This is a genomic window from Pseudomonas sp. R1-7, assembly GCF_051132105.1.
In the GTDB taxonomy this organism is placed as follows: Bacteria; Pseudomonadota; Gammaproteobacteria; order Pseudomonadales; family Pseudomonadaceae; genus Aquipseudomonas.
Genome location: NZ_CP071661.1, coordinates 344,851 through 401,009 on the forward strand (window position 1 = coordinate 344,851; position 56,159 = coordinate 401,009).

Genomic DNA, 56,159 nt, shown 5'->3' on the forward strand with positions numbered 1-56,159 from the left:
GCTGATCAAGCGCATCCGTGGTTTCGGCTCCAAGGTCTACCTGGTCAACACCGGCTGGACCGGCGGCGGCTATGGCGTCGGCAAGCGCTTCAACATCCCGACCACCCGTGCGGTGATCGCGGCGATCCAGAGCGGCGCGCTGATCGGTGCTGAAACCGAACACCTGGATATCATCAACCTGGACGTGCCGCTGGCTGTTCCGGGCGTCGAGACTGGCCTGTTGAACCCACGCAACACTTGGTCCGACAAGGCTGCCTACGACGAAGCCGCCAAGGCACTGGCCGGTCTGTTCATCGAGAACTTCAAGAAGTTCGAAGTGAGCGACGCGATCAAGGCAGCAGGTCCGCAGCTGTAAGGCTTGGCTGGTAAATGAAAAAGCCGCCCTTCGAGGGCGGCTTTTTTGTGTGCGACTATTTTGCTTCCAGCGCCTGTGTATCCCATCGCTGGGCCTTGATTGCCTTATAGAGCATGCCGATGGTCAGCGGCATTTTGTTTGCGCGCCCCTTGGCCCTGCGCTTTTGGAACACATCGAATCCTTCCGGTTGGAAATACCGATAAGCGTCATAGTCGACGAGCTCGATGGCGAACCGCTCCTCCAATGTTTCCATCAAGTGCCGGGCATCCGCGCCATCACAGCCCAGATCGTGATTGATCGCGGTCTCCAGGCGAAGGGTCTTGCGTTCCGGCAGGCCTATTTCTTCGTGGAGCAACTCCATGAGTTGGCGCATGACGGCGTCGTCGGGGAAGTCTGGGGCGAAATGCATGTTGGGGGATCCGGCTGGTAGGAATGGCAGGGCTGTACGGTAGGAAAGTTTAGGACGAAATCGTTTCTCAATAAAAAGAAGAAAGTTCTTACGCCAGACTCGGAGCTGTCTGGTGAGCATTTTTTCCGCTTGCTCGGTAAGGTTCGCCGCGCCGCTTGCATTGAGTTGGCGACGACCGAGCAAGGACGAGGGATGGCAAACGGAAAAAGCGATACTCCCCAAGTTTGGGAGTACCAAGGTGGTGACTGGCGCCACAGAGTCCTGCGGGATATGACTCCGGACGAGTTGGCAAAAAGAGACGCCGATTTTAAGGCCTATGAGGACATGCTCGCCCGACAAGAGGCCTACATGACCCAGCGACTGGGCCAGATACGCCAGAAGGAAGCACCGAGCATCAAAGGCTGTGTGTTCGCCAAGTCTTGCGAACTGCCCGATGCAATCATCGATTATCACAATCCAACCGGTTACATCCCGACGGAGATGCTGAGCGCTTATGGCGCCTTCACGTTGTTGGGCGGCCGAGAGGTAGACGCGTCAGGCTGCGTACCGCTGAAGACCATCAGCGGAGCGTTGCCCGCAAGTGTTGGCTCGCTGGCACTGGGTGGAACGGCGTTGGCCTCCCTTGGCGCTGGCGCGCTCACGGCGCCTGTGGTGGCGGGCGCGCTGGTCGGGTTGGTAGGGCTGCTGATCCCCTCGAACCTGGGCGATGGCTCGCTGTACACCGAAGAGCAATTGAGGTCGCTTGAGAAAGCACGCAGCCGGGTTCGCCTACACGTCGAAACCCAGGCTGACGGGACGCTTAAAGGGTACGGCTACAACACCCAGTCAAGACGCGACTGGGAAATGATCCCGGTGGTGACGTTCCAGACCCGCGGCGAGCAGCAAGTGGCAGACTTCGGCGATGGGGTCGAGTTGATCTGGACGCCGGCAGTGGACCCTTCCGCCACGTTGGGCATTCCTGCCCTGGAGGCTGCGCCACAGGCGCCGCGCATCTGGATCTTCCCGCCGACGCCCATGGCGGACAGCATCATCGTCAACCCGATTTATCCGCCGGAGTACAAGGACTTCATTCTTGTGTTTCCGGTGGGGGCTGGGGTTTCGCCGTTATATGTAGTTTTGAATGTTCGTCGCAAAGGGCTGCCGGAGGCTGCACATAAGTATCATCACGCACCCCAGACAAACGAAATTACGGGTTTCGCTGGTCTGACCGAAGTTAAAGCAAAGACTCCACGTCAAGGTGGCGGCGGTTTTCGGGAGCGTTGGATTGATGCTAAGGGCAGGAGGATTTATGAGTGGGACTCTAGCCACGGCGAGTTAGAAGTATATCGCTCAAGCGATGGGAGCCATCTCGGTGCATTTGATCACCTTACGGGTGAGCAAAAGAAAGAACGAATTCCGAAACGTAACATTAAGAAATATCTCTGAGGGCGCCATGGGTTTAAAAATCAGGCTGAGGTGGTTTGACAAGGTATCCGAGCTGTTGGTCGAGAAGGAGTATTCACAGGATTTCGGAAACGACTCCAAGATTCTGGATGAACTCAATATTCCTTTGGAAAACAATATTAATAACGGAAACTTTGATGTCGATGCCGAATGGGTTGAAATCCTTCAGCCACATTTCACGCATACTCTTGATTTGTCGAAGTACGACTATCAAATATCTTTTGATTATCGGGATGTCTGGTAAATGCGTAGGGGCAGACGGTAGGCTGGGCTTGTTAACTGAACAGGGTTCCAGGCGCATACGCCGTATCATCCAGTATCGTTTTCCCCCCGACCTTTTCTCGACTCGCTGCGTTGCCCGACTAGGCTTTGGGCTTCACAGCAGTCAAAGGAGCGACCGCTTATGCACAGCACCCTGGAGAAGGTCTTCGGTTATCCACAATTTCGCCCCGGTCAGGAGGCGGCCATCGGCGCGGTCCTTGCCGGTCGGTCGGCGGCGGCCATTTTTCCGACCGGATCCGGTAAGTCTCTCTGCTATCAATTGCCGTCGCTGCTATTGCCGCACCTGACGCTGGTGGTTTCGCCGCTGCTGGCGCTGATGCAGGACCAGCTGGCGTTCCTGAAGCGACACGGCATCGCCGCAGCCAGTATCGACTCGGCCCAGAGTCGCGACGAAGCCAGCGAGGCCATGGCGCGGGCCCGTTCGGGTGAGTTGAAGGTCCTGATGGTCTCGGTGGAGCGGCTGAAGAACGAGCGCTTTCGCAATTTCCTGGAGCAGGTGTCGATTTCGTTGCTGGTGGTGGATGAGGCTCACTGCATATCCGAATGGGGCCATAACTTTCGCCCCGATTATCTCAAGCTCCCCGACTACCAACGCCAGTTCAATATTCCTCAGGCACTGCTGTTGACGGCCACCGCGACACCGAAGGTCATCGTCGACATGCAGGCGAAGTTTGCCATCGCCGCCGATGACGTGGTGACCACTGGTTTCTACAGGCCCAACCTCAACCTGCTGGTCGAGCCTGTTCGCAGTGACGACAAGCGTGGGCGACTGCTGCAATGGTTAGGCGAACGTCCCGGGCAGTCGAGTATCGTCTACGTCACTTTGCAGCGAACCGCCGAGCAGGTTGCCGGGTACCTGAGTGAACACGGCATCAAGGCCGAGGCTTATCACGCCGGGCTGCCCCATGATCAGCGTGAAGCCATACAGCGGCGCTTCATGGGCGGGCAGTCTGACTGCATCGTCGCGACCATCGCGTTCGGCATGGGAATCGACAAAAGCGATATCCGCAACGTGGTCCATTTCGACTTGCCGAAGTCCATCGAGAACTACAGCCAGGAAATCGGTCGGGCAGGGCGGGACGGGCAGCCGTCCGATTGCCTGGTATTGGCTAACCGCGACAGTCTCAACATCCTGGAGAATTTCGTCTATGGCGATACACCGGAGCTTTCCGGCATCCGTTGTGTGCTTGATGAGCTGAAAGCCACCGCCCGGGATGAGCAATGGGAGTTCTTGCTGGGACCGTTGGCGGACCAGAGCAACATCCGGCAATTGCCGCTCAAGACGCTGCTGGTCCAGCTGGAGCTGCGCCGGCTGATCGCGCCGCGTTACGCCTATTACGCGGAATATCGCTTCAAGTTCCTGACCGAGCCGCAGGCACTGCTGGAGCAGTTCGAGGGTGAGCGAAGGGATTTTGTTTCGGCGATCATCCAGACCTCCAGCCGTGCTCGAACTTGGGCAACGGTGAATTTCGAGGAGATGTACCAACAGTATCGGGCCGAGCGTGATCGCGTGGTCAAGGCGCTGGATTATTTCCAGGAAAAGGGCTGGATCGAGCTTGAAAGCAAGCAGATGACGGAGGTCTACAACGTCCTTGAGGCGGACTTCGATTCCCAGGCCTTGAGCGTCGAGCTACACGCCAATTTCACCCAGCATGAGGAAACGGAAATCTCCAGGATTCACGCCATGCTCGAGTTATTCGCCACGGACCGCTGCCTCGGTTATCGACTGGCCGAATACTTTGGCGACAAAAACGCGCCGCGCCAATGTGGACACTGTTCCGTATGCCATGGACAGGTCGCGCACCTGCCGGAACCGCCATCCCTACCGCCGCTTGGGGATAGAAATTTCGAGACCCTGTGCGGGAATTTTATCCACAGGCATGAACAGCGCACGGGTAATGTCCCTTCTGCCGAGCAGATGACCCGGTTTCTCTGCGGAATCAGCGTACCGCTGTTTACCAAGCTAAAGGCTCGCCAGATCCTCGGATATGCTGCGCTGCAAGCGTATCCCTACGCTGAGGTTCGGCGTTGGTCGCAGGCACATCTTTGAGCTGCATCCATCCGCTGAATACCCGGCATCACACGAATAAATTTCAAAAATAGTCGGTGGCTGACTATGGTGAAGCAGTCTTTGGATCGCCAACAAGAGAGCAAACATGAGCCAGACATCCTTCGATATCCAGCGTGCCGCCGTTGTCGGTGCGGGGACCATGGGCCGCGGCATCGTGATGTGCCTGGCCAACGCCGGCGTCGCCGTGCAGTGGGTCGATAATAATCCGCAAATGCTGGAGCAGGCGTTGGTCACGGTGGCCGATACCTACGCCCATAACGTACGTCAGGGGCGTCTTGAACAAAGCGAAGCCGACGCCCGTATCGCCCGGATAACGCGGGCCGATGACTATGCGGCGATCCGCAATGTGGACATGGTTATCGAAGCGGTGTACGAGAATCTCGAACTCAAGCAGAAGATATTTCGTGAGCTGGACGGCATGCTCAAGCCCGAGGCGATTCTGGCAAGCAATACCTCGGCACTGGATATCGATGCGATAGCCGCGGCTACGCGTCGGCCAACTCAGGTGCTGGGCCTGCATTTCTTCAGCCCGGCGCACATCATGAAGCTGCTGGAAATCGTTCGCGGCGCACAGACGTCGAAAGCTGTTTTGGATGCAGCCTTGGCGCTGGGCAAGCGCATGGGCAAGGTCAGCGTGGTATCGGGTAATTGCCACGGCTTTATCGGCAACCGGATGCTTCATCCCTACGCGCTGGAAGCACGCAAGATGTTGTTGGAGGGTGCGTTTCCCCATCAGGTCGATGCGGCGTTGCAGGGCTTTGGTTTCGCCATGGGACCGTTTCGCATGTACGACGTGGTCGGGATCGATCTGGAATGGCGTGCGCGGGAACTGGCGGGCCGGGGCCAGGACGCGCCTGAGGTGCAGGTGGATAACCGTCTGTGCGAATTGGGCCGGTTCGGCCAGAAAAGTGGCAACGGTTATTACCACTATGAGCCGGGCAGTCGACAGGCTGAGCACGATGTAGAGGTCGATGCGCTGGTGCAGCGGGTCAGCGAGGAGCTGGGTTTCCAGCGGCGTGACATCGGCGCCGAGGAAATCCTCGAGCGCTGCTTGCTGGCACTGGTCAACGAAGGTGCGAAAATCCTCCAGGAAGGCATTGCCGAGTCGTCCCATGACATCGATCTGGTGTACCTCAATGGCTATGGTTTTCCGGCGGACAAGGGCGGCCCGATGGCCTGGGCTGACCAGCAAGGCCTCGAGGACATCCATGCGCGCCTGGTGGACCTCGAAACGAAGCAGGGGGACCAATGGAAGCCTGCGCGCCTGATTGCGGAACTGGCCGCCCAAGGCAAGGGTTTCTCGCAACGATAGCGCGTTACCCTGTGCCATCCCAACAGCGCATGACCAAGGACAAGCGATGCCTCAACGCACCGAGTACTTCCATTTCCAGCCGGTGACGACACGCTGGCACGACAACGATGTGTACGGCCACGTCAACAACGTCACCTACTACAGCTTTTTCGATACGGCGGTGAATACCTACCTGATCGAAACCGGCGGTCTGGATATCCACGAAGGCGAAGTGGTGGGCTTCGTGGTGAGTTCAGCTTGCGACTATTTTGCGTCGATCGCTTTTCCGGATCGGATCGAGGTCGGCCTGCGGGTCGGCAAGCTGGGCAACAGTTCAGTGCAATACGAGCTGGCGGTGTTCAAGGAGGGCGAGGACGAGGCCTGTGCGGCGGGGCGCTTCGTGCATGTGTTCGTGGATCGAGCATCGAATCGGCCCGTGGCGATTCCGGATCGGCTGCGCGCGGCGCTGGAGCCTTTGGTAGCCTGAAACGAAAAATCGCAGCCTCCGGTCAGTCTCAGTAGAGAAAGCCGAAGGCTGCGATCACTTAACGGTCGGTGTTGAACCAGCCGTCAGTCAATCGTGATAGCGATGTTTGTGCTTGTGCTTGCGATGGCCGTAGGCATGACCGCGACCTGGGTGGCCATCGCGGTAGTAGCGGCGATCACCACGGCGACCTTCATAACGGTCGTCATCGTCGTCCTTGCCCATGTAGTTACCCAGTGCGCCACCGGCACCACCGCCTGCTGCGGCACCGATCAGGCTGCCGGTGGTGCCGCCTACGCTGCGGCCAACCACGTTACCGCCGGCTGCGCCCAGCGCACCGCCGATTGCCGCTTCCCCGCGGCTGTGTCTGTCTGCACCGACTGCGCTACCGCCTGCGCCGCCCAGGGCTGCGCCGATAGTGGAGCCGGTATTGCCGCCCAGGGACTGGCCGACGACCGAACCCAAAACCCCGCCCAATGCGCCGCCTACACCCGCTTCGGCGGTACCGCCGGCAGACGCGACGCCACTGACCAGGCCAAGGGACAACAAGAGAATGGAGGAGAACTTCATAGAGGAGCCTCAAAGGGATGACGGCGCGATCCTGAGGCTGGCTTCGCTTGGTTACAATCGAAATCCGACGAGTAACACGACTTGTGCACAATTCTCTAAGTAACTGTTTTTAGTGCGGAACTTACTCTAGTTTCGCCGGTCTTTAGCTACTTCAGACAGGCCGTTTTCATTGGAAAACGGCCTTTTTTTTGGGTGTCTGAAAGTGCCCGGCAGGGCCAGTTGATCCCTCAGGATCGGTTCAAGCCGACTTGGCCATGATCAACCCGTTCTCGCTTGCCGCTTCCAGACGAATCGCCACGAACTTCGAGGTCGGGGTGTGGCTGCCGTCACCAGTGCTTTCCAGCGGCACCAACGGATTCACTTCCGGGTAGTAGGCGGCGGCTTGTCCGGCCGGGATGTCGAAGGCCAGCAGGGTAAAACCCTTGACCCGCCGCTCGCGTCCGTCATCCCAAAGCGAGACGATATCGGCCTTCTGCCCGGGCTTGAAGCCCAGGCGGATGATGTCCGCTTCGTTGACGAACAATACGTCACGCTGGCCCTTCACTCCGCGATAGCGATCGTCGAGACCATATATGGTGGTGTTGTACTGGTCGTGGGAGCGCATGGATTGCAGGATCAGGTCCGGCAATTGCCCTGTGGCACGGGTCCGCTCGTGGAGCAGGTCGGTCGGCAACATGTTGGGCTTGAAGTTGGCGCGGCCCGACGGTGTGTTCCAGCGACGGGCACCGGCACTGTTGCCCAGATAGAAGCCACCAGGGTTCTTGAGCTTCTCGTTGAAGTCCTTGAAGCCTGGGATGGTTTCGGCGATCAGGTCGCGGATGCGGCTGTAGTCGGCCACGAGCCAGTTCCAATCCACCGGACGGCTGCCCAGCGTAGCGGCAGCGATGCCGGCCACGATCCAGGGCTCGGAGCGCATCTGGTTCGACAGCGGCTGCAGTTGGCCGTTGGAGGCGTGAACCATGCTGAACGAATCTTCCACAGTCACGGCCTGGGAGCCTTCGGCTTGCAGGTCGATGTCGGTGCGACCCAGGCACGGCAGGATCAACGCATCCTTGCCGTGGGCCAAGTGGCTGCGGTTGAGCTTGGTGCTGATCTGTACGGTCAGGTCGCAGTTGCGCAGGGCATGGAAGGTCCGGTGGCTGTCCGGAGTTGCCTGGGCAAAGTTGCCACCCAGGGCGATGAATACTTTTGCCCGGCCTTCGGCCATGGCGTGGATCGCCTCGACCACGTTATGACCGTTTTCGCGCGGCACCTTGAACTGGAAACGCCGCTCCAGTGCGTCGAGGAATGCAACGGGCGGACGCTCGTTGATGCCCATGGTCCGGTCGCCCTGCACGTTACTGTGCCCTCGCACCGGGCAGAGCCCCGCGCCTGGCTTGCCGATGTTGCCGCGCAGCATCATCAGGTTGGCGATTTCCTGGATGGTCGCGACGGAATGGCGGTGCTGGGTGATGCCCATCGCCCAGCACATGATCACGTTGTTGGCCTTGGCATACATGCGCGCGGCCTGCTCGATCTCGGCCAGGGTCAGGCCTGATTGCTGGGCGATCTGTTCCCATGGGGTGTCATCGACGACCGCCAGGTACTCCAGGACGTTGGTGCTGTGTTCGTTGAGGAACCCATGGTCGAATACCGCGGGGCCACCGCTGTTCTGCGCTTCACGCTCCCATTGCAGCAGGAACTTGGCCATGCCGCGCAGCACCGCCATGTCACCGCCCAGGGCTGGACGGAAATACGCGGTGTTGGTGGGTTTATCACCGTTGGTGAGCATTTCCAGCGGGTGCTGTGGATGCTGGAAGCGCTCCAGGCCACGCTCTTTCAAAGGGTTGATGCAGACTACTTGGGCGCCACGCTTCACGGCTTCGCGCAGCGGTTCGAGCATCCGTGGGTGGTTGGTGCCGGGGTTCTGGCCCCAGACGAAGATCGCATCGGCGTGCTCGAAATCGTCAAAGGTTACCGTGCCTTTGCCGACGCCCACGCTCTGGGACAAGGCCACGCCGCTGGCTTCATGGCACATGTTCGAACAGTCGGGGAAATTGTTGGTGCCATACGCACGCACGAACAGTTGATACAGATAGGCTGCCTCGTTGCTCGCCCGGCCCGAGGTGTAGAACTCGGCTTGGTTCGGGTTGGACAGCCCCTGCAGATGTTTGCCGATCAAGGCAAATGCCGCATCCCAACTGATGGGTTTGTAGCGGTCGGTCTGCGCGTCGTATTGCATCGGCTCCGTCAGGCGTCCCTGATATTCCAGCCAATAGTCACTTTGCTCCAGCAACGACGTCACGCTGTGTTTGGCAAAAAAAGCGGCGTCGACACGGCGTTTGGTCGCTTCCCAGTTCACCGCTTTCGCGCCGTTCTCACAGAACTTCACCATGCCGCTTTCCGGCGAGTCACCCCAAGCGCAGCCGGGGCAATCGAAGCCACCGTTCTGGTTGGTCTTGAGCATCATGCGAATGTTTTTCAGCGCGTTATCGCTGGTCAGCCAGGCCTGGGCGACACTGATCAGCGCGCCCCAACCACCGGCCGGGCCCTTGTAGGGTTTGTAGCGCGGTGCGGGTTTCTGGTTGGCTTGTTGATAGTTGCTCACGCTTGTTTCTCCATCGCAGGGCTGTAGACCCGCGGCGCACTTTTTTGCGGCAGGTGGATGAGGTTGAGGTTGTGTTGGCGGGCCCATTGAACGGCGAGGCCCGTGGGCGACGACAGGCTGACCAGAGTCTGGATGCCTGCACGCAATACTTTCTGGATCAGTTCCAGGCTGCAACGGCTGGTGACGATCGCCACGCCGCCGGCCACTGGGATTTGTTGCCGGATCAACGCGCCGATCAATTTATCGAGGGCGTTGTGCCGGCCAATGTCTTCGCGGCCCATCAGCAACTCGCCGTCGGCGTTCATGAACAAGGCTGCATGGACGGCGCCACAATGCTGGCCCAAGGGCTGGAACTGGCTGATCCGTTGACGCAGGCCATCGAGCCATTGCGCCGGTGGCAGCGGTGCCCCGGGCAGCGCCTTGAGGTCGGGTAGCGCCTGTTCCACGGCTTCCACGCCACAAAGACCGCAGCCACTGGTGCCGGCCATCTGGCGACGTTGCTGCTTGAGATTCCAGAAGGCGCGATTGGCGATAGTGACCTGTGCATAGTGGGCGGAACCGGCGCCGCTCAGTTGCAAGTCATAGATGTCCGCTGGGTCTTCGATGATGCCGCTGCCAAGGCTGAACCCGACGATGAAATCTTCAAGATCGGTTGGCGTGACCAGCATCACCGCTTGGCTGATGCCGTTATAGGCGATGGCCAACGCCACTTCCTCGGCCAGCGCGGCGCTGTCCGATTCGGAGTGGTCCAGGTTGCAATAGCGATAGCTCTGGCTGGCGGCTGGCGTGGAAGATTCCACGTCAGTCGCAGGACAGACCGGAGGCTTGTCGTTCATGGGCATCACTGAAAGTAGGAATAGTGCTAAGACTAAATGCGGCAATCTGCCACGTCTAATCGCTATTACTGATCCTTCAATAGATGACGTCGATCAAGGAAAGGTTATTGATTTCTGGTAAAGGGCGAAACAAGCCTCCGCCAACGCCGATCGCGGAGCCCCTCGCCGCATGATCAGCCCAAGCGGAACGAGGGTTTGCGCGTTTTCGATGGGCTGGATACGCAAATCATCGGTCAGGACGTTCAGCCCACTCTCCAACGGGACCACCGCGCAGCACAATCCGCCATGAACAGCTTGCAACAATTGATGCACGGCGTCGGTTTGCAGCAACGGTTGGGGTGCAAGCCCCCGGCTGTGGAACGCATGATCGATTGATTGGCGAAAATGCATGCCGCTGGTGAGCATGCCAAGGGGTAGTTCAACCAGCGATTCCCACCTCAGCGGTTCTTCGCCAAAAAAGAAAAAACGCTGGTCGTACAGCAGGCCCATGCGGGTATGACTGAACGGCAAGGCTTCGAAGCGCTCGTTATCCAGGCGTTCCAGGTAGGAGATTCCCAGGTCGATGCGGTTGTTCGCCAGTTGTTCGAGGATGCGCTCGGAACTCAAGGACGACAATTCGAAACGCAGGCTGGGATGTTCGGTATGCAGGCGCTGCATCATCGTCAACGGGTCGAAATCCGACAATGGCACCACGCCCAGGCGCAGCGTACCGACCAGATTGCCCCGGCAAGCCGCCGCTTCCGCCTGGAGCCCGTCATAGGCCGCCAGCACCGTGCGCGCCCAAGCCAGCACCCGTTCGCCCGGTGCGGTAAAGCCCTCGAAACGCTGGCCGCGGTTGACCAGCGGCAAGCCCAGCTCTTCTTCGAGGCTGCGCAAACGCATCGACAGGGTGGGTTGGGTGATGTGACAACGGGCGGCAGCCTGGCCGAAGTGGCGGGTTTCGTCGAGCGCGATCAGGAATTTCAGCTGCTTGATGTCCATCTTCGCTCCTGGGTACGGGAAGATTGGATTCTAGCGCTTTGGACGTGGTGGGGTCATTGATCGGTTGGGAGGCAGGCTCGGTGGGCTTGGTCTAGGCTTTGCGTCTGGACATTCAATTCCAAGGAGCATTTGCCATGAGTATTTTTAGTTTCGTGAAGGAAGCAGGCGAAAAACTAATCGATCTCCTGACCCCCGGCAATGCTAACGCCAGTGAGCAATTGAAGGCGCACATCAGTAAAGTCGGGCTGGGCAACCCCAATGTCCAAGCGACCGTTGAGGGTGACAAGGTCATCGTGACCGGTGAAGTCGCGAGCCAGGAAGAGAAAGAAAAAATCCTGCTGGCTGTGGGCAATATCCAAGGCGTCGGCAGTGTTGACGATCAGATAACCGTGACGGGGCCGGTAGCGCAGGCCGCACGTTTCGTGACGGTGAAAAAGGGTGACACGCTCAGCGCCATATCCAAGGCCGAATACGGCGACGCCAACCAGTACAACAAGATCTTTGAAGCCAACAAGCCGATGCTCAAGCACCCAGACAAGATCTATCCGGGGCAGGTGCTGCGTATTCCGGAATAGACTGCCGCATTTGCGGCGCCTTCATCGCGAGCAAGCTCGCTCCCACAATGGTTTCGCGGCGAACCAAAAGCCTCTGTGGGAGCGAGCTTGCTCGCGATGAAGGCAGACAGTTCAAAGCCCGGCAATCAAATCCCGATAATCCCCGACCGCGTCAAATTCCCCCGTGTCCTTTGGCCCCTTGCGGCTGTCCGGCTCGCTCACCGCCAGCAGATGCGCGACGCCAAAATCCCGGGCGCTGCGCAATACCGGCAACGTATCGTCAATGAACAGGCTGCGAGCGGGGTCGAAATCCAGATCGGCCCGCAGGGCGTCCCAGAATTGCGGGTTTTCCTTGGGGAAACCGTAATCGTGAGAGCTGATCAAGCGTTCGAAATATGGGGCGAGTTCGATACGCTCCAGTTTCAAGGACAGCGAGTCGCGATGGGCATTGGTGATCATCACGACGCGTTTGCCGGCCTTTTTGATCGCCGCCAGGAATGTATCGGCATCCGTGCGCAGGGCGATCAGGTGGGCGGTTTCCAGTTTCAACTCGCGCACCGGCAGCTTCAACTCGGCGCTCCAGAAATCCAGGCAGTACCATTGCAGCTGGCCGGCGTTGCGCTCGAACAACGGCTGCAGTTCCATCTCGGCCATTGCGCGGCTGACGCCATGCAGTTCGGCATAGCGCTGGGGCAGATGTTCCATCCAGAAATGGTTGTCGTAGTGCAGGTCCAGCAGGGTGCCGTCCATGTCCAGCAGGACCGTGTCGATCTCATGCCAAGGCAACAAGGCCATAAAACTTCTCCAGCGGTAATCGAATATCCGACACAAACAATCAGAATAGGCCGGGTATAGTAGCCCGCTATCGCCCAGGGAGCCGTTTATGCGCCAGAAACCCACCATACTCGACCGACGGATCGTCGCCACCAGCCGCCTGTTTTGCGTGGAGGAAATGAAACTGCGTTTTTCCAATGGCGTGGAGCGCACCTATGAGCGGCTGGCAAGCAAGGGCCCAGGCTACGGCGCGGTGATGATCGTGGCGATGCTCGACAGCGACCATGCGGTGTTGGTGGAAGAATATTGCGGCGGCACCGATGCCTACGAACTGTCCCTGCCCAAAGGGTTGATCGAGCCAGGGGAGGACGTGCTGGCGGCGGCCGAGCGCGAGCTCAAGGAAGAGGCCGGTTTTGGCGCGCGACAACTGGAGCACTTGACCGAATTATCGTTGTCGCCTGGCTACATGAGTCAAAAGATCCAAGTGGTGCTGGCGACCGATTTGTATGAAGAACGGCTGGAGGGCGACGAGCCCGAGCCGATGAGGGTGGACAAGATCAACCTGGGCGAACTCTCTGCCCTTGCGCAAAACCCACAATTTACCGAGGGCCGAGCGCTGGCGGCGTTGTACCTGGCTCGCGACCTGCTGACTCAACGTGGAGCCTATCTGCCATGAACTTTCCCCATCCCCTGATGGCCCCCGTGATCGAGTTGGCGCTCAAGGCCGGCGCGGCGATCCTGCCGTTCTGGCGCGCCAATGTGGAAGTCGTGCACAAAGCTGACGAATCACCGGTAACCGCTGCCGACATGGCTGCTCACGACATCATCGTGGCTGGGCTGACCACCCTGGCGGCAGATATCCCGATCCTTTCCGAAGAGGATGCGAATATCGCGCAAAGCGTCCGGGCGACCTGGAAACGCTGGTGGCTGGTGGACCCGCTGGACGGAACCAAGGAATTCATCTCCGGCAGTGAAGAGTTCACCGTCAATATCGCCTTGATCGAAAACGGTCGGGTCGTATTCGGCGTAGTCTCGATGCCCACCAATGGTCGCTTCTATGTCGGCGGCACGGGCCTGGGCGCCTGGCGCGGCGACAGGGACGCCGAGCCTTTGCCCATCGCGGTGCGTAACGAATTGGCGCCTGGGGATGCGTTTACCGTGGTCGCCAGTCGGCGCCACACCAGCCCGGAGCAGGAGCGCCTGTTGGCCGGCTTGAGCGAGAGCCTTGGCGTCTTGCAACTGGCCAACATCGGCAGTTCGCTGAAGTTCTGCTTGCTGGCTGAAGGTGCTGCCGATTGTTATCCGCGCCTGGCGCCAACGTCCCAGTGGGACACCGCCGCTGCCCAGGGTGTGTTGGAAGGGGCGGGTGGCGAGGTAATGGACTTGGGCGGCGAACCGTTCTGCTATCCGCCGCGGGAGTCGCTGTTGAATGCGTCCTTCCTGGCGTTGCCGGCGAAGGCTGCATGGCGTGGGAAATTGTTGGAGCTTGCTCGCGCCTAGGATCAGATTCCCTGGCTCAGCGATGCAAAACGTACTGCCCTTCGAATCGCACCGCCACGTCGTCGCTGTCCACATTCAGCACCCGCGTTTGCAACGCCAGCCGCGCCCGCCCGTACCGCCTATAAGTGGCCAGGAAACGCTTCCAGGTTTTTTCATCAGGCGCGTCACACACGACGGTTGCGTCGCGGGTCACGGGTAGGGGATAGCTGATCTGTCCCTCCTGGATCACGATGTGCCCGTCCTCGATACCTTCTTCGCGCAAGGCCAGGTGCAGCCAGCCCCAGCCGCCGAGTACGGCACCGCAATACAGACTGCCGCCAAACATGGTGCTCTTGTGGTTGACGTTGGCCTCGAGTGGCAGGAACAGACGCAGCCGTCGGGCCTGCCAGTCGAGCACTTGCAGGCCCATGTCGTGGGTCAATGGAATATCCCGGTGCAGGATCGTTTCCAGATAACGGCTATCACTGTTCATGCGTGCCCTCTTCGAAAATAGGATGGCAAGGCTCAATCGGAGTCATCGGCTTGGCCTTGGCTATGGTCGCCGAAGGCCAGCCCATGCTTGCGCAATTTGTCGTGCAACGTCTTGCGTGGAACACCGAGGGCTTCGGCAAGGCTGCGCACTGAACTGTGAGGGCGGGCCAGCTCGGCAGCGATCAGGCTTTTTTCGAAATTCTCCACCTGCTCGCTCAAACTGCCGCTGATCCCTTCCACCGGAGCGCCTGGATGACCCTCCGGTGTGTTGTTATCCAGGGCCAGTTCCAGGCCCAGGGCGAAACGTTCGGCGGCGTTCTGCAATTCGCGCACGTTGCCCGGCCAGCCATGGCGCAACAACAGCGCCCGGTGGGCCGGTAGCAATTCGTGGGGCGGCAGGCCGTGGCGGGCGCTGGCCTCATCGGCGAAATGCTGGAACAGCACCAGCACGTCCTCACCCCGTTCGCGCAACGGCGGTATGCGCAGCGGCGCAACGTTCAGGCGGTAATAGAGGTCGGCGCGAAAACGCCCTTGATCGGCGGCCTGGCGCAGGTCTTCCTTGGTCGCGGCAATGATGCGGATGTCCAGCGGGATCTGTTGATTGCCACCCAATCGTTCCACCACGCGTTCTTGCAGCAGGCGAAGCAACTTGACCTGGACGTCCAGGCTCATGCTTTCGATTTCATCGAGAAACAACGTGCCGCCATTGGCGAATTCGAATTTGCCGATACGACGTTTTTGCGCGCCAGTGAACGCGCCGGGTTCGTGGCCGAACAGTTCGCTTTCCACCACGGACTCCGCCAACGCGCCGGCGTTGATGGCCACGAAGGGCCCGTTGCGCCGACTCGACAGGTCGTGCAGCGCGCGGGCGACCACTTCCTTGCCGGCGCCGGTTTCACCCAGGATCAGCACGTCGGCGCGCGTCGCTGCCAAGGCACCGATCTGCTCGCGCAGGCGCAACATGGGGGACGATTGTCCAACCAGCCGGGCGCTGAGTTCATGGCGGTCACTGAGGGCCAGGCGCAGGCTGCGGTTGTCCAGGACCAGGCGGCGCAAGGCCAGGGCCCGACGTACGCTGTCGAGCAGATGATCGCTGGCGAAGGGTTTTTCGAGAAAGTCGTAGGCCCCGGCGCGCATGGCCTGCACGGCCAGCGGCACATCGCCGTGACCGGTGATCAGCAGCACCGGCAGTTCCGGATCCTGGGCGTGCAGTTGGCTTAGCAATTCCAGGCCATCCATGCCAGGCATGCGAATATCGCTGACCACCACACCCGGCCAGTCGCGAGGCAACTGCCCGGCCAGACCGTTGGCCTCGCCCAGCGGCAGGATTTTCAGCCCGGCCAGGTCGAGGGTCTGGCTGAGGGCCTGACGGAGGTGGGGATCGTCGTCGATCAACACCACCTCAATCTGGTTGTCGATGGTCATACACTACGGTCCTCGGACGGTTGCAGGCTCACTCCAGGCGCGCCCGCGCGCAATTTCAGGGTAATCAGGGCGCCGCCTTCCTTGTGGTTGGCGAACAACAATTCGCCGCCGAAGGCGCGCATCAGGGTGTCGCAGATTGCCAGCCCCAGGCCAAGGCCTTGGGTGCGGGTCTTGGTGGTGTAGAACGGCTCGCCGGCGCGACCAAGGGCTTCCATGCAGAACCCCGGGCCGTTATCGCGAATGTACAAATTGACGCCGGTTTCGGTCGCCTGGGCACTAAGCCAGAGCCTACGCGGCGGACCTTTTTCAGTCAGGGCATCCAGCGCATTGGCCAGCAGGTTGCCCAGCACTTGGCGCAGGCGCGTTTCACCGGCTTCGACCCACAGGGTGGCCGCGGGCAGGTCACGAATCAGCTCCACGTCCATGCTGCGCCGACGTTTGGCGAGCAAGGCCAGGGCATCGTCCAGCGCCGGTTGCAGCGCGACGCTTTCCGGGGCGTGGCGGTCGCGGCGGGCGAAAGCGCGCAGATGAGCGATGATCGACGCCATGCGTCCGGTCAGTTCGTTGATCAGCTTGAGGTTGCCACGGGCGTCGTCCGTACGCTGGTGGTCGAGCAGTATTTCGGCGTTTTCGGCATAGCTTCTAATCGCCGCCAACGGCTGGTTGAGTTCGTGGCTGATGCTGGCCGACATGGTGCCGAGCGCGGACAACTTGCCGGCTTGCACCAAGTCATCCTGGGCACGGACCAATTCCTGTTGGGCGTGCTCGCGCTCCAGCACCTCTTGCTTGAGCCGACGGTTGAGGCCTTCCAGGTCGCTGGTGCGTTCCGCGACCCGGCCCTCCAGTTCGTGACGCGCCTTGGCCTCGAAGGCGATTCGATCCAGATAATGGCGCCTGCGCTGCATCATCAGCCCGAGCAACAACATCAAGACCAGCAACGCCGCGCCGCCGATGACGACCACCGTGCGTACCGGGCGGTCAATCAGCGTGCGTGGCGCCAGGATGCTTACATTCCAGCCAGTCTCTTCGATGGCCTGGGTCTGGGTCAGCCAGGCGCTGGGGTCCAGGTTGAGCGGCTTGGGATCGCGGGTCGGGTAAGGTTGTATCGCGCTGATCGCCTTGCTCTCCGCTTCGCCCAAGGGCCGCGTCGAGCGGAAGCGCCATTCCTGGCGCGAGGTGAGAATGACTACGCCGTTGTGGTCGGTCACCAGGAGCTGTTCGGGGGTCTTGCCCCACAGGCTTTCGGTGTGGTCCAGGTCCACCTTGACCACCAATACGCCAATGACTTTTTCGCGATCGCGTACGGCGGCGGCGAAAAAATAACCGCGCTTGCCCGATGTGGTGCCCAGGCCGAAGAACCTACCCAGGCGTCCGGCCATGGCCTCGATGTAATAAGGGCGAAAGGCGAAATTGCGGCCGACGAAGCTGTCGTGCTTGTCCCAGTTCGAGGCGGCCAGGGTCTTGCCCGTGGCGTCCATCAGATACATGACCTCGGCGCCTGTCTGGGCGCTGATGTTTTTCAGCAGCCGATTGGCGTTGCCCTGGGTGACGCCATCGTCCGGTGCCGACAGGGCCGCGCGTAGGGCCGGCAGTTCGCCGAGTATCTGCGGCAGTACTTCATAGCGATGCAGGGTGCCCAGCAGGTTGGCGACGTAGAGATCGAGCGTCTGGCGGTTCTGGCCGGCCAGTTCACTGCGGTAATACCGCTCGGCCAAATGCTCCAGTGGCCACAACAACGGCGCCAGGCACAATGCGAGCAACGCCAGGCTGCGCCAACGGGGTCTGCGGGGGAGAGTGGAATTCATGAGCATCGGGCGCCTGTGGTAACAGACGCATTATGCCTAGGACATGGGCGAACGTCTTCGATCAGGCGAAGACCTCGGCATGCTCGAGCGTTGAAGCAGCCATGTCCTTGCCAGACAGTTGTGGCTGGATGTCGCCCAATTGCCAATCGATGTTCAAGGCGGGGTCGTTCCACAACAGACTGCGTTCTGAGGCTGGGTCGTAGTAGTTGGTTGTCTTGTAGAGAAACTCTGCGAACTCGCTCAAGACCACAAAGCCGTGGGCGAATCCTGGCGGTACCCAGAGTTGGCGGTGGTTATCGGCGCTGAGGCGCACCGCGACCCATTTGCCGAAATGCTCCGAGCTGCGACGAATGTCGACTGCCACGTCGAGCACTTCGCCAGCGGTCACGCGGACCAGCTTGCCCTGGGTGTTTTGCAGTTGGTAATGCAGGCCTCGCAACACGCCTTTCTGCGAGCGGGAATGATTGTCCTGAACGAACTCCGTGTCGATGCCAGTCGCGTCCTTGAAAGCCTTTGCATTGAAACTTTCATAAAAAAAACCGCGCTCGTCACCAAATACCTTGGGTTCGATGATCAGGACACCGGGGAGATCGGTGGCGATGACATTCATGGTGTGTCTCCGGTAAGCCAGGGTTCAAAAGACCATTCTTGCCCAAAGGGCAGAGCGGCGCGAGCCCTGGCTGAAAAGAGGGGTTGCTAATCCCCTGGCTCAGTGGCGAGATAAGCATCCAAAACAAAACCACTCAGGGGTCGTTGTATGCCGCTCGCCACGTTGGTTCACCGTGCCAGTTTGCCAAGCCCACAGATCAGCGCCGAACAGGCGTTGGTGCTGCTGCGCTCGAATTACGGACTCAGCGGCGACCTGCGACCCCTCGGCAGCCACCAGGATCTCAACTACCGCGTCGATAGCGAGCGCGGCCGGTTTGTGCTGAAGATTTGCCACGGCGACTACGCCATCCAGGAACTCCAGGCCCAGCATGCCGCCCTCAAGGCGCTTGACGGGCACGGCGCGGTGAAGGTGCCAGCGGTTATTGCTGCCAGCAACGGCCAGGATCTGCTGACGCTCGAAGTCGCCGGGCAGACGGTCCATGTACGCCTGCTGGAATACATCGACGGCCAATCCCTGACTCAACTCAAGCACCTTACCCCAGACCTGGTGACCGGGCTGGGACGGCTGTGTGCGCAGATGAACCTGGCCCTTGCCAGCTTCGACCATCCGGGCCTGGAGCGCACCCTGCAATGGGACGCGCGCCATGCCCCGGCCTTGATCGACCACCTGCTTCCTGTCATCCAGGACGACCGGCGACGCCAGTTGATCGCCGAAGTCGCGCAACAGGCTGAGCGGCGCTTGTTGCCACTCAAGGCCAGCCTGCCGGTACAGGCGATCCACATGGACATCACGGATGACAACGTGGTCTGGCAGCGCGACACCCAGCGCCAGTGGCAAATGCAGGGGGTGATTGATTTTGGCGACTTGATCCGCACCTGGCGCATCACCGACCTCTCGGTGACGTGTGCGGCCCTGCTGCATCATGCCGATGGCGATCCGTTCTTCATCCTGCCCGCGATCCAGGCCTATCACTCGACTAATCCGTTGCAGCGCGAAGAACTCCTGGCGCTCTGGCCGTTGATCGTGGCCCGCGCCGCCGTGCTGGTACTCAGCGGCGAACAACAAGTGGCTATCGATCCGGACAATGAATACTCCCGCGACAATCTCGAACATGAATGGGAAATCTTCAGCGTTGCCCATTCCGTCCCGCTTGAGTTGATGGAGGCGGCGATTCTCAGCGCCGCCGGTCATCGCCTGCCGTCCATCGCCAACGAGGGCTTCGCGCCGCTGTTGCCGACACTGGTCGGGCGTGATTTCGCCCTGATTGACCTGGGTGTGCTCAGTCCGCATTTCGAGGCCGGCAATTGGGAGCAGACGGGGATTGACCAACATCTGTTGAGCGAAGCCGCCGCCGTGCATGGTTTGGCGGCCAGCCGTTACGGCCAGTACCGCTTGTCCCGCACCCGGCCGGACAGTGCCGTCGAGCCCGATACTTATCCGTTGCACGTCGAATTGCATGTGCCGCAAGGCACACCACTGGAGTCGCCTTTCGCCGGCGTGGTCCACAAGGACGCCGACGGCCAGCTGCGGCTCGACGGCCCGCAGTTGAGCGTGCGCCTCTGGGGAGTGGCGTCGTCGCTGCTGCCCGGGGCCGCGCTGGTCAAGGGGCAGGTGATCGGGGAGGTGACCGGGCCGTTGCGGGTCCAGCTGTGCCGGGGCGCGCATTTGAATCCACCGCTGTTCTGCTCGCCGTCGCGGGCGCAAGCGTGGCAGGCGCTCTGCCCGTCGCCTGCGGCCTTGCTGGGGCTGGCTTGCGATGCCGAGCCGGAAATCGATCCCGAGGCGCTGCTGGCCCGTCGCGATGCGAGTTTTGCCCGCTCGCAGAAGCACTACTATGTCGACCCGCCGCGCATCGAACGCGGCTGGCGCAATCACCTGATCGACATGCAGGGTCGCTCCTACCTCGACATGCTCAACAACGTCGCGGTGTTGGGTCATGGTCATCCGCGCATGGCGGCGGTGGCGGCCCGGCAGTGGTCGCTGCTCAATACCAATTCGCGCTTTCACTATGCAGCGATCGCCGAGTTTTCCGAACGCCTGCTGGCGCTGGCGCCGTCGAACATGGACCGGGTGTTCCTGGTCAACAGCGGCACCGAGGCCAACGACCTGGCGATCCGCCTGGCCTGGGCCTACAGCGGCGGACGCGACATGCTCAGCGTGCTGGAGGCCTATCACGGTTGGTCGGTGGCGGCAGACGCGGTCTCGACGTCCATCGCCGACAATCCCCAAGCCCTCAGCAGTCGGCCGGACTGGGTGCATCCGGTGACCGCGCCTAACACCTATCGCGGAGAGTTCCGTGGGGTCAACAGTGCGCCGGACTACGTGCGCAGCGTCGAACACAACCTGGCAAAAATCGCCGAGCAGAAACGCCAGCTTGCCGGTTTCATCTGCGAGCCGGTGTATGGCAATGCCGGCGGCATCGCCCTGCCGCCGGGCTACCTGAAACAGGTGTATGCGATGGTGCGCGAGCGTGGCGGCGTGTGCATCGCCGACGAGGTGCAGGTCGGTTACGGCCGCATGGGCGAATTCTTCTGGGGCTTCGAAGAGCAAGGCGTAGTGCCGGACATCATCACCATGGCCAAGGGCATGGGCAACGGCCAGCCATTGGGAGCCGTCATTACCCGTCGGGAGATCGCCGAGGCGCTGGAAGCCGAAGGGTATTTCTTCTCCTCCGCGGGCGGCAGCCCGGTCAGTTGCCGGATCGGCATGGCCGTGCTGGATGTCATGGAGGAGGAAAACCTCTGGGAGAACGCCCGGGTCGTCGGTGGCCATTTCAAAGCCCGGCTGGAAGCGTTGATCGACCAATATCCCTTGGTCGGAGCGGTGCATGGTTCGGGCTTTTATCTGGGCGTGGAGCTGATCCGCAACCGCGACACCCTGGAGCCGGCCACCGAAGAAACCACGGCGCTGTGCAATCGCTTGCGCGAGTTGGGCATCTTCATGCAACCGACCGGTGACTACCTGAACATTCTCAAGATCAAGCCGCCGATGGTCACTTCGCGGCAAAGTGTCGATTTCTTCGTCGACATGCTGGCGAAGGTGTTGGAGGAGGGGCTGTAGCCCTTTTTCCACGCTAACGATATTCCCTGTGGCAGCGAGCAGGCTCGCTGCCACGGGGCGCTCTTAATATCGATTTTTGTCGGTATTTTTGGCGTTATTTGTAGATCTGTTAGTTCTATTCCCTTTTAAACCCGATTTTTATCGGCTATAAAGGCGTCTCTGTCCATCCCCCAGGAGATGAATCATGAGTCGTATCGTCACCGTAGCCGCTACTCAAATGGCCTGTTCCTGGGATCTCGAAGCCAATATCGAGACCGCCGAAAAGCTGGTTCGCCAGGCTGCAGCCCAAGGCGCACAGGTAATTCTCATCCAGGAATTGTTCGAGACGCCGTACTTCTGCCAGAAGCCGAACCCGGACTACATGCAGTTGGCGACCTCGGTAGACGACAACGTTGCCATCAAGCACTTTCAGAAAATCGCCGAAGAGCTGCAGGTCGTGTTGCCCATCAGTTTTTTTGAACTGGCCGGCCGTGCGCGCTTCAACAGTATTGCGATCATCGATGCCGACGGGCGGAACCTGGGCGTCTACCGCAAGAGCCATATCCCGGACGGCCCTGGCTACCATGAGAAGTACTACTTCAACCCTGGCGACACCGGTTTCAAGGTTTGGAATACCCGCTACGCAAAGATCGGCGTAGGCATCTGCTGGGACCAGTGGTTCCCGGAATGTGCCCGCAGCATGGCGCTGCAAGGCGCGGAAATCCTGTTGTACCCGACCGCCATCGGCAGCGAGCCTCACGACAAGACCCTCTCGTCGCGCGATCACTGGCAACGCGTGCAGCAAGGCCATGCGGGCGCCAACCTTATGCCGCTGGTGGCCAGTAATCGCATCGGCAATGAAGAGCAGGATGGCTACGACATTACGTTTTACGGCTCGTCGTTTATCGCCAATCAGTTTGGTGAGAAAGTCCAGGAACTGAACGAAACCGAAGAAGGTGTGCGGGTGCACAGCTTCGACCTCGACGAGCTGGAACACATTCGCAGTGCCTGGGGCACTTTTCGTGATCGGCGGCCGAACCTGTACGGCGCGATCAAAACCCTCGACGGCTCACTGGAGTCCTGATTGATGACAACTTTGCACAGCACTCCGCGCGCGGACGGTTTCCACATGCCTGCCGAGTGGGCAACCCAGACCCAGGTCTGGATGATCTGGCCCGAGCGCCCGGATAACTGGCGCCTGGGCGGCAAGCCCGCGCAGGCCGCCCATGTAGCGGTTGCCAAGGCCATCGCCCGCTTCGAACCGGTGACCGTGGCGGTGTCCGCCGCGCAGTATGAAAACGCCCGGGCGCGCCTCGATGTTCCGAATATCCGCCTGGTGGAAATGTCCAGCGACGACGCGTGGGTCCGGGACACCGGCCCGACGTTTGTCATCAACGACAACGGCGAAGTACGCGGCGTCGATTGGGATTTCAACGCCTGGGGCGGGTTCGACGGCGGCTTGTATTCGCCGTGGAACCGCGATTTGCAAGTGGCCGGCAAGATTCTCGAGATCGAGCGCAGCCCGCGTTACCGCACCGAAGGTTTTGTGCTGGAAGGCGGCTCGATCCATGTCGACGGTGAAGGCACCTTGATCACCACCGAGGAATGCCTGCTCAACCGCAATCGCAACCCGCACATGAGCCGCGAAGAGATCGAGGCAGTGCTCAGCGCCCAACTGGCTGTGGATAAAGTCATCTGGCTACCGGACGGTTTGTTCAATGACGAAACCGACGGCCATGTGGATAACTTCTGCTGCTACGTGCGCCCGGGTGAAGTATTGCTCGCCTGGACCGACGACCCGCAAGACCCGAACTACACCCGTTGCCACGCGGCCATGAATGTCCTGCAAAACAGCACCGACGCCAAGGGCCGCCCGTTCACAGTGCATAAAATGCCGATCCCCGGGCCGCTGTACGCCACCGAGCAAGAGTGTGCCGGTGTGGACGCGGTTGAAGGTTCCCAGGAGCGCAATCCGAGCGTGCGCCTGGCCGGTTCCTATGTGAACTTCCTGATCGTCAACGGCGGCATCATCGCGCCGAGTTTCGATGACCCGCTGGATGGGCCGGCCAGGGACCTGCTGCAAAGCCTGTTTCCTGAGCATGAGGTGGTAATGGTGCCGGGTAGGGAACTGTTACTGGGAGGCGGGAATATCCATTGCCTTACCCAACAGCAACCGGCACCGCGCATAAAATGAGTGGCGATGTAACAACCAGGTGACACCAATCGCCGCGGCTCTAGATCGGTGGTTTTGGATCCATCCCGGCAAGCCCGCGTCCTGATTGGGGCGCGGGCTTTTTTGCGCCTGGTTGGCTGGCGACGCGGTGACATTGGCATAGCTCTTGTATCGTCATCCGGGCAGTTTCGGGGAGGGGAGCTGCGTTGTTTTGTCATAAACCTCGGATAGATTGGCCGCTCATCAACCAGGAGGGCGCTGGAATGAACATGATAAGTGAGCGCGCATGCCATCCTTTGGCTGTAAATGGTGAGTCGCTTCAAGCCGTGGCGCAGTGGTTGAAATCCAATGGGACGCGTCAGATCAGAGAGCCTGATCCGCGTCGGATGATCATGGAGCGCTACCCCGTTGGCCTGTTCAGCGAGGCGGAGCTGGAAGCGTTGTGGGATGTGATGCAAGGATAGAATCAACGGATTGATAAAGGCGCTGCCCGAAAGGACGGCGCTTTTTTTATGTCTGTGGCTTTCCTTTGGAGCCGGGAAGCCCGCCCCCACGGATTCGACCGATCCACGAAACAAACTGAACACCGTTCCAGCGTTTTTCCGCGTGCTGCCCAAGGCTAACCTGCCGCTTCAGAAACGAGAGCCCCGGCGGAAGCCTTCATGACCCAACTTCACTATATCTACGATCCATTGTGCGGCTGGTGCTACGGCGCCAAGCCGCTGATCCAGGCCGCCAGGACAGTGTTGCCCGTTATTGCCCATGGCGGCGGCATGATGACCGGCGCTAATCGCCAGAAAGTCTCCGCCCAGCTGCGCAATTACGTGATGCCCCATGACCGGAGAATCGCTGAATACACCGGGCAGCCGTTTGGCGAGGCTTATTTCGAGGGGCTTTTGCGGGACGAGGAGGCGGTCTTCGACTCGGCGCCTCCGACTGCGGCGGTTCTTGCGGCTGAACAGCTTGAGGGCCGAGGTCTGGCGTTGTTGGAGCGCTTGCAAACGGCCCATTACGTTGAAGGCCGGCGAATTGCTGACGAAACAGTGCTATTGGAATTAGCCGACTCCATCGGCTTCGAGGCCGAAGCGTTCCGGCGTTCGTTCATCGAGGTGGATGTGCAAGCACATTTCCTCGAGAGCCGCGCCTTGCTGGCCAAGGCTGGCGGGCAGGGTTTCCCGACGCTCGCCCTGGAGCGGGACGGCCGGCTGATGCTGATCGATATCGGTCCCTGGCTGGGCAAGCCCGAAGCGTTTGCCCAATGGCTGAAGCAAGCCATGCCATCGCATGAATCTGCATCCGCAGCGGTCTGTGGCCTGGACGGTTGTTCAAACTGATCTGTTCTTAGACGTTTTTCGCCTAATCCAAGACGATTCACGAAATTGACACAGGGTTCAGGGCGCGACTAGGATTCGCCCACGCCTGTGGCCAACAGCCATGACTCTTAAATAATAAAAGGGCCCGACACGATGAACCGTGGGCGGGCCTTTTCATTATTTCCAGGAGCAAGAGTCCGAAAAGAGCGCAAAAGCGCCATTCCGGTTGCCGGTTGCAGTGCGAATCAACCCGTACAAGGAAAATAATCATGTTGAACAAGCGCATTAGTTTGATCGCACTGGGGATATTGAGCACCACACAAGCCATGGCCAACGACCAGGCTGAATCCAAGGGATTCGTTGAGGACAGCAGCCTGAAAGTGCTGTTGCGCAACGCCTACATCAGTCGCGACTACAAGGATGGTAACGAGGACAAGGCCGAATGGGGCCAGGCGGCTATCGGTACGTTCTCGTCCGGCTTCACCCAAGGCACGGTGGGCGTGGGTGTGGATGCATTCGGCTTGTACGCGTTGCGTCTGGACGGCGGTAAAGGACGCACCGGTGCGCAAGGCATCGATTTCTTCAAGAAAGGCGACAGCGGCAACGCGGCCGATGACCTGGCCAAGGCTGGTGCTGCGGTGAAGTTCCGCGTTTCCAACACCGTATTGGCCTACGGCGACCAGATGCCGGCCTTGCCCGTCCTGAGTTATGACAACGGGCGCCTGCTGCCGGAAAGCTACACCGGCACGCTGATCACCTCCAAGGAGATCAAAGGCCTTGAACTGAACGCCGGCCGTTTCACCGCCGAGTCGCGTAAAAGCGCCGAAGGCCGCGACAGCGGTGGCTTGAAGTCGATCAACGTCCTGGGCGGCAGCTATCAGTTCACCGAACAGTTCAAGGCTGCGCTCTACGCCTCGGACGTCGAGGACGTGTTGAAGAAACAATACGTGAACGCCAACTACGTGTTCCCGCTGGCCAAGGACCAATCCCTAACCCTGGACTTCAACGGCTATCGCACCAAGCTGGATAACAGCTACGTGCGGGAAAACAACGTCACCGGCGACGACAACAAGATCTGGAGCCTGGCGGCCACCTTCGCCACCGGTCCGCACAGCTTCACCCTTGCCCACCAGCGCAGCACCGGCGACAGCAACCTCGGCTACGCCTACGGCGGCTACCAACGGGATCAGAATCGTGTCGGCGATGGCGGCAATACCATCTACCTGGCCAACTCCTACTGGTCGGACTTCAACGCCGAAGACGAACGCAGCTGGCAGTTGGGCTACGGCCTGGACTTCACCACCTTCGGTGTCCCGGGCCTGACCTATAACGTGGCCTACGTGCGTGGCGATAACATCACCACCTCCACCAGCGAAGGCGGTTCCGAGCGCGAAATCTTCAACCAGTTCAAGTATGTGGTCCAGGGCGGCCCGGCCAAGGATTTGAGCGTGCGGTTGCGCAGCTCGTTCCTGCGCGTGTCGCAGAAGTCCAGCGAGTATAACGTCAGCGGTAATGAACTGCGGGTGTTTGTGGATTATCCGATTGATGTTTTTTGATGGGTGATTGGATAGTAGATGTTTGACGAAAAGCCCCCGATCTTAGGTTTGGGGGCTTTTTGGGTTGTTGAGCTATTATTTTTTTATAGGAGCTCTGTCACGGCTTTCAAAAAATTTTTCATAGTTTGATAGAATGCGTTTCCAGTTTTTGAATAGCAATTCCTCTGAACCCCCTGTTCCGTCAGGTGGCGGCATATATCTTACAATGGATGCGATTTTTTCTGGGTAATCAAAATCAGAATACAATTCTTCTGCTATTTCTAGTGGGTCTTTGTATTCGTCTTTGTTTTCAAGAACGGAGTAAAGCAACAAAAATAGCCAGGGCTCAGTACTGTCCAGGTCTGACCGACAGTCTTGAGCCCTAAGTGTCCTGAGCAGGTCGTGAACTAAATGTTGTTGGTGTGGTTCAAGTGATGCGATTTCAAATGCCTCGATAGGCGCATCGGTTGTTAACGCATCACAGATGTAGTCTATTACTCCTTTTTCATTTATATAGCCACGCTCAAGACCAAGTAGGAGTTCGCTCCAGCTCAGCCATGGAGTTTTTTTAAAAATGTAATGGCCGTCAAGTAATAGTGGGGTCATTTGGGTAGCCGTGATGGGACTTGATTAGGAGTTCCAGTTATCCTTCCGTCCGGAATAAATCTCTGGTGGGTTAGCTCTAGCTTAGAGTTCACAATCCATTCAAAAATTCCAGCTCTGTCATTCATCGTTCCAGGCATTTGAGTTAACGTATTGTTTGATCCGTCACCGCCTCGAAGCGGAAATACTCTTCCATTTTCTGATATTTGGTCAATCACATAATTCGGAGCCCTATGCATCGGATCATCTTTCGTAGCGCTGCCTATATGTTTTGCGGTTTTTATCTCGTTTTCTGCATATGTGGCACGCTGGCGCTCAAAAAGCGCCACGTTATGTGCTGTGTTTTCCTGCGGCCTCGGGAGCGGAGGCGTACCGTCATTTACAACTACTTCGGAGGAAGGACTTGATGTTGTTTCGGCTAATGCGGGGGCATCACCTGGACACCCATTCAACCCCAACGGATCCACCCACCCCGTCGGGTTCAGGGTGTACCGGTACCCATTGAGCCCACCCTTGAGCTTGCTCGGGTCCAGTGTCAGATACCGCCCCGTCTCCGGATTGTAGTACCGGTGCCGGTTGTAGTGCAGGCCGCTTTCCCGGTCGTGGTATTGGCCTTGGAAGCGCAGCGGTTGTTCCAGGCGCTTGCCGTCGCCATGCCGGAGTTCGGTGAGTTTGCCGTAGCCGTTGTAGCGCGCGGCCCAGACGATTTCGCCCTGCTGGCTGGTCAGTTCCTGCGGTGTGCCGAGGTGGTCGTTGTGGTAGTGGAAAGGCGTGGCGTTGTCCGGGCCTTCGCCTTCGAGCAGGGCCAATGGGCGGAAGGTGCCGGGTTCGTAGACGTAGCTTTGGTAGTGGCTATCGCTGCTTTCGGCGATGACCTGATCGCCTTGCCAGATGAATTCCGTGGTCTGGCCGGCCACGGTCTTTTCGATGCGTCGGCCGAAGGCGTCGTAGCGGTAGGACGTTTCGCTGCCGTCCGGGCTGGTGACGCCGATGAGGCGGTGTTGGCTGTCGTAGCGGTAGTGCGTGACGAGGCATTGGGTTTTGCCACGGCGTTCGCGGATGAGGTTGCCGTAGGCGTCGTAGTCGTAGTGGCGGTCGCCCTCCATGAGCAGGCGGTTGGCCTTGAGGGTGGTCGGGCCGGGGCGGTCTTGCAGCAGCAGGTTGCCGGCCGGGTCGTGGGCGAAGCGTTCGGGGCCTTGGGTGTGGGCATAGTCGATGCGGAGCAGTCGATCTTGCGTGTCGTACTGGTAGCTGCGGCGGTTTAGATTGTCGGAAAGCGCGGCGAGGTTGCCGTTGGCGCTGTAGGAATAATCGCGCCATGACAACTGATGTTGCTGGGTTTGCCAGACGGTCTGGGCCTTGAGGCGGCCTTGCTCGTCGTAGCGATAGTTGCTGAGCAGCAGGCCTTGCTGACGTTGGGTTTCGCGGCCGCCCTTGAAGCGGTGTTCGGTCAGGCAGGTGCCGTTGAGGTCGATGGCGATCAGCGCGCCGCCGTGGGCGTGGCGGTAGTCGAGGGTGCTGCGGTCGGGCAGTCGGCAGTGGATCAGCCGGCCAACGCTGTCGTAGCGGTAACGCAGGGTCGCCCAGCCCTGGTGTTCGGCGACGAGGCGGTCCTGGTTGTCGTATTCGTAGGCCAGCGGCCAATGGCCGTCGTCGACGCTGACCAAACGGCCGAGGGCGTCGTAGCGGTAATCGACCGTGGTGCCGTCGGGCAAGGTCTTGCGCAATAGACGGCCGGCGCTGTCGCGTTGGTAGTGGGTGATCCGCTGGCTGCCATCGGCGCCGAATTCGGTTTTTTCCAGCAGGTGGCCGTTGAGGTCGTAGGCGTAGCCGGTGCGCTGGCCGTCGAAGCCGGTTTCCTGTCGGATCAGTCCGTTGGGCGTGTAGTCCAGCCGGTAGTGTTCGCCGGATTCGTTCTCGATGTCCGTCAGCAACAGCCGTGCCGAGTCGTAGCGATATTTGAGTTCGCTGCCGTCGGGGTTGAGGCGGCGGCTGATCAGGTGCAGGTCGTCGGCGTATTCGTAGCGGGTGGTGCGGCCCAGTTCGTCCCGCTCGGCGATGACCTTGCCGTAGGCGTTGTAAGTCCAGGCGCGGGTGGCGCCGCTGGGCAAGGTGGTTTGCAGCAAGCGGTCCACGGCGTCCCATTGGTAATGGGTGATGGCGCCGTGTTCGTCCTGGCGACTGACCTGCCGGCCGAGCGTGTCGTAGGTGTATAGACGCTGACTGCCGTCGGGCAGGCATTCTTCAACCAGTTGACCGAGGTTGTTCCAACTCAATGAGTGAGAGCTGCCGTCGGGGTGGCTGATGAGCCTCAGGCGCCCCTGGTCGCTGTAGTGGTAGTACGTGATGTTTCCGTCAGGATTGATCTGCCGGGTTATATCGCCCTGCCGATTGCGGCGGTATTTCCAGCTGGCTTTGCCGCGATGTACATCGCTCACGAAGCCGTTGATGTGTTCGTAGACGACCGCTTCGTCTTCCGGCGGGATGACGGCTGTGAGCAAGCCGTCCTCGTCGTAGCGGTATTCAGTCACGGCGCCCAGCGGATCTTGTTCTGCGATCAGCTGGCCCTTTTCGTTATAGGCCTTGCGATGTTGCGCGCCGTCCGGATCGGTCTTGCTGATGAGCCGGGCCTTGTCGTCGTGGGTATAGACCTCCACGCTGCCGTCGCCATGGGTAACGGTGACGCTGCCCTTATCATCCCAGGCATAACTCGCATGCATTTGCGAGAAACTGGCCCAGTGACGAACGCAACGGGCCTGCTTTCCCTGGTTCTCCCATTCCCAGAAAAAACTGGCACCACCGGCTAGCTGTCGTTCGACGATGACGTGTTGCTCGTCGTACCGATAACGCTCCGTCTCGCCGCTGGCGTTGGTCGCCTCGACCAGACGATGCTGGACGTCATAATGGTAGGTGACCAACGTCTGGATGGTCGTCCAGCACCGTTCCAGCGTGTTCTGCGCGTTGAACTGTTGGTAATCGACCGCGACGATGTGACTGCCGTTGTAGCGTAGGAGCAACCCTCTCCCGGCACCATTGTCCAGGCGTTTGATCTGGCCAAGCATGTCGCGGGTAACGCGCAATCGGTTGCCATAGCTGTCGCTGATGGCAACCAAGGTGGCGCCATCGTTGTGTAGATGAAAGTGATAGAACGAGGGCCTTTGGCCTGCTTGAGCCACGATCAGCTCGTTGGGAGCGTCGCCCAGGTAAATAGCTGCACGGGACAGACTGTTGGTAATCGCTGGACGCTGTTTGGTCGGGCGCGGGAAGGAAATGGATCGATTTTCGTGATCGGTCCAAACGACTTCTTCACCAGTGACTTCAAGCCGATGGGCCAGCGCGTGGCTCCAGCCATAACCCAGGCCGCAGTCGATTTCCACTGCGCTGGTTCGGTATAGGCGAGTCCACTCGAACGGCAACAGGCCGTCGAGTTGGCCATCGTTGAGCGTCAACAGTTCTTCGCCGGTCACCATCGAGACCGGGCACTTGTCGGTGCAGGTATGGGCCGCGGGCTCGGCGCTCTTGCCGGTCGGCGTCGTCGCCTGCTTCGAAGCATCGTCGACCGTCTTGCCCGCGACGAGCCTGGCGTTTCTCTTGCCGTCGATGCGCAGCTCGACCGCGCCTTTTTTCATGGGTGCCGCCGTGCCCCGCACGGCAACCGGAATGTACTTGGCGACGTACCCCATGAAGCCGTCGATGATGGCAAACACTGACTCTACGAAACCGATCACCGCCTTGAGGATGATTTCCCCATATTTCTTCAACCGTGCCGCGAGATAAATAACGCCGGTACCCTCGGCAACCACTGTAAGAACGATTGCCAGCACGATGTCGATCACGATTCCCATGAGCGCGGCGGTGGTCATCCTTGCGGCATCGCCGGCCATTTGCGTCGGCGGCAGACTTGCCAACCAGATCAGCGCACAGCGCATCATCAGGAAGAGCGCAGCCTCGTCGCTGGCCAGCAGCATGGCCTTTTTCATGACCTCGGGTGCTTGTCTGGCAACTTCGATGAGCCGATCGGCCCCTTCGCCCAGTTCATCCATGAATTTCGCCGGGTTCTTCAGCATTTCCAGCACCAGGCTGATGCCGTCCCACACACCCTTGATGGCTTCCCATCCACCTTCGAGAATACCGCTGCCCACCGCCAGGGCCGTACCGGATAAGGACAGGCTCGACCACTGCTGCCTGTACCCCGCCGGGCCTTCCCATTTAGTGCGCAGGAATTTTTCCAGCTCGCCGGTCAGCCCGTCATAAGTGCTGAACAGCGCATCGATCTGGGCGGGCGTGACTGTGCTGTGCACGCGAACCTGGTAATACTTGCCGGGTACACCGCCGGTCCAGCTGGCCCTTCCTTGGGCGTCGAGCCTGACTTTGCTGGTGGCGCCACTGTCCACATCGACGATTTCAACGTCGACATTGCCGATCGGGATGTCATAGACCGACTCGAATTTGCCCTCGATCTGCAAAGGCCCTTTCAGCGGGCACCTGGTTACATTCGAGTTGAAGTCGCTGTCGGTCATTGCCACGGTTTTCTGGCTTTCACCGACCTTGATGATGCGCTCCATCCCCATGAGAGACGGCAGGTCATGAAGTCGGCTGAAGTCATCGGCCCGTTGCGAATACCAGGCTTGGGTCTGCTCTTGATAGCGCTTCAAACTGTCTTTGAATGTCGCAAGTTCCTCATCGACGAACGCAATATGATCCGTTGCGGACATCAACATTGCTCCAGGATCAGCGCGTTCAGCAGGGTTGCCTTCAGTGTTTCCCGAGCCGTCCCATGGCGAACACAGCGGCTGACTTTCAGCCTCAGATTGCCTGTGGGCCAAGCGCTATAAAGATCCAGGCGCTCCTCCTCGAGCCACTGCATCAGGCCGTCCACCAGTGCCGAAGGGTTCTGCTGCGCCAGTTTGTCCGACAGCTCCTTCGGCATCTCCCACCACGGCCAATCCTTTACCGCCGGCACCTTGGTCGGACCGATATCCAAGGACTTCCCATTGATCAGATAACGCTCCAACACCGGCAACATATCCCCGGCGGCTTCACCGAGGCCTTCAAGGATCGAATGAAAGAATCGCCCATCCCAGAACCGGAAAAAGACTTCGCTACCGTCCGGCATCTTCACTTGCGTCAGGCTGCGCAGGTGCGCCAATACCTCTTCTGGATCACACCGCGAGACCGCCAGCCAGCCCCAGTCGAGGCTGTCGGTTTCGGCAATCCAGGACAGGAACGGCGAGCCGGGGTCGAGCTTGGTCACGTAAGGCATTACGGGTTGCCAAGTGGCGTAGGGCGTTTCGCTCCAGATGGGCAGCAATGGATGGACCGGAACCGAGGTGCGCAGGGCTTGCAGCGCATCGACCTCGCTCGCCGCACTGATGATCAGGTAAAGGTGCTCGTTTTCCTGTATCGGCTGTTGCGCCAGCCATGTTCTGGGGTCGAGCGGTATGAATGTTGGTGTGGCCATTGGGCTCTCCTTGCCGAAGATGCGAGGCCGGGGATTGCCCCGGTGAGGGCCGCACATCTATCAAGGAATGAGCCAGGTTTTGTGAAGGCCCATGAGCCGGCGTGTTAAAGCGGGGATTGGATGTTTGAAGGCGGATAATGCGGGCGGATTGGATAAAAAGTGCACAGCTAGTTGCGCGTTGCCGCGCCATTTCCTGCGTACTCGAAAAAACAGAATTCAGGGCCGTCCATTGTTAAAAATGACGTTGCGAACGCATCGTTCCGTGAAGAAAGTCGTACGGATCTAAATTTTTTGAAGCATTTCAAACGCCAGTTGAAATGCTTCAAATACTTTTTCATGGACGCAAATCCTGCACCTAATAGATTAGTCCGCTCAATGCAGTGGAGACCTATGAAAAATGATCGTTCTGAACAGGGAAGTGGGCGAAGCGCTAAGACGTGACAAATACGTCAACGTCCGCGGTGGAGACTTCAATCTCTACGGTCATTTCGGCGATTTTGTCCGGCTGACCAAAAGCTGGGAAAACATGGAGCCCGACAGTTATTACGGCCAGGCCGAGTCAGGCATGCGTTTCCGCCGCTACAGCGACTTCGAATACAACCCCACGACTCGCGAGCTCAAGCAGCTCGAACACCGGGCCTATGTCCAGTCCAAGGCCAACAACAGTTACGTCGGCGGATTGGAGCGCCACTTCCAGGATTTCTCCAACGAAGTGATCAATTCCCCGGTGATGCGCAGCCTGATCGACACGGACTTCGAGGTGTACAAGAACGTCTTGCCGCCGGAGCTCCATGATGAAATCTGGCAATGCCAGATCCATCAGATCCGCATCGAGATCAAGCCAGGCAAGCAGTTGGAGATCACCCCTGAAGGCATCCATTGCGACGGCTATCCGTTCAGCGGTGTCCATTTCTGGGGCCGCAATAATGTCTCCGGCGCAGAAAGTCGTCTCTACAGCGTCCAGGAAGAGCAACTGGCGGCAACCACTTACGAGGATATCCTCGATACGACATTTTTCCTCGATCGTGACATGCGCCACTATGTGACCCCTGCGCGCAACGTCCACAGCCACGAGATGGCGTTCAGGCAGATCCTCGCGATTTCCTTCTCGCGGCCCGGGACCGCTTTTGACATTGTTCGCTGAACAGCTCGAACCCATGGACGATCCGGTGCAACAGGTCCTGTTGCGCCGAGCCATGGTCAGGGATGCCGAGCGGCTGGAGCAGTTTTTCCGCGGTTTTGCCGAGGTCTCGTTCTGCGAATGGCAGGATGCGCGATTCTTGCGCGGCGTGTTGTTGCAGGAAACCACCACGGCCTACATGGCATTCGATGCCATGGGGGAAGTCGTCGGCGCGGTCATTGGCGGCATGCTGGGCACTCGAGGGACGATCAATCACCTGGCCGTCAGCCCCAGGCATCGCACCCAAGGCCTGGGCCAGCGCTTGGTCGAAGCGGCATCGGCGGACATGAAACGCGTGGGCGTACTGCGCATGTTTTTGTTCGTCGACGATAGCAACCTGGCTGGCAAGCGCTTCTGGGCTGCCCAGGGGTTCTGCGAGCCCCGGGGTGAAATCACTTTCGAGAGGGATTTATGAACAAGACTTCCAGCCAGCCGCTGGCAGTCGAACCACAAGCCTCGCGAACCTTTGCTGAAGCCAGTCCGGTAGTAGCGGGTTATTTCACGGTTTCGTTTGTGTTCGGTCTGATGGCGGTGAATGCCGGGCTGCCCTTGTGGCTACCGGTTGCGATGTGCCTGTTCGTCTATGCAGGCGCCTCGCAATTTGCCGCGCTGGCACTGATTTCCAGCGGTGCGTCGTTGACCACGATCGTGCTCACCACGTTCCTGATCAATGCGCGCCACATGCTCATGTCCGTCTATATGGCCAAGGCATTACGGGCGTTGGGACTCAGTCGTTTCGAGCGTTGGTGTTACGCGGCGGGGCTCACTGACGAGTCGTTTGCCTTTCACAGCGTCAAGTTGGGCAGCGGGGCGCCGGTTAGCGTGCGCTACTTGATTGGCTTCAACCTGTTTTGCCATGCGTCGTGGGTACTCGGCGGCTTGTTGGGGGCCGTCTGCGCGCAATACGCAGCGCACCTGATCAAGTATCAGCTTGATTACGCCCTGACGGCCATGATGCTCTACGTGCTGGTTTCACTGTGCAATACGCGCAATAAACTGATCGCGGCCTTGGCGGCGGTCGCCTGCATGGGCGTGCTCAGCCTGATGGTCAGTTCGCCGTTCAATGTGTTCATCGCCACGTTCGTTGGCTGCGGGGTGGGCGTATGCCTGACCAAACGTTCCTGATCCTCGTCGTTGTGTTGATGATGGCCGTGACCTTCCTGCCTCGGGCCTTGCCGCTGCAGGTGAATACGGAAAACTGGCCGCCCTTCGTCGCCCGCGCGCTGGAATACCTGCCGGTAGCGATTGTCGCCGCCATCAGCCTGACGCCGTTGTTGATCAAGGACCAACAGATACAGATCGACCGCCCGGAGTTCTACGCAGCGATTCCGACACTGCTATGTGCGTATTTCAGCCGCAACCTGTTTCTCAGTGTGGCGGTGGGCACGGCGTCGTATATCGCGCTCGGTTCGTTCCTGTAGCGTCATATCCACCACATCGTGCAGCGCCTGGTCGCTGAGCTCGGGATTGTTCACCGCCAGGCGAACTTCCAGGAAATCCTCGAAGTCCGGGAAGATCGCCAGGCCGTTGCGCATCGCCGCGTCCCTGGACACCAGTCCCAGGCCGTCGAGCTGGGTGATCAGCGACAACGTCAGCGTTTCGCTGCAGGAGTACACCATCCGCTGGCTGGGTCCGTATTCGCCAAGACCCGCGTCGAGAAAACGCAGGAAGCTGTGGGAATACGGGCATTCTTCAGCTGGGCGGACCTGGAACTTGTCGACGAGCAAGCCAAGGGAGTCATCCTGGTTACCGCAATGGGCACCGACTACCTGCACTTGCACGTCTGGCATCGGGATACTGGTGAAGCCGCTTTGTTGCCCGATGAGGATCGCCAGGTCGAAATGCTCGTTCTTCAGCTTGCTCAGGTTCTCCATCGACTCGGCGTAGCTGAACTCAAGCTGGTACTGGGGAAACACCGCGATCAGGCGATCGATCATGCGTCGATTGAAATCTGTCGGCAGCGTCGTATTGAGCGCCACTTTAAGGCTTCGTTGCCGGGGTGCCTTGAGCGCCGAGACCTTTTCTTCCAGTTGCCGAGTGGCCACCAGAACCTGATCCATGAAAGGCGTCAATTCAGAGCCTTGGCTCGTCAATGTCAGGCCTTTGTTCGAGCGCCGGAACAACCGAAACCCGAACTGTTCCTCAACCTTGTTCAATTGCGCTGCCAGCGCCTGCACCGTAAGGCACGACTGTTCCGCCGCGGCCGACAACGAGCCGGTCTGCATGATGCGCATGAGATTACGTAAGGTTCTGCTATCCATGAGGTAACGCCCTCTGCTTTAGTGGGCTCGCTATTATTGTGCACTCGGCCGGGTCTGGCGGTGCGATGCTGGCTATCATCAAGCACCTTGCCACGCTTGTCGCGATTTTGTGGCGAAAAGCTCCAGCAGGCGATGACTGGAGCTTATGCGCGATTTTGATTTTTTGCTGGGGCGGCGTGTAGGCCGATTCAATTCTGAAGGCACACCGCTGAGGCAAATCAGGCTGCATGAAGGTCGAGATTGTTCGTTATTGAATTAAATATTAATTTCTATCCGTATCTGTACTATTCTTTAGGCATCAATCCTTAGCAAAGGAGCCTGAACCTCATGGCGACTTCCTCAATCACCCTCAGTACACAGCAACAATTGGACTCCCCGGATGCGGGTCGAGTCGCGTTGAAGTTCTTCTTCAATCTCATGGAGTTGTGGGGCTGCAGTGTCGAGCAGCAGCGCACGTTGTTGGGCAAAGTTGGGAACACGACCTTTTACAAGTACAAGCAGTTGCCCGACAACGTACGGTTGCCGCGTGACACCCTCGAACGCATTTCATACCTCATGGGTATTCATAAAGCGTTGAGCATCATCTTCAGCAATAGCCGTGACCGTGCGTATCAATGGGTCAGCAGCCCCAACGCCGCCGCGCCTTTCAATGGCCAGTCAGCGCTTTCATACATGCTGGCCGGGCGGGTGGTGGATATTGCCGATGTGCGGCGATACCTCGACGGAGTGCGCGGTTGATGACGCCGCCCCTGGCGGACCCGCAATGGAAACGGGCCTATCGGATCGTCAACAGCAGCTTCCCGCCGATCACGCTGTTTGAAGATGTCCTCGACCCAGAAGACCTGGCCACCGCCTATGCCCTGGAAGCGTTGACCAACGACCGGCTCATGGAAGAAGCCGGCGTGCTGACCAGGGTTCGTCCGGAAGATCGCGTCTCCGGTCCTGGCTCCTCACCGGTGATGGCGGCCTTTACCCACATCGGCAAAAGCAGTCGTTTCAGCGATGGCACCTTCGGGGTCTATTACGCTGCCAGCAGCCAGGAAGCGGCCATTGCCGAGACGTGCTATCACCAGGCTCGGTTCCTGGGGGCTACCAACGAACCGGATCTGGAATTGACCATGCGCACTTATGTCAATCAGGTCGTCAAACCCCTGCACGACATCCGCCACGATTATCCGCACCTGCACAATCCTGACCCCACGGCGTATGGCCCGTCCCAGGTATTTGCCCGGGAACTGCGGGAAACCTTGTCCTGGGGGCTGCTGTATAACAGCGTGCGCCTGCCGGGCCACGAATGCGTCGCCGCGTTCCGGCCTCCGGCGGTGTCGATTCCGGTGCAGGGTAAGCATATTCGTTATGTCTGGAGCGCCCAGAAGCGGGAGATTTCGTTTGTGTTCGAGGTGAGTCAGGTTTGAGTGGTTTGATTGGGTTTGGTTGAGCTGGTCAAGGAAAGCCTGTCAGTTGCCCCGGCCGAAAGATTAGCGGTGGGTTTGATGGCCTCATCGCGAGCAAGCTCGCTCCCACAGGTTTTCAGGGGGGCGGAGGAAAAGTGAGCACGCCAGAAACAACAAAGCCCCCGCATTTCTGCGAGGGCTTCGTTTTGTATGGTGCGGCACCAGACGAACGGTATGTTTCGGGGAGGCTAGGTTTTCTGCGGGTCTGGACGTCGGTGGAAAATTTAGCGTACCCCGACCAGTAACTATAAATAAATCAGCTAGTTATGGTGTTCAGTGGAATCGAACCCGGAATCTGTAGGGCATCAACGCGGACCTGCACAGACCATCCAGAGCAGTATGCGGTATGGCAAACCTCTTGAGTTCGAACGTTGCCAACTATTACCTTCTTGGATAATAAGCAGTATTCGCCAAAAACGGGCATTTTGGATTTGTCTGCGTTTTACGGAGACAGCAACTGTAGTGCTAGGATGAATGGAAAATGATTTAAGGTGCGAACATTCAATTTATTTTTCATCGGCGGAGTCTGTCTTTGGGGCGTCTAACAACCTGCGGATGTTCTGCTTAAACCAAAATGACATAAATTTCGGCTTTCATCCACGCAGAACATCATGAAAAATCCATTAGATCTCCTCCAAAAAACAATCGAAGATGAACGGTATCTGTTAAGTGGTTATGAAAAACCTTCAGAAGCTCTGACATTTGAGACACTTCGCGCTATTGACTTCGCGTTCTGTCGCGAACTAATCCCTGAGTTGCAGCGATTGGATGATTCAGAGCGACAGATGGAAAACGTTCGCAAGCATGCGATTAATGCCGCCTTGCAACGAATTTTACCTACCGAACTGAAAACCGATGTGCCCATGCTTTTCGCCTCTAACCCGAGGACGGCCGAACAAACAGACGAGTTCCTGTTGCGAATGGGCTACCTCACTATGGCCGAGAAGCAGCTGAACTTGTTGCGCTCGGGTGCTCTTAAGGCTGAGATCGACCAGCGCAAATTGAGAGGAATGACGCTACTCGTGCTGTCGATCAATGATACGACTGCCTATCGCGAGCAGATCGGGTCCGAGGGGCTGAACTGGCTCAGCGATATGACAGTTGCAGAAGATCGTCAGAAGGAAGAGGCCTTAGAGCTCCGCCATGTGGAGATACTCCCTCGTTTAATTAAGTATCTACGCAGCAACACATCTCGTGAAGAGCTACCGTTCAACGGCGTCGATGACTACTTCAGGGAGTGGGCGGTCCTGTATCTGCGAAGAATCTCATTTAGGGATATGTTGGATGATAGTGATCAATTTGGCGGCCGCCCATATTCAGCGTACATAGCGGTCTTGGAAGCATTATCTGCGATGTCGCAGCAAAGGTTATGTTATGCCGGACTTTTGAATGCAGATGATCCAAGGATCGGCATAAGGAACCTAATGACCGGCGGTGTACTTCGTGAAGATCTTGTCGAGGGAGTGGCCAATTTTCTTCAAACAACGCGAGAAGATGTATCTGACATTCTCGATCATCTAACATTGAGTCCGGGAAACTCCAAGGAGCATCTAAAACGTGGCATGCCGACGCTCGCACCTGTCGTTAGGACAAGTCAAGATTTCGTAGTGCTCCCAATGTATGGTCTGGAGCTCAACCCATTCTCGTTTCTTTGGACAGAGTTGCGCAGACGGTACGAAAAAGAATGGTTTGAGGCGGCAAATCGGCGCGAGTCTCGATGGGTCTCTCAGCTTAGGGAGCAGTTCCCCTCTCCTCGTTGGAGATGCACGGATGGCGTCAATATAAAACGAGATGGCAAGGTGGTCACAGATATTGATTTCGTTGCGTATGATGCTGATTGCAGCAGTGTCATCCTCTTCCAGCTCAAATGGCAGCAGCCATTCATGAATGATGACAAGTTACGGCGGAATAACGCAAGTAGCCTAGTCCGTGACAGCAACAGATGGGTCGTGGAAGTATTGGACTGGATAGCGGCTGTTGGCATCAATGGGGTTAAAGAGCGTCTTTCGATCAAGTCTGATGGAGACCTTTCCATCCATCTTGTTGTTTTGGGTCGTTACTATGCTCATTTCACTGCTGCTGAAGATCACGACACACGAGCAGTTTGGTGTGACTGGGGGAACTTCCTGCGTCAACGTACACATAACTCCCGAGCGTCAGCCCTAGAGTTCGTTACACTCCTTCACGAGTCGGTGGAACAGGCGATCATGCAGGTGGAGCCGGAGTCGTTCTTCTTCCCTCTGGGCGACATCATTGTACTGGTCAATCCAAAACCAACAAATTCCAGGAAATAATTCGTACAGGGGCAGGGGGCGCCCATTAGCCGGCCTCAAGTCAAGGTTAAAAGCCACCTCACTCTGCAGTTTTTGACTGCAGGGTTTTCTTCTGTCTCAACCTGCCTGGTTGACCCCGTCGTACCCGTTTTCTCATCATCGGTTGTGACCGAGTTGTTCCTGAAGCCCATATGGATCAAGCGGTAGCGATACAGCGAGCGCCGCCTTGGCAGTTAACTGTCCCAGAGAAACGCGAGGGATCGAACACCCAAATGCAGTCAGTAAATTCTGGGGTTGAGCCTTAGCGGGTGGATTCACTACCTCATTCTGTACCCTGGTCCACCAATCTAATTGAAAGCGCGAAAACGCAACGCCGTTTGAAATCGCGGCCTGAGTTTGGAAGGTATGGCTGCAAGTGACGACTCAGACAAGACCAGATCTCCGGCGCATCGCAAGATCGATCAACGACGGTGCGTCTCACGCGGCGTCGCCCTCACGTCCTTTAGCCCTACTGTACAGGCTTTCAGTCAGTCATCTTTCGGGGCGATACCGTCGAGATCAAGCTAGCTAGGCTGAGATCGTGCTCGGCCTTTAGAGGAAAAGGGGACGGATTTATTTTCAGATAATGTCCCGGAAATTGCGCGCAGAACTCACAGGCGTCATGGCCTACGGGCCGCGCAAAGATTGTCAGGCATTGGTCGAGGAGCGTGGCGGTTTGATTGGGGGCGGGGTGAGTAAGAAGGTGCATTATCTGGTGGTCGGCAGCGTGGGTAATGAGCAGTGGCGCCAGAGTACCTATGGAACGAAGATAATGAAGGCAGTGGAGCTGCGGGAAGCGGGTGCTTCGATTGCCATTGTGGGTGAGGATCACTGGCAGAAGATGTTGTTTGGTTGAGCTGGTCTAGGAAAGGCTGCCCGTTGCCTTGGTGAAAAGAATGTCGGTGGGGTTGATGGCCTCATCGCGAGCAAGCTCGCCCCCATAGGTTTTTCAGGGGGGCGGAGAAAAATTGAGCACCCCAGAAACAACAAAGCCCCCGCATTTCTGCGAGGGCTTCGTTTTGTATGGTGCGGCACCAGGAGTCGAATAAAAACGTAATAAATTGATATTAAAAGGATTTAATTTCGATATATTAAACTCTACCTCTTACCTTATCTTTAAAAAGGCATCTCCAGAGAGAGCCTATTCTGCAAAATTTCCGTCTGGTTCAAGAGCGCCGGTTCAATGAGCTTTATGAGCTGGGATCTGGTTTCATCATCGTCGCGATTTTGACTGTCAGATGCAGCTTATGGCAGCCAGAATGTTTGTATCTGGGTTTTGTGCTCTAGACATGGTGATGGCGAATTAGTACTGTGGACGTAGCTAGGAAAGCAGACTCTACGGGAGTGACCTAATTGGTTATTTTTGTTGGCGGTATTCACGGATCGGGTAAAACGACGTTTTGCCGCGAGCTAGCGAAACGCACGGGGCTGAGTCATCGAACCGTTAGTGAAATAATAAAAGAAGAAATCATCGATCTTCAATTGGATATGACCAAGCGTACTTCTAACTTGGCACGAAATCAAAGAGCTCTAATTGCTTGGATAGATAGAAATCGGGACTCTAAAAACTTAATTTTAGATGGCCATTTCGCGCTGTTAGATGAGTCGCAAGACGTATACCGTGTTGACTTGGACGTTTTTAGGGCAATAGCGCCTATCGGGGTAATCTATTTAGATGTCCCAATTGAGGTGGCCGTTCAACGGCTTGAAACTAGAGATGGGAAAATCTGGTCGGCAGAAGTTTTAAAGCAGTTGGCTGATGCTGAAGCGCAGTGGGCCGAAAATGTAGCCAAAAAACTTAATATACCTATTTGCTCTGCCACGAATGACGACATTGTACTGGCTGGGCGTTTTGTACATGGACTTATGGAATAGCGTAGATGGCCAGTAGTTTTGTTAAAAGTCTGAGTTATGGTGCGTTTTCCAGCGATGTGCTGGCAGAGGAGTTTTTCGATTCCCTAAAACAAGACTACTCAGGATTTACTGATTGGTACTCGAGAAAGGTCGATGCAGGTGATAATGCATATACCTTTAGGGGTCCTAAAAAAAGACTTGATGGTTTTTTGTACTTGAAGATTGAGGACGACTCTGAAGGTATTGTTCCCCCTTTGCCTGTAGGTAGACGACTGAAAGTAGGAACCCTAAAAATCAACGCCCATGGAACGAGGCTGGGTGAAAGGTTTATAAAAAAAGTTTTTGATAATGCCATTGATCAAAAAGTTGATTATATATACGTAACGGTTTTTGCGAAGCATGAATCCTTAGTCGAGCTTTTTCTACGTTATGGGTTTCTACGATATGGAACCAAAGAGACAGTCGATGGTATAGAGGATGTCTTTGTTAAAGATCTCACCTCATTAGTAGGTGACCCAGTGAAGGATTTTCCTAGGTTTGACCTGCGCGGGCGTAAGCATTTTCTACTAGCTATTTATCCTGAGTATCACTCGTCATTTTTGCCGGAGTCGATACTTAAGAATGAAAGTTACGATATCTTGGAAGATGTTTCACATACTAACAGTATACACAAAATATATATATCAGGCATTGCACGTGCAAAACAGATGCGTGCCGGGGATATTATTGTTATTTATCGAACAACGGATCGCCCCGGACACGCTAGGTTTCGTTCGGTTGCCTCTTCAATTGTAGTGGTCGAGGAGGTAAGGCAAATAAAGAGTTTTGCCACTGAATCTGAATTCGTGAAGTACACCAAACCGTATAGCGTATTTACTAAGGAACAACTAAAAGACTATTTTACTAATAAAGGAAAATACTATATAATAAAATTCACCTATAATGCGGCGCTGACGAGGCGCATAATTAGAGGTAGGCTCATTGATGAGTGCGGAATTAGTACGCGGACTCGGTGGGATTTAATTGGTCTGTCAGAAGACCATGTGCGTTGGATAGCAGATTTTGGGGGCGTTAATGAAGGTCTTATTGTCAATTAAGCCCGAGTATGCTTCTAAAATTCTTAGCGGTGAAAAGCGCTTCGAATTTAGGAAGGTCGGTTTTTCGAATCCGGCCGTTCATACAGTAGTAATTTATGCCACCAGGCCGGTAGGGAAGATTGTGGGTGAGTTTGAGGTGACTCGGATTTATCAAGACTCTCCGAGCCGGATTTGGGAAAAGACAAAAGCATACGCCGGGGTAAATAAGAAGTTTTTTGATGCTTATTACGAAGGAAGGAATAGTGCCGTAGCTATCGCGGTGGGGCGAGTTATAACGTATGAAAGGCCGTTTGATTTGAAAGAGTTAGGTGGGCCTAAGGCGCCTCCGCAGTCGTTTTGCTACATTGGTTCACCTGAACGTCAAGTGGCTTTAGAATTGTCATGAATATCGAAATACTCAGAGATAGGCCTTTTTCGGAGGGTAGTGGAGTGATCGGATATCCCGAACTTCCGCGGTTAATTGATAGAAAGTATCTTGGCTCAAATCCTGATGCATTTCAGAATTTGTTGCCGAGGATATTTGATCATCTCTCTGAGTTGTCTGGCTATTATCCAGGTTTTGATGAGTGGCTTAACAAAAAAGTCCTCCCGGGATTGATGTCCGGCGAGCGAAGCATTCTTTTAGAATATCGTCGCGGTGATCTATCGGGGTTGGCGATAGTGAAGGATGATGAGTCTGAACAGAAATTGTGTTGTTTGAGAGTTTTACCTCCCTATCAAGGTACAGGCGTTGGGTTGAAGCTTTTTGAGCGTTCATTTGAAGTGCTCAATAATGACTCTCCGCTATTGTCTATTGCTGAAGAGCAGTTGGTCGTGTTTCGTAAAATTTTTCAGTACTATGGTTTTGAGTTCGCTAAGATTTATCCTGATTATTATCGGCCTTTCAAAGCCGAACTAAGTTTTAATGGTCTAATAGAAAGTGATTCAAGCTTCTCTCTTCTTAAGCCATCCACCGGATTTCAGCTTCCTAAATTCCGTAAGTCAACTCATGGCTAACTTCTATATGGCAGTAGGGATTTAATCTTTCTGTGGAGGCGGGATGCTAATTTCTTAGCCATATCTATGGCTGGTTCTATAAGCATTAATAATACACCTATTATAACAAACGCTGCCATTTTAGATGCGGACGTTACGCAATCGGCGCTCGAATAGTCACTCATGCATGTTGGGAAGTATTCCCATAATCCGTTACCCGTTGCGCCAAATAGTATGCCGAGTAACACAAATCGCATCATCAAAAGCAAGCCGGATTTGTTTTTTGAAAAACGACCTAATACGATTAGGTCTTTAACGCCACGATCATTACTAGCTGTCCATTGGTGGCCTAAATAGTTACTTACGCTATTTTCCTCTGATATCCGTTCTCTATGGTCCAGTCTGATGTATTCATTCCAAACATCTTCGTCCATTAGCGAACGGTAGCCATTATATGTTTTTCCTTGGGATGAACAGTCCTCACTTCGGTCTGTCGTTAAAAAACAATGTATTCTTTCAAATTGGGGGAAGTCGACGGTCTCGCTACCGCTTAAGAGTTCCTCCGGCACGCCTCGTCGAACATTGATTCTAAAATCTACTATTCGCATTACAGTTCTTGAGCTTATAAGGGTGCGGTCCTTCTGAGCAAAAGTACTCGTGTATACTTCTTTAGGTATATTCCTTATTCTGAATCTAACATATGCTGAGATTCTTCTGTCTGAACTTAGTGTGCTCGGGTGAGGGCGCGGGATCTCGACTAACAGGCGAGATGAAGTAGTTCCATTGCTTAGGTTTACGTATTCAATTTTAAAAAGCTCGGAGTTGAGCCTGAGCAGTGAAAATGGCTTTTCATCTTTGCCATCTTTTCTAAAGCTAATGTTTGCAAAATTTCCTTCGGCGAATCCATCATAGTGCACTACTTCGTTGAAGATGGCGGCTACGCTTTTCTCCCCATTTAATTTTGCGCCAAGATCACTTATATCTTTTTTGCTAACCTCCCATGGTAAGTCTACTTGGATAAATCCGGTGTTCTGACGGTCAGAAATCATGACCCCAATATCCATAAATGGGCCAGCGGGTTTCTTCCCAACTTCCCAAATGTTGATATGTAGTTCATCCCTTAGTCGCCTTTCGTGAAGCGGTTTTTCCTCGACGTTGGCTTTTTCTGCTAGTTCCTCAGAACACACGGAACAGAGTGTTATTTCTGCCTGGTCAGTTGTTGCTGATTCAGCAGTACCAGAGGCATCGTTGCTTGGGCTGTTGGCACCGGATTGCTGAATGCGAGGAATCTCTCCGTCGGGAAACTGACAGACTCCTTGTTGGGGCTTTCGGTAACGTACAATTATTCCCGAGAATGGGTATCGCATTAGGCGCTCCTTATCCAGCTGCTGCGTCAGTTTGTAGAGCAACCGATGCTATGTCAATCGGCCATCATGCTAGGTCCGCTGATAGATTTCGACGTTAGTGAAAATCGCCATTTTTTGTTCATTCGCTTTGCGATTAGTGCAGCTGTCAAAAGATAGTAGTAGCGCGTCGGTTCTTTTTTCTCGATTTTCTCTTTGAAGAACCACTTCAGATGTTTTTCTTGCCAGGTCCAAGGGTTGTCCCTACCCCAGCGGTTCCAAATCGCTGCTTGGATGGTCCTTGCTTGGCGAATGTGGCGCTGACGAGTGGTCGCTGAGCCGGACAAAATTCCCAACAGAAAAAGAGGCATATCAAATGCTTTTTTCATGTTCGCCCACCAATATAAGCGGATACCACGTCGATACGACCGTGCCCCAGCTCATAGCTGATCTGTGCTCGGGCCTCCTGATCGAGTTGTCGGTCGAGCTGATAACCATTGCCACCGTTAATGGGCGCGAGATGGTTAGTAATGTGCTCGTAGCGTTCGCACGCATAGGCCGCCCGCAATTCGTGGAAACCTTTGAGGTTGAGCGTATGGAGGATGTCCCGGGCGGGGCGGACGATTCGCTGTTGGAAATCGAGGAAGCTTTCGTTCGGTGCAAGCAGGTTGTGGCTACCGTCGGGCGAGACCTGTATGGCAAACCTCAGCGCATCACGAACTTGATTATCTACCGTAATCCAGCGAGGTGCCGATGCACCTGAGCGTCCACCTTTGGTGCCATCCTGGATGTTTATCTTGCCGAGTTGTTCGGCCTCACGTTTTAAGCGCGGAAGGTCGGCCAAAATGGCCTCACGTAAGCGCATGCCGGTGGCTCGCGCTAATTGAGCGATGGCCGCGGCGCGCGGCTGCTGGTATGCGCAAAGCACCTCTACGACCCTCTTCACATGTTCGCGGTCTTGGCCTTGCGGCACCGAACGACGAACACAGGTGCGCCGCGTTCCTAGCGCCGTGCTCGGACTCGGTACTTTCACATACTGATCACCGCGAAGCGCTGCCAGGGTCCGGTTCACGTTGGACAACCGGTTTTGCGCTGTGGCGATGGCGAGCTCGCCCTGTTTAACTTGCTGACGCAGATGCTCGGCGTAATCCAGCAAGGTCTGCCGATCAATCTGCCGCGCATCGTTAAACCCCGGGCCATCCTCCGACCGACACCACCGAACAAACGCCTTCCAGCGATCACTGTGCGCTTTGACCGTCCCGTAATGCCCACCGCCAAACAGATCTTTCAGCGCTTGCGGCCCCGCATAACTCAGTTGCCGTCCATAGCCAAAATTGCGCCCATCCCGTCTACCGACCAATGCCATGATCGAACTCCTCTCGAAGCCAAAACGTTTAAAACTTTCCCCACGTCATCCCGCCAAGAATGTTGAGTGTTATCAGGGATCAAGGCCCCTGCGACCTGTGAGGGTTGTCCACTAACGCGGGACTGACGGCTCCTTACGGCCGGGAGCTTGGGCATCTCATGATCTGGCCTCCTGGACACTTCCGAAGAAGTGGGCGGGTGGAGGCTGCACTGGCTGACGAGACCAATGCCGCGAGATCCTGAATCGGGTGAAGGCAGCGAAGCGATGACCGGGGCATGCCTGACTGTCAGTCAGGTGCAGTCCATTCCTTGGGCTGCGGCACCATCATCTGCATCGCTGTTGCTGGTGACTTCGGTGTTTGTCACGCCGATTGTCACGAGGGGGAATGCCGCAAAGCCTTGTACGAGTTGGGCTGCAGCAACGGTAGGAGCGCCCGTCTCTTTCCGGAAGAAAGAGACGGGCGCAGGTTGGCACAAGGAAATGGCCAAGCGGATAGGTTGCTGCAGGGCAGCTATGAAAGGGAATGAGTTGCCGCAGTGGGCGCACTGATAAAAGTAGGCATCCATCACATCGCAGTGACCGTGCGAGCCGCCGGACGCTAATCGCACTTTGGGAGAACCACCACGGTGTGGCGTAGCCTTAAAGGTTCTGGCTACCTGGGTTGCTGTCAACGACAGCGCTTGCCCGATCCTTTCTACGCCTGTGGATAATTTGGGTCAAGGCTCGATTTTTCGGGAATTCTGCGGCTGTGGATGAAATTATCCACCGGTGGAAATCAGTGGTTTTCCACAGACAGTTGCGTGGGCTTTAAATTTTTTAAGTGAGGTCCATCCAAGCAGGGCGGCTTTGCAGCCCTGCTTGGATGGACCCGCGTGGACAAGCGGATCGCTGAGATATGAAGACCGAGCGCTTACTCAGTTGCGCCACGTTTTGCTTTTAGGCGAGTGACGTTCGCTCCGGTCTGATTTGCGAATTCGTGTGGAGTGACATGCTCCTGTCAATTTGCGGGGGTAATGCGCCTGCTTTGGGTGGAAACGGTCAGAGAGAGTTCTTAATCTGTGACTGGATGACATGGTGATCGGCACTGTGATCTCAAAAGGAGCATATCAATGAGACCGAATTTCTTTCTGGACGATGAAGATGAAGCCATCGCCAAGAGCTATTTCAAGAAGGTTAATAGCATTGGTTTTGTTTGTGTCGGTTTGGCGTTGACGATAATCACAATGCCTCATCCCGAGCGCGCTGCATGGTTTGTCTTCGCGTTAGCGATCATCTATGCGTTTAGCCACGGCGATGGTTACAGGAAGATTGTTGCCAGTTATTTGTTGCGTCATAAAGGATTCGGCGGTGGTATTCGTTTGGTGTTGAAAGTAGCTCTCCTCGTGTTGGGCACAAGTCTGTTGTCTGGGATTGGGCTTCAGATCTTGACGCCTGAGGTTTTAGGCATCCTCCCATAGCAGTGACCTGGGTGGCGGATTCAATCATTGATCCGCTTCACCTTCATCCGGGTAACATTCGCCCCAATCTGATTAGCGAACTCATGCGGAGTGACATGCTCTTCACGGTTGGCTTCCAGGTACCGGCTCCACCAGTTCATTATCAGCCTACGCTCCTCTATGAACTCAGCCTTGTGAATATAGGCGGCGCGGACGTTGTTGCGCTCCTTGTGGCTCATTTGCCGTTCAATGGCTGTCTCTGACCATAATCCTGACTCGATCAGTGCGCTGCAGGCCATTGAACGAAACCCATGCCCGCAGATATCGGTTTTTGTGTCGTATCCCATCGTCCGTAGCGCGTTGTTCACGGTATTTTCGGACATGGGTTTCCAGGGTTTGGCATCACCTGCGAAGACCAATGCGAATTTGCCTGTGAGTGCATGGATTTTTTCGAGTAGCGCCACTGCTTGCGGCGATAAGGGTACTAAATGGATATCTCCTGCCATCTTCGTACCCCTTGTGGAAAAGGGTACTCCCTCCAACGCGGGTCGAGTGTCCGGTATCTCCCAGGTGCCGCGCTTGAGGTCGAACTCGCTCCAGCGTGCGAAACGCAGCTCGCTGGATCGTACAAACACATGCAGCGACAGCATCACCGTCAGACGGGTAAGTGCTCGGCCTTTATAGGTGTCGATCCGCTCCTGCAGTTCCGGCAGTCGCGATAAGGGTAGAGCGGGGCGATGTACCACCCGCGGGGCTTTGATCGAGCCTTCGAGATCGTAAGCAGGGTTTATGGTGATAAGCCGGAGGCGCTTTGCCTCGCGCATGATGCTCTGCAGGTAGTTTTGTACCCTTAAAGCAACGTCGATCGTTCCGCGCTTCTTGATCGCTTCCAAGGGCTGCATGAGGTCATGGGTGTCGAGGTCGACAATGGCGCGAGCGCCGATCAGCGGGAACACGTGGGTTTTGAGGCGGCTCATCACAGTCTTGGAGTGGCCTGGTGCCCACTTAGCCGACATTTCCGTATGCCAGTCGAGCGCAACGCTTTCAAAGGTTCTGCCTTTGATTACGGCTTCCGCCTTGGCTTGGTGCTTGGTCTCTATGGGATCAATGCCATCCGCCAGCATTCGCTTGACCTCCAAGCGCTTGCGGCGCGCATCGGCGAGGCCAATGACGGGGTAGTTGCCGAACGAGGTCAGTCCTTCCCGTCCGTCGGGTTTGATGTAACGGAACCGCCAGCCTTTGCGGCCATTGGGTTGGACTAGGAGGTAGAGGCCATCGCCGTCGAAAAGCTTGTAGGCGCGGTCTGTAGGTTTTGCCAAGCGGCAAGCTGCGTCGGAGAGCGGAGCTGTGGTGCGCGACATAAGGGTACTCCCTTTTATCGAAGTGACCTGTATCCCAAACTCTACCCTTAAAACGGTTGGAATCCACCAGTTTCTGACGGAAACCGATGGAACGCTAAAACGAAAAAACCCGCCAGAAGGCGGGTTTTTCGGGGGTTCCAGAGATTTTGAAAGCTTTCTATGGAACCTTGTATGGTGCCGGCACCAGGAGTCGAACCCGGGACCTACTGATTACAAGTCAGTTGCTCTACCAACTGAGCTATACCGGCGTGTGGGCGACGATTATAGCGACTGGGAAGGTTCTGTAAACCCCTGAATTCTGACTATTTTTAGACGGGCAGCAGTTCCGGTGGATGAGGCGCCGTTGGGCGGGGCGTGAAGGGCTTGGCAACGTGCGGTTGCTTGACTCATGCGGGGCAAGCCAAAGCGCTTGTTGGTTGGGGCGAAAAATGCCGCCAGGCCCAACCTTTATGCTGGTTTGCTCAGCCGCTTATGCACAATCGATAGGACGTTGCGAGTGATATCTTTCGCTTTTGTGACAACTTCCCGGTTTGCTCGCAAGCTGCTGTTTTCATGGTTTTTTATCCATGTGAACAAAAAATGACCAGCTAAGTTTCGACCCAGAAATCGCGGTTTTCTTGGATCCAGGTTTATTTCATCAACAGAGTTATCCACAGACTGTTTCGCTTCAGTGACGTTCTGCCAGCAATAGCAGATTGCGCGGAGTCAGCGGGGTTTCGCAGAAGGTACCAAGACGGACGTTGTAGCCTTTTTGGCTGAGGAAAAGTGCCCGGTCCAGCACCAGCCAAAGCTCCAACGGCCGTCGGAAAAGGCCTCGCACCAGTTCCAGATTTCGCACCTCGGCCAGACGCTGCTGGCCTGCGGCTTCCAGGGCTGCCCAATCAGGTGCGCCGACTGTGGATAAGTCTTTCATAGCCGCCAGATCGGTGCAGTATTGGATGAAGGATTTTTTCAGCCAGGCGCTGGGCAAGGAGGGGGTGGGCAGGTAGTCGTTGCACCCTCTGAGTTGCCGTTGCAGCAGGTCGAAGCCCAGGCGCCAGGCCATGGATTGGTCCCGTTGTTTTCTTACCCGAGCGCCAGCGGTGACGGTTTCGGTTAGCGGTAGGCTGAGATCTTCGAGCGACAGTTGTAGGACAGAGCCTTTTGCGGCGTCGGATAGCGGCTGATATTCCGAGGTGCTGATTCGGTTATAGCAGCACGGCGCGATCGCCAGTTGTGCACAGCCAGCCGCGCTGGCCAGGTGCATCAGGCGCACGTGCAAGTCGCCGCAGGCGTGCAGCGCCACGGGGGTGTGTTCCGGGTGCAGCGCCTGGGTCGCGTCCGCCGCCAGTACGTCTTGTTGCAGGTGCGTGGCGGGCAGGTGGTGGCGTTGACTCAGCAATTGGCCGCTGGCGACCAAGGCAGGATCGTATTCCAGGCAGGTCAGTTGCTGCTCATCGTGCAGCAAGCGTCGACCGAGATGGCCTTTGCCGGCGCACCAATCGAGCCAATGGGTCGGTTGGGTGGTGAAGTGCAAGCGGCTGGCGAAGGCTTCGATTTGCTGCCATTTGCGCCCGGGTACGTCGACGTTGAGGCGATGGCTGGCTGTTTCGAGCGAGTTGGCGGGCAATTGCGCGACAGCGCTCAATGCATGGGAGAGAGCCGCCAGTTCTGGGAATGGCGCTGGCGCATCCTCCATCAACCATGGCTGGTGATGGTCGTTTTCCGCAGCTTCCAGCGAACGCTCTCGTAGCCATCGGGCCAGTTCCGGGTGGGACGTTTCCCAAGGCATCTGCAGATGGGTGAACGGACGCGGTTTCCACAATGCCTGATGCGCTGTGAGAAAAACGTCCAGTGCCGTGAAACGGGCGAGCAATGCCTCGCCCGTCAGGACGCGACCGTCAGCGTCCTTGGCAGGCATCAACGCGCAACCAGCGTTCCAGCTGCTTGAAGCCTTGCACCAGAACGAAGGACATCAGCAGATAGAACATGCCGGCCGCGAAGAAAATCTCCACTGGCATGTAGGTCCTGGCGATGATGGTGCGGGCCATGCCGGTGAGTTCCAGCAAGGTCACGGTACTCGCCAGGGCGCTGGCCTTGAGCATCAGGATCACTTCGTTGCTGTAGGCCGGCAGGCCGATGCGCGCGGCGCGGGGTAGCATGATGTAGAACAGCGCCTTGGGCCGCGACATACCCAGGGCCCGTGCGGCTTCGATCTCGCCCTTTGGGATGGCCTGGATCGCGCCGCGCAGGATCTCGGCGATGTAGGCGGCGGTGTGCAGGGTCATGGTGGCCGTGGCGCACCAGAACGGGTCCCGCAAATACGGCCACAACGCGCTGCTGCGCACGGCATCGAATTGTGCCAGGCCGTAATAGACAAGGAACAACTGGACCAGCAGCGGCGTGCCGCGGAAAAAGAAGATGTAGGCGTAGGGCAATGCCCGCACCTGCCACAGGCGCGATGAGCGGGCGATGCCCAGCGGAATCGCCAGCACCAGCCCGGCGATCACGGCGATAGCCACCAGCTCCAAGGTCAATGTGGCGCCCTGGGCCAGCTTCGGCAGCCACTTGATGATGACGTCCCAGTTCATTGGGTGCTCCTGGCAAAGCCGCGGGCGGCGCGTTTTTCCAGCAGGTGCATGCCGAGCATGGCGAGCACCGTCAGCCCCAGGTACATAAGCGCGGCGACCATATAGAACGTGAACGGTTGCTTGGAGATGGTCACGCCGATTTGCGCGTGACGCATGATTTCTTCCAGGCCGATCACCGAAACCAGCGCGGTATCCTTCATGAGGATCATGAACAGGTTGCCCAGGCCAGGCAGGGCGATGCGCCACATTTGCGGAAGGATCAACCGGGTAAAGATTCGCCATTTCGACAACCCCAGCGCAACGCCGGCTTCACGGTGCCCCTTGGGTATCGCCAGGATCGCACCGCGAAACACTTCCGTAGCGTAGGCGCCAAAGCACAGGCCGAGGGCGATAACGCCGGCGGCGAAGGCGTTGAGGGCAAGGTCGGGATTGCCGAAATATTCACCCAAGGCACGCATCAGGTTGACGGTGCCGAAGTAGATCAGCAGCACCCAGAGCAATTCCGGAATGCCGCGGACCAGTGTCGAATAGGTGCCGCCAAGCCATTGCAGCGGCTTGTACGGGGAGGTCTTGGCAAGGGCGCCGAGCAGGCCGAGCACGAGCCCCAGGCAAAGGGCCGAGAGGGCCAACTTGACCGTCATCAGCGCGCCGGCGGCAAGCGCCGGGCCGAATCCGTATAGGTCGATCATCATGGGTATTGGTTCATATCGCGGCAGGCTTGGCTAAGGACCGACGCCGCGCAGGAGCGGGCGCCGGCCAGGCACGTCAGTATCAATAGATGCTGAACGGGAAGTACTTGTCGTTGATTTTTTTATAGGTGCCGTCCGCAATGATTTCCTTGAGCGCGGCGTTCAGCTTGTTGCGCAGCTCGTCGTTACCCTTGCGCACCGCAATGGCGATTTTGTCGCCTTCAACCACCGGGTCGCCCTTGAATTCGTAAGCACGGCCAGCGTCGGTTTTCAGCCAGTCGTAGTTGACGTATTTGTCCGCCAGGATCGCGTCGACGCGGCCGGAGACCAGGTCAAGGTAGGCGTTTTCTTGGGTGTCGTAGAGTTTGGTGGTTACGTCGTCGCCCAACTCGTCTTCCAGCCAGGTGCCGGCGAGAGTGGAGCGCTGTGCACCGATGACCTTGCCTTTGAGGGACTCTTTATCGACTTTGAAATCGACGCTTTTCGGGGCGATGAATTGCAGTTTGTTGGAGTAGTACGGGTCGGTGAAGTCAACGGCCTGTTTGCGTTCGCTGTTGATCGACAGCGAGGAAATCAGGAAGTCGAACTTCTTGGCCATCAGGGCTGGAATGATACCGTCCCAGTCGGAGGTGACCACTTCGCACTCGACTTTCATCTTGGCGCACAGGGCGTCGCCGATGTCTTTATCGAAACCCACGACCTGGCCGCTGGCATCCTTGTTGTTGAACGGAGGATAAGCCGCTTCGATGCCCATCTTCAGTTTTTCGGCCGCCATGGCGTTTGCCGAAAAGATCAGGCTGGCCGCTGCGACCAGGAGGAACTTCTTGTAAGTCTGCATGGGTACTGCTCCGTTAGCGGTTGCTGGACATGAATTGCTTGCAGCGTGCCGAAAGCGGGTTCTCAAAGACCTGCTGTGGCGATCCTTGCTCCTCGACCAGGCCCTGATGAAGAAACACCACTTCGCTCGATACCTGGCGGGCGAAGCCCATTTCGTGGGTCACCAGCAGCATGGTGCGACCCTCTTCGGCCAGGGCGCGGATCACGCCGAGTACTTCCTGGACCATTTCCGGGTCAAGGGCGGAGGTGGGCTCGTCGAACAGGATCACTTTGGGCTGCATCGCCAGTGTGCGGGCGATGGCGGCGCGTTGCTGCTGGCCGCCGGACAGTTCGGCCGGGTAGGCGTGGCGCTTGTCGGCGATACCGACCTTGGTCAGCAAGGCTTCGGCGACTTCGATGGCTTCGGCTTTGCTCTGGCCCAGCACCCGGCGCGGGGCTTCGATGATGTTGTCGAGCACGCTCATGTGTGGCCAGAGATTAAAGTTCTGAAATACAAAACCGATCTCGCTGCGCATGCGGTTGATCTGTTTGCCGTCGGCGGCCACCAACTCACCGTTTTTCGCGGCCTTGAGTTTGAGTTCTTCGCCCGCCACCAGGATCTGGCCCTGGTTGGGATTTTCCAGCAGGTTGATGCAGCGCAAAAACGTGGACTTGCCGGAGCCGGAGGAACCCAGGATCGAGATCACGTCACCGTCGCGAGCGGTCAGCGAGACGCCTTTGAGCACCTCCAGCTTTCCGTAGCGTTTATGCAAGTTGCGGATTTCAAGCGCGGGCGTGGCCTGGGCCATGTGCGGTCCTCATGATATGTGCTCCCTTGCTGTTGGCAGCCTTCCTGGCGAGGCGGCCAAGCTAGCATGCGTCCGAATGACAGCCAACAGCGCTTCGGACGGTAGGCCGATGATGTGCATCAGGTTGTCGCATCGACACAGCAGACTGTCGCGCTATCAACAACCGAACGGCTGTTTTAACCATGCACACCGGCAAAATGCCCGGGAGTCGCTAAAAAAAGGCGCGATGGTGCCAGCTTTGGGCGGGGGTGGGAAGGGTTAATCGGATGAGCGTTGTCTATTCCGATTGGCGTTTTCGGCTCAACGCCCAATTGATCTGAACGGCGAGGCTCATGCAAATACGTCCCGGATGTGCACGTGACCGTTCAGAACGCATCGGGGCAAACATTGCTGACGCTCAGTGATGCAGGCCCGTTGGTGTATGTACAGCTACCGCCGGGCAAGTACGGCGTGGTGGCGGCGCGTAACGGCGAGGAGCGTCGCGACACCGCCAATGTAGGCAGCGGAGCCGCGCGTAAGCTGGTGTTCCACTGGAACAGTAGCGAGTAGCCGGGGAGCTTACTCGCTGGTTGGCTCTTCCATGGATTGACGATATCGGTCCAGCGCCTCGCTGAATTCCTTGATGAACTCCGGCGTGCTGAGCCAGCGCTGTGCTGTCTCACGGTCCATGTCGTCGGCCCACATGCGGTAGTCGACCAGCATGTCGGCGGCCAGGTTGGTCGCGGCCATGCTCTCGTTTTCGGCGTTCTTCAAGTCCAACAGGCCCGGGCGTTCGACGATCATTTCGCTGACGTTCGCAAGCAGCGTGTCGAGCATTTGGCTGCGGCTGACTGCCTCGGCTTCGCGCAGCTTGGCAAACAGCTCCAGCACGTAGACCGGTGGCTGGGCAGTGGCGTGGGCCGGATCGCCGTACATCGGGATGGATTTGCGTCCCGTCATGCGGATTTGCTTGGCTTTGTCTTTGGCGCGCTTGGCGCGTTTCTGCTGTTTGTTCAGTGAGGCCATTGGGCTTCGGTTTCCAATTCGTTAGGGGGCGGTGCCCGGTTCAATCGATTTTTGGCACGGTGAAGCGGAATTCGCTGCCTTTGCCTGGCTGGCTTTCGGCCTGCAGTTTACCGCCATGAGCCTGGACAATCCCCTTGGAAATATAAAGCCCGAGGCCGGTGCCGTTCGGGTTGCCCTCCTTGGTGGTCCAGTAGCGGTCAAACACATGGGGCAGTTGTTCTGGTGCGATACCTTCCCCCGTGTCGCGGACGCTGAACACTATCTCATCGCCTACCGACATTGCGCTGATGCCTACGCTGCCTTGCTGTGGTGTGAATTTGATGGCGTTGCCAATCAGGTTGGACAGCACTTGGAACAGCCGCTCCGGGTCCGCGTTGATCTTGAGATTGGGTTCGGCATGGAAAGAGATGTCGATGGCTTTGGCAGAGGCCAGCGGCGTCAACAGCGAGCAGGCGTCTTCGAAGATCTGGCTGACGTCCATCGGCTTGGGGTGGATGGTGTAGCGGCCGGCGTCGATGCGCGAGGTGTCGAGCAGGTCTTCCAGCAGCGTATTCATGCGACTGGCGGCTTGCTGCATGGTGTCGATGGCCGAGGAAATTCGCTTCGAGCTGTGAGACCCGTCGGAGCTGAAGGACTTTTGCATCATGCCGCAAAGCATAGATATGACGGTCATCGGGTTGCGCAGGTCATGGGACACCACTGCGACCAACTCATCCCGGGCCTGCACTGCCTGGCGCTCCTTGCGAACCTGACGCGCCAAGTCGTTTTCCAGGGCCGAGCGACGCAGGTCATTGGCGGCGAACAGGTCACCATGGCTCCATCGGGTACTGATGCCGTCCATCTCGACTTTCCAGATTTCGAACGATGTCCGCGGACGCAAGCGCAAACCGGTCTCGCTTTGTTCCAGGTCGAGGGGCTTTTGCGGGTCACCGCTCCAATTGATGGTTTGCTTCACCTCGGGACGGAACCACAGGACGCCGTTTTCCACCGGCTTGGGCAGGTGAATCGCCAGCACACCGCTTGCGACGTCTTGATAAGCCTTGGCCGGTGCGAAGATGC

General features: G+C 57.3%; 52 protein-coding genes, 1 tRNA gene and 2 pseudogenes (2 of these 55 only partly in view). 29 read left to right on the forward strand and 26 right to left on the reverse strand.

Annotation, left to right across the window (positions count from 1 at the left end):
* Window positions 1–355, forward strand: the final stretch of a protein-coding gene (locus J3P79_RS01560; protein WP_434607616.1) for a phosphoenolpyruvate carboxykinase. It extends 1,190 nt beyond the left edge of the window; 355 of the gene's 1,545 nt are visible here — the last part of the coding sequence; the start codon falls outside the window, past its left edge; the stop codon is at window positions 353–355.
* A gap of 55 nt (window positions 356–410) precedes the next feature.
* Here J3P79_RS01560 and J3P79_RS01565 read toward each other — a convergent pair whose 3' ends face one another.
* Window positions 411–764: a DUF1493 family protein gene (locus tag J3P79_RS01565; RefSeq protein ID WP_434607618.1), complete on the reverse strand. Its 354-nt coding sequence runs from the start codon at window positions 762–764 to the stop codon at window positions 411–413.
* 192 nt (window positions 765–956) lie between these two features.
* Between J3P79_RS01565 and J3P79_RS01570 the strand changes: the two genes are divergently transcribed.
* The 5 genes from J3P79_RS01570 (at window position 957) to J3P79_RS01590 (ending at window position 6,338) form a co-directional block, all read left to right on the forward strand.
* Complete coding sequence (locus J3P79_RS01570; RefSeq protein WP_434607619.1) at window positions 957–2,189, forward strand: colicin E3/pyocin S6 family cytotoxin; 1,233 nt, start codon at window positions 957–959, stop codon at window positions 2,187–2,189.
* Window positions 2,190–2,196: 7 nt separating this feature from the next.
* Window positions 2,197–2,451: a colicin E3-like toxin immunity protein gene (locus J3P79_RS01575; RefSeq protein ID WP_434607620.1), complete on the forward strand. Its 255-nt coding sequence runs from the start codon at window positions 2,197–2,199 to the stop codon at window positions 2,449–2,451.
* A gap of 159 nt (window positions 2,452–2,610) precedes the next feature.
* Window positions 2,611–4,539, forward strand: coding sequence for a RecQ family ATP-dependent DNA helicase (locus J3P79_RS01580; protein WP_434607622.1), 1,929 nt, complete (start codon window positions 2,611–2,613; stop codon window positions 4,537–4,539).
* Between the two features lie 106 nt (window positions 4,540–4,645).
* Window positions 4,646–5,872 (forward strand): 3-hydroxyacyl-CoA dehydrogenase NAD-binding domain-containing protein, encoded by a 1,227-nt coding sequence (locus tag J3P79_RS01585; RefSeq protein ID WP_434607623.1) that lies wholly within the window; start codon window positions 4,646–4,648, stop codon window positions 5,870–5,872.
* A gap of 46 nt (window positions 5,873–5,918) precedes the next feature.
* Window positions 5,919–6,338 carry an acyl-CoA thioesterase gene (locus J3P79_RS01590; RefSeq protein ID WP_434607625.1) on the forward strand — a complete coding sequence of 140 codons (420 nt, stop codon included), beginning with the start codon at window positions 5,919–5,921 and terminating at the stop codon, window positions 6,336–6,338.
* Between the two features lie 87 nt (window positions 6,339–6,425).
* On the opposite strand, the gene J3P79_RS01595 is transcribed toward J3P79_RS01590, so the two are convergent.
* From J3P79_RS01595 to J3P79_RS01610, 4 genes are all read right to left on the reverse strand, one after another.
* Window positions 6,426–6,905 (reverse strand): glycine zipper domain-containing protein, encoded by a 480-nt coding sequence (locus J3P79_RS01595; RefSeq protein WP_434607627.1) that lies wholly within the window; start codon window positions 6,903–6,905, stop codon window positions 6,426–6,428.
* A gap of 238 nt (window positions 6,906–7,143) precedes the next feature.
* Window positions 7,144–9,492 carry an FdhF/YdeP family oxidoreductase gene (locus tag J3P79_RS01600; protein ID WP_434607629.1) on the reverse strand — a complete coding sequence of 783 codons (2,349 nt, stop codon included), beginning with the start codon at window positions 9,490–9,492 and terminating at the stop codon, window positions 7,144–7,146.
* Complete coding sequence (gene fdhD / locus J3P79_RS01605; RefSeq protein WP_434607631.1) at window positions 9,489–10,328, reverse strand: formate dehydrogenase accessory sulfurtransferase FdhD; 840 nt, start codon at window positions 10,326–10,328, stop codon at window positions 9,489–9,491. Before fdhD ends, J3P79_RS01600 begins: the two co-directional genes overlap by 4 nt.
* Before the next feature lie 93 nt (window positions 10,329–10,421).
* The gene (locus J3P79_RS01610; protein ID WP_434607633.1) at window positions 10,422–11,309 is read right to left on the reverse strand and encodes a LysR family transcriptional regulator; all 888 of its coding nucleotides are present in this window, start codon (window positions 11,307–11,309) and stop codon (window positions 10,422–10,424) included.
* A 134-nt stretch (window positions 11,310–11,443) separates the two neighbouring features.
* Here J3P79_RS01610 and lysM point away from each other — a divergent pair, with 134 nt between their 5' ends.
* Window positions 11,444–11,884, forward strand: coding sequence for a peptidoglycan-binding protein LysM (gene lysM, locus J3P79_RS01615; protein WP_434607634.1), 441 nt, complete (start codon window positions 11,444–11,446; stop codon window positions 11,882–11,884).
* Window positions 11,885–11,995: 111 nt separating this feature from the next.
* Here lysM and yrfG read toward each other — a convergent pair whose 3' ends face one another.
* Window positions 11,996–12,658: a GMP/IMP nucleotidase gene (gene yrfG / locus J3P79_RS01620; protein ID WP_434607636.1), complete on the reverse strand. Its 663-nt coding sequence runs from the start codon at window positions 12,656–12,658 to the stop codon at window positions 11,996–11,998.
* Window positions 12,659–12,746: 88 nt separating this feature from the next.
* On the opposite strand from yrfG, the gene nudE reads away from it, so the two are divergent.
* Together nudE and cysQ are read left to right on the forward strand one after the other, a co-directional pair.
* Window positions 12,747–13,313, forward strand: coding sequence for an ADP compounds hydrolase NudE (gene nudE, locus J3P79_RS01625; RefSeq protein WP_434607637.1), 567 nt, complete (start codon window positions 12,747–12,749; stop codon window positions 13,311–13,313).
* A complete protein-coding gene (gene cysQ, locus J3P79_RS01630; RefSeq protein ID WP_434607639.1) occupies window positions 13,310–14,137 on the forward strand; it encodes a 3'(2'),5'-bisphosphate nucleotidase CysQ in 828 nt (275 codons plus the stop codon). The genes nudE and cysQ overlap by 4 nt, the downstream gene beginning before the upstream one ends.
* Window positions 14,138–14,153: 16 nt before the next feature.
* Here the strand turns inward: cysQ and J3P79_RS01635 are convergent, their stop codons facing one another.
* The 4 genes from J3P79_RS01635 to rfbC form a co-directional block, all read right to left on the reverse strand.
* Complete coding sequence (locus J3P79_RS01635) at window positions 14,154–14,609, reverse strand: YiiD C-terminal domain-containing protein (protein WP_434607640.1); 456 nt, start codon at window positions 14,607–14,609, stop codon at window positions 14,154–14,156.
* A 32-nt stretch (window positions 14,610–14,641) separates the two neighbouring features.
* Window positions 14,642–16,033, reverse strand: a complete 1,392-nt coding sequence (locus J3P79_RS01640) for a sigma-54-dependent transcriptional regulator (protein WP_434607642.1) — start codon at window positions 16,031–16,033, stop codon at window positions 14,642–14,644.
* Window positions 16,030–17,838, reverse strand: coding sequence for a sensor histidine kinase (locus tag J3P79_RS01645; protein WP_434607644.1), 1,809 nt, complete (start codon window positions 17,836–17,838; stop codon window positions 16,030–16,032). The genes J3P79_RS01640 and J3P79_RS01645 overlap by 4 nt, the downstream gene beginning before the upstream one ends.
* A gap of 61 nt (window positions 17,839–17,899) precedes the next feature.
* On the reverse strand, window positions 17,900–18,448 hold the full coding sequence (rfbC, locus tag J3P79_RS01650) for a dTDP-4-dehydrorhamnose 3,5-epimerase (protein ID WP_434607645.1): 549 nt from the start codon (window positions 18,446–18,448) through the stop codon (window positions 17,900–17,902).
* Window positions 18,449–18,595: 147 nt separating this feature from the next.
* On the opposite strand from rfbC, the gene J3P79_RS01655 reads away from it, so the two are divergent.
* The 6 genes from J3P79_RS01655 (at window position 18,596) to J3P79_RS01680 (ending at window position 26,529) form a co-directional block, all read left to right on the forward strand.
* Window positions 18,596–21,508, forward strand: a complete 2,913-nt coding sequence (locus J3P79_RS01655) for an aminotransferase (protein ID WP_434607646.1) — start codon at window positions 18,596–18,598, stop codon at window positions 21,506–21,508.
* A 184-nt stretch (window positions 21,509–21,692) separates the two neighbouring features.
* Complete coding sequence (aguB, locus tag J3P79_RS01660; RefSeq protein WP_434607648.1) at window positions 21,693–22,571, forward strand: N-carbamoylputrescine amidase; 879 nt, start codon at window positions 21,693–21,695, stop codon at window positions 22,569–22,571.
* Window positions 22,572–22,574: 3 nt separating this feature from the next.
* On the forward strand, window positions 22,575–23,681 hold the full coding sequence (aguA, locus tag J3P79_RS01665) for an agmatine deiminase (RefSeq protein ID WP_434607650.1): 1,107 nt from the start codon (window positions 22,575–22,577) through the stop codon (window positions 23,679–23,681).
* 242 nt (window positions 23,682–23,923) lie between these two features.
* Complete coding sequence (locus tag J3P79_RS01670; protein ID WP_039592665.1) at window positions 23,924–24,124, forward strand: hypothetical protein; 201 nt, start codon at window positions 23,924–23,926, stop codon at window positions 24,122–24,124.
* Window positions 24,125–24,322: 198 nt separating this feature from the next.
* A complete protein-coding gene (locus J3P79_RS01675) occupies window positions 24,323–24,994 on the forward strand; it encodes a DsbA family protein (protein ID WP_434607653.1) in 672 nt (223 codons plus the stop codon).
* A 248-nt stretch (window positions 24,995–25,242) separates the two neighbouring features.
* Entirely contained in the window at window positions 25,243–26,529 is a 1,287-nt protein-coding gene (locus tag J3P79_RS01680; protein ID WP_434607654.1) for an OprD family porin, read from the forward strand.
* Window positions 26,530–26,604: 75 nt separating this feature from the next.
* Here the strand turns inward: J3P79_RS01680 and J3P79_RS01685 are convergent, their stop codons facing one another.
* The 3 genes from J3P79_RS01685 to J3P79_RS01695 are packed head-to-tail and all read right to left on the reverse strand — an operon-like array spanning window position 26,605 to window position 32,572.
* Window positions 26,605–27,114: a DUF2247 family protein gene (locus tag J3P79_RS01685; protein WP_434607655.1), complete on the reverse strand. Its 510-nt coding sequence runs from the start codon at window positions 27,112–27,114 to the stop codon at window positions 26,605–26,607.
* Window positions 27,111–31,826, reverse strand: coding sequence for an RHS repeat-associated core domain-containing protein (locus J3P79_RS01690; protein WP_434607657.1), 4,716 nt, complete (start codon window positions 31,824–31,826; stop codon window positions 27,111–27,113). Before J3P79_RS01690 ends, J3P79_RS01685 begins: the two co-directional genes overlap by 4 nt.
* Window positions 31,826–32,572 (reverse strand): DUF4123 domain-containing protein, encoded by a 747-nt coding sequence (locus J3P79_RS01695; RefSeq protein WP_434607658.1) that lies wholly within the window; start codon window positions 32,570–32,572, stop codon window positions 31,826–31,828. Before J3P79_RS01695 ends, J3P79_RS01690 begins: the two co-directional genes overlap by 1 nt.
* A gap of 397 nt (window positions 32,573–32,969) precedes the next feature.
* Here J3P79_RS01695 and J3P79_RS01700 point away from each other — a divergent pair, with 397 nt between their 5' ends.
* Genes J3P79_RS01700 through J3P79_RS01715 form a run of 4 tightly spaced genes read left to right on the forward strand, consistent with a single transcriptional unit; the run spans window position 32,970 to window position 35,173 of the window.
* The gene (locus J3P79_RS01700) at window positions 32,970–33,716 is read left to right on the forward strand and encodes a 2OG-Fe dioxygenase family protein (protein WP_434607660.1); all 747 of its coding nucleotides are present in this window, start codon (window positions 32,970–32,972) and stop codon (window positions 33,714–33,716) included.
* Between the two features lie 13 nt (window positions 33,717–33,729).
* Window positions 33,730–34,167 (forward strand): GNAT family N-acetyltransferase, encoded by a 438-nt coding sequence (locus J3P79_RS01705; RefSeq protein ID WP_434611315.1) that lies wholly within the window; start codon window positions 33,730–33,732, stop codon window positions 34,165–34,167.
* Window positions 34,164–34,877 carry an AzlC family ABC transporter permease gene (locus J3P79_RS01710; RefSeq protein ID WP_434607662.1) on the forward strand — a complete coding sequence of 238 codons (714 nt, stop codon included), beginning with the start codon at window positions 34,164–34,166 and terminating at the stop codon, window positions 34,875–34,877. The genes J3P79_RS01705 and J3P79_RS01710 overlap by 4 nt, the downstream gene beginning before the upstream one ends.
* The gene (locus J3P79_RS01715; protein ID WP_039592671.1) at window positions 34,856–35,173 is read left to right on the forward strand and encodes an AzlD domain-containing protein; all 318 of its coding nucleotides are present in this window, start codon (window positions 34,856–34,858) and stop codon (window positions 35,171–35,173) included. The genes J3P79_RS01710 and J3P79_RS01715 overlap by 22 nt, the downstream gene beginning before the upstream one ends.
* Here J3P79_RS01715 and J3P79_RS01720 read toward each other — a convergent pair.
* A complete protein-coding gene (locus J3P79_RS01720) occupies window positions 35,090–36,013 on the reverse strand; it encodes a LysR family transcriptional regulator (RefSeq protein WP_434607664.1) in 924 nt (307 codons plus the stop codon). The genes J3P79_RS01715 and J3P79_RS01720 overlap by 84 nt on opposite strands.
* A 327-nt stretch (window positions 36,014–36,340) precedes the next feature.
* Between J3P79_RS01720 and J3P79_RS01725 the strand changes: the two genes are divergently transcribed.
* From J3P79_RS01725 to J3P79_RS01760, 8 genes and pseudogenes are all read left to right on the forward strand, one after another.
* Window positions 36,341–36,751, forward strand: a complete 411-nt coding sequence (locus tag J3P79_RS01725) for an MbcA/ParS/Xre antitoxin family protein (RefSeq protein ID WP_434607666.1) — start codon at window positions 36,341–36,343, stop codon at window positions 36,749–36,751.
* Window positions 36,751–37,428 (forward strand): RES family NAD+ phosphorylase, encoded by a 678-nt coding sequence (locus tag J3P79_RS01730; RefSeq protein ID WP_434607668.1) that lies wholly within the window; start codon window positions 36,751–36,753, stop codon window positions 37,426–37,428. The genes J3P79_RS01725 and J3P79_RS01730 overlap by 1 nt, the downstream gene beginning before the upstream one ends.
* Window positions 37,429–38,078: 650 nt before the next feature.
* A complete protein-coding gene (locus J3P79_RS01735; protein ID WP_434607670.1) occupies window positions 38,079–39,761 on the forward strand; it encodes a hypothetical protein in 1,683 nt (560 codons plus the stop codon).
* Window positions 39,762–40,392: 631 nt separating this feature from the next.
* A pseudogene (locus tag J3P79_RS01740) lies at window positions 40,393–40,635 on the forward strand (BRCT domain-containing protein); the annotation flags it as partial.
* Window positions 40,636–41,132: 497 nt separating this feature from the next.
* Window positions 41,133–41,654, forward strand: coding sequence for an ATP-binding protein (locus J3P79_RS01745; protein ID WP_065892671.1), 522 nt, complete (start codon window positions 41,133–41,135; stop codon window positions 41,652–41,654).
* Window positions 41,655–41,659: 5 nt separating this feature from the next.
* Window positions 41,660–42,730: an acetyltransferase gene (locus tag J3P79_RS01750; protein WP_065892672.1), complete on the forward strand. Its 1,071-nt coding sequence runs from the start codon at window positions 41,660–41,662 to the stop codon at window positions 42,728–42,730.
* The gene (locus tag J3P79_RS01755) at window positions 42,708–43,115 is read left to right on the forward strand and encodes an ASCH domain-containing protein (protein WP_083205618.1); all 408 of its coding nucleotides are present in this window, start codon (window positions 42,708–42,710) and stop codon (window positions 43,113–43,115) included. The genes J3P79_RS01750 and J3P79_RS01755 overlap by 23 nt, the downstream gene beginning before the upstream one ends.
* Window positions 43,112–43,726: a GNAT family N-acetyltransferase gene (locus tag J3P79_RS01760; protein WP_434607673.1), complete on the forward strand. Its 615-nt coding sequence runs from the start codon at window positions 43,112–43,114 to the stop codon at window positions 43,724–43,726. Before J3P79_RS01755 ends, J3P79_RS01760 begins: the two co-directional genes overlap by 4 nt.
* Here the strand turns inward: J3P79_RS01760 and J3P79_RS01765 are convergent.
* Genes J3P79_RS01765 through J3P79_RS01775 form a run of 3 tightly spaced genes read right to left on the reverse strand, consistent with a single transcriptional unit; the run spans window position 43,723 to window position 46,414 of the window.
* The gene (locus tag J3P79_RS01765) at window positions 43,723–45,072 is read right to left on the reverse strand and encodes a hypothetical protein (protein WP_338479229.1); all 1,350 of its coding nucleotides are present in this window, start codon (window positions 45,070–45,072) and stop codon (window positions 43,723–43,725) included. The genes J3P79_RS01760 and J3P79_RS01765 overlap by 4 nt on opposite strands.
* A gap of 53 nt (window positions 45,073–45,125) precedes the next feature.
* Complete coding sequence (locus J3P79_RS01770; protein ID WP_434607674.1) at window positions 45,126–45,437, reverse strand: hypothetical protein; 312 nt, start codon at window positions 45,435–45,437, stop codon at window positions 45,126–45,128.
* Complete coding sequence (locus tag J3P79_RS01775; RefSeq protein WP_434607677.1) at window positions 45,434–46,414, reverse strand: integrase domain-containing protein; 981 nt, start codon at window positions 46,412–46,414, stop codon at window positions 45,434–45,436. Before J3P79_RS01775 ends, J3P79_RS01770 begins: the two co-directional genes overlap by 4 nt.
* A 1,109-nt stretch (window positions 46,415–47,523) precedes the next feature.
* Here J3P79_RS01775 and J3P79_RS01780 point away from each other — a divergent pair.
* Entirely contained in the window at window positions 47,524–47,871 is a 348-nt protein-coding gene (locus tag J3P79_RS01780; protein WP_434607679.1) for a hypothetical protein, read from the forward strand.
* A 20-nt stretch (window positions 47,872–47,891) separates the two neighbouring features.
* Here J3P79_RS01780 and J3P79_RS01785 read toward each other — a convergent pair whose 3' ends face one another.
* The 7 genes from J3P79_RS01785 to J3P79_RS01815 all read right to left on the reverse strand — a co-directional run bounded on the left by J3P79_RS01785 (window position 47,892) and on the right by J3P79_RS01815 (window position 54,095).
* Complete coding sequence (locus tag J3P79_RS01785; RefSeq protein ID WP_434607681.1) at window positions 47,892–49,211, reverse strand: tyrosine-type recombinase/integrase; 1,320 nt, start codon at window positions 49,209–49,211, stop codon at window positions 47,892–47,894.
* A 172-nt stretch (window positions 49,212–49,383) separates the two neighbouring features.
* Window positions 49,384–49,459 (reverse strand) — tRNA-Thr (locus tag J3P79_RS01790).
* Between the two features lie 419 nt (window positions 49,460–49,878).
* Entirely contained in the window at window positions 49,879–51,111 is a 1,233-nt protein-coding gene (locus tag J3P79_RS01795) for a methyltransferase (RefSeq protein WP_434607683.1), read from the reverse strand.
* Complete coding sequence (locus J3P79_RS01800) at window positions 51,092–51,781, reverse strand: ABC transporter permease (RefSeq protein ID WP_434607685.1); 690 nt, start codon at window positions 51,779–51,781, stop codon at window positions 51,092–51,094. The genes J3P79_RS01795 and J3P79_RS01800 overlap by 20 nt, the downstream gene beginning before the upstream one ends.
* The gene (locus J3P79_RS01805) at window positions 51,778–52,473 is read right to left on the reverse strand and encodes an ABC transporter permease (RefSeq protein WP_039592684.1); all 696 of its coding nucleotides are present in this window, start codon (window positions 52,471–52,473) and stop codon (window positions 51,778–51,780) included. Before J3P79_RS01805 ends, J3P79_RS01800 begins: the two co-directional genes overlap by 4 nt.
* A 79-nt stretch (window positions 52,474–52,552) precedes the next feature.
* A complete protein-coding gene (locus J3P79_RS01810) occupies window positions 52,553–53,308 on the reverse strand; it encodes an ABC transporter substrate-binding protein (protein ID WP_434607687.1) in 756 nt (251 codons plus the stop codon).
* A gap of 13 nt (window positions 53,309–53,321) precedes the next feature.
* Complete coding sequence (locus J3P79_RS01815) at window positions 53,322–54,095, reverse strand: ABC transporter ATP-binding protein (protein ID WP_434607689.1); 774 nt, start codon at window positions 54,093–54,095, stop codon at window positions 53,322–53,324.
* Between the two features lie 336 nt (window positions 54,096–54,431).
* Here J3P79_RS01815 and J3P79_RS01820 point away from each other — a divergent pair.
* Window positions 54,432–54,644, forward strand: a pseudogene (locus tag J3P79_RS01820) (carboxypeptidase regulatory-like domain-containing protein); the annotation flags it as partial.
* A gap of 9 nt (window positions 54,645–54,653) precedes the next feature.
* On the opposite strand, the gene J3P79_RS01825 reads toward J3P79_RS01820, so the two are convergent.
* Window positions 54,654–55,100, reverse strand: a complete 447-nt coding sequence (locus tag J3P79_RS01825; RefSeq protein ID WP_434607690.1) for a hypothetical protein — start codon at window positions 55,098–55,100, stop codon at window positions 54,654–54,656.
* Window positions 55,101–55,140: 40 nt separating this feature from the next.
* Window positions 55,141–56,159 carry the final stretch of an ATP-binding protein gene (locus J3P79_RS01830; protein ID WP_434607692.1) on the reverse strand. 1,216 nt of this gene lie beyond the right edge of the window, so 1,019 of the gene's 2,235 nt are visible here — the last part of the coding sequence; the start codon falls outside the window, past its right edge; it ends in the stop codon at window positions 55,141–55,143.

Excerpts from the sequence above, each read along its gene's own strand:
- aguB (WP_434607648.1), top strand. The coding sequence starts at position 21,693 with ATGAGTCGTATCGTCACCGTAGCCGCTACTCAAATGGCCTGTTCCTGG.
- J3P79_RS01710 (WP_434607662.1), top strand. The coding sequence starts at position 34,164 with ATGAACAAGACTTCCAGCCAGCCGCTGGCAGTCGAACCACAAGCCTCG.
- J3P79_RS01725 (WP_434607666.1), top strand. The coding sequence starts at position 36,341 with ATGGCGACTTCCTCAATCACCCTCAGTACACAGCAACAATTGGACTCC.
- J3P79_RS01720 (WP_434607664.1), bottom strand. The coding sequence starts at position 36,013 with ATGGATAGCAGAACCTTACGTAATCTCATGCGCATCATGCAGACCGGC.
- J3P79_RS01595 (WP_434607627.1), bottom strand. The coding sequence starts at position 6,905 with ATGAAGTTCTCCTCCATTCTCTTGTTGTCCCTTGGCCTGGTCAGTGGC.
- aguA (WP_434607650.1), top strand. The coding sequence starts at position 22,575 with ATGACAACTTTGCACAGCACTCCGCGCGCGGACGGTTTCCACATGCCT.
- J3P79_RS01565 (WP_434607618.1), bottom strand. The coding sequence starts at position 764 with ATGCATTTCGCCCCAGACTTCCCCGACGACGCCGTCATGCGCCAACTC.
- J3P79_RS01770 (WP_434607674.1), bottom strand. The coding sequence starts at position 45,437 with ATGAAAAAAGCATTTGATATGCCTCTTTTTCTGTTGGGAATTTTGTCC.
- J3P79_RS01580 (WP_434607622.1), top strand. The coding sequence starts at position 2,611 with ATGCACAGCACCCTGGAGAAGGTCTTCGGTTATCCACAATTTCGCCCC.
- J3P79_RS01645 (WP_434607644.1), bottom strand. The coding sequence starts at position 17,838 with ATGAATTCCACTCTCCCCCGCAGACCCCGTTGGCGCAGCCTGGCGTTG.
- J3P79_RS01685 (WP_434607655.1), bottom strand. The coding sequence starts at position 27,114 with ATGACCCCACTATTACTTGACGGCCATTACATTTTTAAAAAAACTCCA.
- J3P79_RS01815 (WP_434607689.1), bottom strand. The coding sequence starts at position 54,095 with ATGGCCCAGGCCACGCCCGCGCTTGAAATCCGCAACTTGCATAAACGC.
- J3P79_RS01730 (WP_434607668.1), top strand. The coding sequence starts at position 36,751 with ATGACGCCGCCCCTGGCGGACCCGCAATGGAAACGGGCCTATCGGATC.
- J3P79_RS01610 (WP_434607633.1), bottom strand. The coding sequence starts at position 11,309 with ATGGACATCAAGCAGCTGAAATTCCTGATCGCGCTCGACGAAACCCGC.
- fdhD (WP_434607631.1), bottom strand. The coding sequence starts at position 10,328 with ATGAACGACAAGCCTCCGGTCTGTCCTGCGACTGACGTGGAATCTTCC.
- J3P79_RS01680 (WP_434607654.1), top strand. The coding sequence starts at position 25,243 with ATGTTGAACAAGCGCATTAGTTTGATCGCACTGGGGATATTGAGCACC.
- J3P79_RS01780 (WP_434607679.1), top strand. The coding sequence starts at position 47,524 with ATGAGACCGAATTTCTTTCTGGACGATGAAGATGAAGCCATCGCCAAG.
- J3P79_RS01805 (WP_039592684.1), bottom strand. The coding sequence starts at position 52,473 with ATGATGATCGACCTATACGGATTCGGCCCGGCGCTTGCCGCCGGCGCG.
- J3P79_RS01765 (WP_338479229.1), bottom strand. The coding sequence starts at position 45,072 with ATGCGATACCCATTCTCGGGAATAATTGTACGTTACCGAAAGCCCCAA.
- J3P79_RS01810 (WP_434607687.1), bottom strand. The coding sequence starts at position 53,308 with ATGCAGACTTACAAGAAGTTCCTCCTGGTCGCAGCGGCCAGCCTGATC.
- J3P79_RS01715 (WP_039592671.1), top strand. The coding sequence starts at position 34,856 with ATGCCTGACCAAACGTTCCTGATCCTCGTCGTTGTGTTGATGATGGCC.
- J3P79_RS01575 (WP_434607620.1), top strand. The coding sequence starts at position 2,197 with ATGGGTTTAAAAATCAGGCTGAGGTGGTTTGACAAGGTATCCGAGCTG.
- lysM (WP_434607634.1), top strand. The coding sequence starts at position 11,444 with ATGAGTATTTTTAGTTTCGTGAAGGAAGCAGGCGAAAAACTAATCGAT.
- J3P79_RS01670 (WP_039592665.1), top strand. The coding sequence starts at position 23,924 with ATGAACATGATAAGTGAGCGCGCATGCCATCCTTTGGCTGTAAATGGT.
- J3P79_RS01755 (WP_083205618.1), top strand. The coding sequence starts at position 42,708 with ATGAAGGTCTTATTGTCAATTAAGCCCGAGTATGCTTCTAAAATTCTT.
- yrfG (WP_434607636.1), bottom strand. The coding sequence starts at position 12,658 with ATGGCCTTGTTGCCTTGGCATGAGATCGACACGGTCCTGCTGGACATG.
- J3P79_RS01705 (WP_434611315.1), top strand. The coding sequence starts at position 33,730 with ATGGACGATCCGGTGCAACAGGTCCTGTTGCGCCGAGCCATGGTCAGG.
- J3P79_RS01675 (WP_434607653.1), top strand. The coding sequence starts at position 24,323 with ATGACCCAACTTCACTATATCTACGATCCATTGTGCGGCTGGTGCTAC.
- J3P79_RS01655 (WP_434607646.1), top strand. The coding sequence starts at position 18,596 with ATGCCGCTCGCCACGTTGGTTCACCGTGCCAGTTTGCCAAGCCCACAG.
- J3P79_RS01735 (WP_434607670.1), top strand. The coding sequence starts at position 38,079 with ATGAAAAATCCATTAGATCTCCTCCAAAAAACAATCGAAGATGAACGG.
- J3P79_RS01570 (WP_434607619.1), top strand. The coding sequence starts at position 957 with ATGGCAAACGGAAAAAGCGATACTCCCCAAGTTTGGGAGTACCAAGGT.
- J3P79_RS01795 (WP_434607683.1), bottom strand. The coding sequence starts at position 51,111 with ATGCCTGCCAAGGACGCTGACGGTCGCGTCCTGACGGGCGAGGCATTG.
- J3P79_RS01640 (WP_434607642.1), bottom strand. The coding sequence starts at position 16,033 with ATGACCATCGACAACCAGATTGAGGTGGTGTTGATCGACGACGATCCC.
- cysQ (WP_434607639.1), top strand. The coding sequence starts at position 13,310 with ATGAACTTTCCCCATCCCCTGATGGCCCCCGTGATCGAGTTGGCGCTC.
- J3P79_RS01760 (WP_434607673.1), top strand. The coding sequence starts at position 43,112 with ATGAATATCGAAATACTCAGAGATAGGCCTTTTTCGGAGGGTAGTGGA.
- J3P79_RS01635 (WP_434607640.1), bottom strand. The coding sequence starts at position 14,609 with ATGAACAGTGATAGCCGTTATCTGGAAACGATCCTGCACCGGGATATT.
- nudE (WP_434607637.1), top strand. The coding sequence starts at position 12,747 with ATGCGCCAGAAACCCACCATACTCGACCGACGGATCGTCGCCACCAGC.
- J3P79_RS01585 (WP_434607623.1), top strand. The coding sequence starts at position 4,646 with ATGAGCCAGACATCCTTCGATATCCAGCGTGCCGCCGTTGTCGGTGCG.
- J3P79_RS01825 (WP_434607690.1), bottom strand. The coding sequence starts at position 55,100 with ATGGCCTCACTGAACAAACAGCAGAAACGCGCCAAGCGCGCCAAAGAC.
- J3P79_RS01800 (WP_434607685.1), bottom strand. The coding sequence starts at position 51,781 with ATGAACTGGGACGTCATCATCAAGTGGCTGCCGAAGCTGGCCCAGGGC.
- J3P79_RS01750 (WP_065892672.1), top strand. The coding sequence starts at position 41,660 with ATGGCCAGTAGTTTTGTTAAAAGTCTGAGTTATGGTGCGTTTTCCAGC.
- J3P79_RS01695 (WP_434607658.1), bottom strand. The coding sequence starts at position 32,572 with ATGGCCACACCAACATTCATACCGCTCGACCCCAGAACATGGCTGGCG.
- rfbC (WP_434607645.1), bottom strand. The coding sequence starts at position 18,448 with ATGAATGTCATCGCCACCGATCTCCCCGGTGTCCTGATCATCGAACCC.
- J3P79_RS01775 (WP_434607677.1), bottom strand. The coding sequence starts at position 46,414 with ATGGCATTGGTCGGTAGACGGGATGGGCGCAATTTTGGCTATGGACGG.
- J3P79_RS01690 (WP_434607657.1), bottom strand. The coding sequence starts at position 31,826 with ATGTCCGCAACGGATCATATTGCGTTCGTCGATGAGGAACTTGCGACA.
- J3P79_RS01785 (WP_434607681.1), bottom strand. The coding sequence starts at position 49,211 with ATGTCGCGCACCACAGCTCCGCTCTCCGACGCAGCTTGCCGCTTGGCA.
- J3P79_RS01590 (WP_434607625.1), top strand. The coding sequence starts at position 5,919 with ATGCCTCAACGCACCGAGTACTTCCATTTCCAGCCGGTGACGACACGC.
- J3P79_RS01700 (WP_434607660.1), top strand. The coding sequence starts at position 32,970 with ATGATCGTTCTGAACAGGGAAGTGGGCGAAGCGCTAAGACGTGACAAA.